52 protein-coding genes (2 of these 52 running past the window's edge) are annotated in these 57235 nt (G+C 64.0%); 26 read left to right on the top strand and 26 right to left on the bottom strand.

Going from position 1 to position 57235, the window contains the following annotated elements:
* From NKH54_RS27375 to NKH54_RS27355, 5 genes are all read left to right on the top strand, one after another.
* Positions 1-185, top strand: partial view of an MFS transporter gene (locus NKH54_RS27375; RefSeq protein WP_352908651.1) — the end only. It extends 991 nt beyond the left edge of the window; 185 of the gene's 1176 nt are visible here — the last part of the coding sequence; its start codon lies off the left edge, out of view; the stop codon is at positions 183-185.
* Positions 186-329: 144 nt separating this feature from the next.
* The gene (locus tag NKH54_RS27370; RefSeq protein ID WP_353029390.1) at positions 330-1487 is read left to right on the top strand and encodes an MFS transporter; all 1158 of its coding nucleotides are present in this window, start codon (positions 330-332) and stop codon (positions 1485-1487) included.
* Between the two features lie 98 nt (positions 1488-1585).
* Complete coding sequence (locus NKH54_RS27365; RefSeq protein WP_353029389.1) at positions 1586-3655, top strand: prolyl oligopeptidase family serine peptidase; 2070 nt, start codon at positions 1586-1588, stop codon at positions 3653-3655.
* A gap of 32 nt (positions 3656-3687) precedes the next feature.
* Positions 3688-3810: a hypothetical protein gene (locus NKH54_RS27360; protein ID WP_023670422.1), complete on the top strand. Its 123-nt coding sequence runs from the start codon at positions 3688-3690 to the stop codon at positions 3808-3810.
* A 51-nt stretch (positions 3811-3861) separates the two neighbouring features.
* Positions 3862-5241: an aspartate aminotransferase family protein gene (locus tag NKH54_RS27355; RefSeq protein WP_353029388.1), complete on the top strand. Its 1380-nt coding sequence runs from the start codon at positions 3862-3864 to the stop codon at positions 5239-5241.
* A gap of 424 nt (positions 5242-5665) precedes the next feature.
* Here the strand turns inward: NKH54_RS27355 and mmsB are convergent, their stop codons facing one another.
* Positions 5666-6550 (bottom strand): 3-hydroxyisobutyrate dehydrogenase, encoded by an 885-nt coding sequence (gene mmsB / locus NKH54_RS27350; protein WP_353029387.1) that lies wholly within the window; start codon positions 6548-6550, stop codon positions 5666-5668.
* Between the two features lie 24 nt (positions 6551-6574).
* Positions 6575-7741 (bottom strand): isobutyryl-CoA dehydrogenase, encoded by a 1167-nt coding sequence (locus NKH54_RS27345; protein ID WP_353029386.1) that lies wholly within the window; start codon positions 7739-7741, stop codon positions 6575-6577.
* Between the two features lie 149 nt (positions 7742-7890).
* On the opposite strand from NKH54_RS27345, the gene NKH54_RS27340 reads away from it, so the two are divergent.
* Positions 7891-8499: a dimethylsulfonioproprionate lyase family protein gene (locus NKH54_RS27340; protein WP_353029385.1), complete on the top strand. Its 609-nt coding sequence runs from the start codon at positions 7891-7893 to the stop codon at positions 8497-8499.
* 2 nt (positions 8500-8501) lie between these two features.
* Positions 8502-9977: a cobyric acid synthase gene (locus NKH54_RS27335; RefSeq protein ID WP_353029384.1), complete on the top strand. Its 1476-nt coding sequence runs from the start codon at positions 8502-8504 to the stop codon at positions 9975-9977.
* Positions 9978-10127: 150 nt separating this feature from the next.
* Here the strand turns inward: NKH54_RS27335 and NKH54_RS27330 are convergent, their stop codons facing one another.
* The gene (locus NKH54_RS27330) at positions 10128-10298 is read right to left on the bottom strand and encodes a hypothetical protein (RefSeq protein WP_023670429.1); all 171 of its coding nucleotides are present in this window, start codon (positions 10296-10298) and stop codon (positions 10128-10130) included.
* Between the two features lie 52 nt (positions 10299-10350).
* Entirely contained in the window at positions 10351-11136 is a 786-nt protein-coding gene (locus NKH54_RS27325) for a TSUP family transporter (protein ID WP_023733743.1), read from the bottom strand.
* 194 nt (positions 11137-11330) lie between these two features.
* On the opposite strand from NKH54_RS27325, the gene NKH54_RS27320 reads away from it, so the two are divergent.
* Positions 11331-11762 carry a TerB family tellurite resistance protein gene (locus NKH54_RS27320; RefSeq protein ID WP_023691035.1) on the top strand — a complete coding sequence of 144 codons (432 nt, stop codon included), beginning with the start codon at positions 11331-11333 and terminating at the stop codon, positions 11760-11762.
* A gap of 115 nt (positions 11763-11877) precedes the next feature.
* Here the strand turns inward: NKH54_RS27320 and NKH54_RS27315 are convergent, their stop codons facing one another.
* The 5 genes from NKH54_RS27315 to NKH54_RS27295 form a co-directional block, all read right to left on the bottom strand.
* On the bottom strand, positions 11878-13500 hold the full coding sequence (locus NKH54_RS27315; protein WP_023733742.1) for an ABC transporter ATP-binding protein: 1623 nt from the start codon (positions 13498-13500) through the stop codon (positions 11878-11880).
* A complete protein-coding gene (locus NKH54_RS27310; protein WP_352790886.1) occupies positions 13497-14366 on the bottom strand; it encodes an ABC transporter permease in 870 nt (289 codons plus the stop codon). Before NKH54_RS27310 ends, NKH54_RS27315 begins: the two co-directional genes overlap by 4 nt.
* Positions 14363-15310 carry an ABC transporter permease gene (locus tag NKH54_RS27305; protein ID WP_023700305.1) on the bottom strand — a complete coding sequence of 316 codons (948 nt, stop codon included), beginning with the start codon at positions 15308-15310 and terminating at the stop codon, positions 14363-14365. The genes NKH54_RS27310 and NKH54_RS27305 overlap by 4 nt, the downstream gene beginning before the upstream one ends.
* 334 nt (positions 15311-15644) lie before the next feature.
* Positions 15645-17120, bottom strand: coding sequence for an ABC transporter substrate-binding protein (locus NKH54_RS27300; RefSeq protein WP_353029383.1), 1476 nt, complete (start codon positions 17118-17120; stop codon positions 15645-15647).
* Positions 17121-17241: 121 nt separating this feature from the next.
* Positions 17242-18522 (bottom strand): acetylornithine deacetylase/succinyl-diaminopimelate desuccinylase family protein, encoded by a 1281-nt coding sequence (locus NKH54_RS27295; protein ID WP_353029382.1) that lies wholly within the window; start codon positions 18520-18522, stop codon positions 17242-17244.
* Positions 18523-18745: 223 nt separating this feature from the next.
* On the opposite strand from NKH54_RS27295, the gene NKH54_RS27290 reads away from it, so the two are divergent.
* The gene (locus NKH54_RS27290) at positions 18746-19177 is read left to right on the top strand and encodes a L,D-transpeptidase (RefSeq protein ID WP_142865151.1); all 432 of its coding nucleotides are present in this window, start codon (positions 18746-18748) and stop codon (positions 19175-19177) included.
* 13 nt (positions 19178-19190) lie between these two features.
* Here NKH54_RS27290 and NKH54_RS27285 read toward each other — a convergent pair whose 3' ends face one another.
* The 7 genes from NKH54_RS27285 to NKH54_RS27255 all read right to left on the bottom strand — a co-directional run bounded on the left by NKH54_RS27285 (position 19191) and on the right by NKH54_RS27255 (position 27981).
* The gene (locus NKH54_RS27285) at positions 19191-20198 is read right to left on the bottom strand and encodes a lipid A biosynthesis lauroyl acyltransferase (protein WP_353029381.1); all 1008 of its coding nucleotides are present in this window, start codon (positions 20196-20198) and stop codon (positions 19191-19193) included.
* Positions 20199-20202: 4 nt separating this feature from the next.
* Positions 20203-21231 carry a zinc-binding dehydrogenase gene (locus tag NKH54_RS27280; protein ID WP_353029380.1) on the bottom strand — a complete coding sequence of 343 codons (1029 nt, stop codon included), beginning with the start codon at positions 21229-21231 and terminating at the stop codon, positions 20203-20205.
* A gap of 36 nt (positions 21232-21267) precedes the next feature.
* Entirely contained in the window at positions 21268-22539 is a 1272-nt protein-coding gene (locus NKH54_RS27275) for a beta-ketoacyl-ACP synthase (protein ID WP_023825757.1), read from the bottom strand.
* Positions 22540-22581: 42 nt separating this feature from the next.
* The gene (locus NKH54_RS27270; RefSeq protein WP_353029379.1) at positions 22582-23772 is read right to left on the bottom strand and encodes a beta-ketoacyl-ACP synthase; all 1191 of its coding nucleotides are present in this window, start codon (positions 23770-23772) and stop codon (positions 22582-22584) included.
* 55 nt (positions 23773-23827) lie between these two features.
* The gene (locus NKH54_RS27265; protein ID WP_010909964.1) at positions 23828-24109 is read right to left on the bottom strand and encodes an acyl carrier protein; all 282 of its coding nucleotides are present in this window, start codon (positions 24107-24109) and stop codon (positions 23828-23830) included.
* A gap of 209 nt (positions 24110-24318) precedes the next feature.
* Positions 24319-24867 carry a histidine phosphatase family protein gene (locus tag NKH54_RS27260; RefSeq protein WP_023670442.1) on the bottom strand — a complete coding sequence of 183 codons (549 nt, stop codon included), beginning with the start codon at positions 24865-24867 and terminating at the stop codon, positions 24319-24321.
* Positions 24868-24966: 99 nt separating this feature from the next.
* Positions 24967-27981, bottom strand: a complete 3015-nt coding sequence (locus NKH54_RS27255) for a caspase family protein (protein WP_353029378.1) — start codon at positions 27979-27981, stop codon at positions 24967-24969.
* Positions 27982-28126: 145 nt separating this feature from the next.
* On the opposite strand from NKH54_RS27255, the gene NKH54_RS27250 reads away from it, so the two are divergent.
* From NKH54_RS27250 to NKH54_RS27240, 3 genes are all read left to right on the top strand, one after another.
* Positions 28127-29077: an AEC family transporter gene (locus NKH54_RS27250; RefSeq protein WP_353029377.1), complete on the top strand. Its 951-nt coding sequence runs from the start codon at positions 28127-28129 to the stop codon at positions 29075-29077.
* Between the two features lie 251 nt (positions 29078-29328).
* Positions 29329-30786 carry an NAD-dependent succinate-semialdehyde dehydrogenase gene (locus NKH54_RS27245; RefSeq protein ID WP_023670445.1) on the top strand — a complete coding sequence of 486 codons (1458 nt, stop codon included), beginning with the start codon at positions 29329-29331 and terminating at the stop codon, positions 30784-30786.
* Between the two features lie 193 nt (positions 30787-30979).
* Entirely contained in the window at positions 30980-32005 is a 1026-nt protein-coding gene (locus NKH54_RS27240; protein WP_023681740.1) for an aldose epimerase family protein, read from the top strand.
* A gap of 9 nt (positions 32006-32014) precedes the next feature.
* Here NKH54_RS27240 and NKH54_RS27235 read toward each other — a convergent pair whose 3' ends face one another.
* Positions 32015-32935: a sugar kinase gene (locus tag NKH54_RS27235; protein ID WP_353029376.1), complete on the bottom strand. Its 921-nt coding sequence runs from the start codon at positions 32933-32935 to the stop codon at positions 32015-32017.
* 154 nt (positions 32936-33089) lie between these two features.
* On the opposite strand from NKH54_RS27235, the gene NKH54_RS27230 reads away from it, so the two are divergent.
* Both NKH54_RS27230 and NKH54_RS27225 read left to right on the top strand, forming a co-directional pair.
* Positions 33090-33533 (top strand): FixH family protein, encoded by a 444-nt coding sequence (locus NKH54_RS27230; protein WP_023735257.1) that lies wholly within the window; start codon positions 33090-33092, stop codon positions 33531-33533.
* Between the two features lie 4 nt (positions 33534-33537).
* Positions 33538-34737: a cytochrome-c peroxidase gene (locus NKH54_RS27225; protein ID WP_027050313.1), complete on the top strand. Its 1200-nt coding sequence runs from the start codon at positions 33538-33540 to the stop codon at positions 34735-34737.
* 1 nt (position 34738) lies between these two features.
* Here the strand turns inward: NKH54_RS27225 and NKH54_RS27220 are convergent, their stop codons facing one another.
* Positions 34739-35191, bottom strand: a complete 453-nt coding sequence (locus NKH54_RS27220) for an Lrp/AsnC family transcriptional regulator (protein WP_023818076.1) — start codon at positions 35189-35191, stop codon at positions 34739-34741.
* 165 nt (positions 35192-35356) lie between these two features.
* Here NKH54_RS27220 and putA point away from each other — a divergent pair, with 165 nt between their 5' ends.
* Entirely contained in the window at positions 35357-38965 is a 3609-nt protein-coding gene (gene putA / locus NKH54_RS27215) for a bifunctional proline dehydrogenase/L-glutamate gamma-semialdehyde dehydrogenase PutA (protein WP_353029375.1), read from the top strand.
* Between the two features lie 87 nt (positions 38966-39052).
* Entirely contained in the window at positions 39053-40117 is a 1065-nt protein-coding gene (locus tag NKH54_RS27210; protein ID WP_023688160.1) for a glycosyltransferase, read from the top strand.
* Positions 40118-40162: 45 nt separating this feature from the next.
* On the opposite strand, the gene hmuQ is transcribed toward NKH54_RS27210, so the two are convergent.
* From hmuQ to NKH54_RS27190, 4 genes are all read right to left on the bottom strand, one after another.
* Complete coding sequence (gene hmuQ / locus NKH54_RS27205) at positions 40163-40477, bottom strand: heme-degrading protein HmuQ (protein ID WP_023688161.1); 315 nt, start codon at positions 40475-40477, stop codon at positions 40163-40165.
* A 55-nt stretch (positions 40478-40532) separates the two neighbouring features.
* Positions 40533-41351 carry an energy transducer TonB family protein gene (locus NKH54_RS27200; RefSeq protein WP_245269758.1) on the bottom strand — a complete coding sequence of 273 codons (819 nt, stop codon included), beginning with the start codon at positions 41349-41351 and terminating at the stop codon, positions 40533-40535.
* A 274-nt stretch (positions 41352-41625) separates the two neighbouring features.
* Positions 41626-42060: a hypothetical protein gene (locus NKH54_RS27195; protein ID WP_023710743.1), complete on the bottom strand. Its 435-nt coding sequence runs from the start codon at positions 42058-42060 to the stop codon at positions 41626-41628.
* A 5-nt stretch (positions 42061-42065) separates the two neighbouring features.
* Positions 42066-44219, bottom strand: coding sequence for a TonB-dependent hemoglobin/transferrin/lactoferrin family receptor (locus NKH54_RS27190; protein WP_353029374.1), 2154 nt, complete (start codon positions 44217-44219; stop codon positions 42066-42068).
* Positions 44220-44479: 260 nt separating this feature from the next.
* Between NKH54_RS27190 and hemP the strand changes: the two genes are divergently transcribed.
* From hemP to NKH54_RS27165, 5 genes are read left to right on the top strand one after another with little or no spacing between them, the layout of a single operon-like run.
* Complete coding sequence (gene hemP, locus NKH54_RS27185) at positions 44480-44686, top strand: hemin uptake protein HemP (RefSeq protein ID WP_023673860.1); 207 nt, start codon at positions 44480-44482, stop codon at positions 44684-44686.
* Between the two features lie 49 nt (positions 44687-44735).
* Entirely contained in the window at positions 44736-45794 is a 1059-nt protein-coding gene (locus NKH54_RS27180) for a hemin-degrading factor (RefSeq protein ID WP_027050318.1), read from the top strand.
* 10 nt (positions 45795-45804) lie between these two features.
* Positions 45805-46686, top strand: a complete 882-nt coding sequence (locus NKH54_RS27175; RefSeq protein ID WP_027050319.1) for a heme/hemin ABC transporter substrate-binding protein — start codon at positions 45805-45807, stop codon at positions 46684-46686.
* 4 nt (positions 46687-46690) lie between these two features.
* Positions 46691-47785 carry a FecCD family ABC transporter permease gene (locus NKH54_RS27170; RefSeq protein WP_353029373.1) on the top strand — a complete coding sequence of 365 codons (1095 nt, stop codon included), beginning with the start codon at positions 46691-46693 and terminating at the stop codon, positions 47783-47785.
* 6 nt (positions 47786-47791) lie between these two features.
* Positions 47792-48580: a heme ABC transporter ATP-binding protein gene (locus NKH54_RS27165; RefSeq protein WP_023707864.1), complete on the top strand. Its 789-nt coding sequence runs from the start codon at positions 47792-47794 to the stop codon at positions 48578-48580.
* A gap of 108 nt (positions 48581-48688) precedes the next feature.
* Here NKH54_RS27165 and rirA read toward each other — a convergent pair whose 3' ends face one another.
* On the bottom strand, positions 48689-49150 hold the full coding sequence (gene rirA, locus NKH54_RS27160) for an iron-responsive transcriptional regulator RirA (protein ID WP_023672640.1): 462 nt from the start codon (positions 49148-49150) through the stop codon (positions 48689-48691).
* Between the two features lie 295 nt (positions 49151-49445).
* Between rirA and NKH54_RS27155 the strand changes: the two genes are divergently transcribed.
* The 3 genes from NKH54_RS27155 to NKH54_RS27145 all read left to right on the top strand — a co-directional run bounded on the left by NKH54_RS27155 (position 49446) and on the right by NKH54_RS27145 (position 52031).
* On the top strand, positions 49446-50741 hold the full coding sequence (locus NKH54_RS27155) for a DUF445 domain-containing protein (RefSeq protein ID WP_023733728.1): 1296 nt from the start codon (positions 49446-49448) through the stop codon (positions 50739-50741).
* 209 nt (positions 50742-50950) lie between these two features.
* Positions 50951-51373, top strand: a complete 423-nt coding sequence (locus NKH54_RS27150; RefSeq protein ID WP_023672638.1) for a phasin family protein — start codon at positions 50951-50953, stop codon at positions 51371-51373.
* A gap of 160 nt (positions 51374-51533) precedes the next feature.
* Complete coding sequence (locus NKH54_RS27145) at positions 51534-52031, top strand: MaoC family dehydratase (protein ID WP_023681725.1); 498 nt, start codon at positions 51534-51536, stop codon at positions 52029-52031.
* A gap of 15 nt (positions 52032-52046) precedes the next feature.
* Here the strand turns inward: NKH54_RS27145 and NKH54_RS27140 are convergent, their stop codons facing one another.
* Entirely contained in the window at positions 52047-53516 is a 1470-nt protein-coding gene (locus NKH54_RS27140) for an MFS transporter (RefSeq protein ID WP_353029372.1), read from the bottom strand.
* A gap of 131 nt (positions 53517-53647) precedes the next feature.
* Here NKH54_RS27140 and NKH54_RS27135 point away from each other — a divergent pair, with 131 nt between their 5' ends.
* Positions 53648-54541 carry a LysR family transcriptional regulator gene (locus NKH54_RS27135; RefSeq protein WP_023714388.1) on the top strand — a complete coding sequence of 298 codons (894 nt, stop codon included), beginning with the start codon at positions 53648-53650 and terminating at the stop codon, positions 54539-54541.
* Between the two features lie 4 nt (positions 54542-54545).
* Here the strand turns inward: NKH54_RS27135 and NKH54_RS27130 are convergent, their stop codons facing one another.
* Positions 54546-55964, bottom strand: a complete 1419-nt coding sequence (locus NKH54_RS27130; protein WP_023739060.1) for an aminotransferase-like domain-containing protein — start codon at positions 55962-55964, stop codon at positions 54546-54548.
* A 106-nt stretch (positions 55965-56070) separates the two neighbouring features.
* Between NKH54_RS27130 and NKH54_RS27125 the strand changes: the two genes are divergently transcribed.
* Positions 56071-56934, top strand: a complete 864-nt coding sequence (locus NKH54_RS27125; protein ID WP_023672632.1) for a DMT family transporter — start codon at positions 56071-56073, stop codon at positions 56932-56934.
* A 28-nt stretch (positions 56935-56962) separates the two neighbouring features.
* Here the strand turns inward: NKH54_RS27125 and NKH54_RS27120 are convergent, their stop codons facing one another.
* On the bottom strand, positions 56963-57235 hold the end of the coding sequence (locus NKH54_RS27120; RefSeq protein WP_353029371.1) for a zinc-dependent alcohol dehydrogenase family protein. It continues 768 nt past the right edge of the window; only the last 273 of its 1041 coding nucleotides appear in the window; the start codon falls outside the window, past its right edge; its stop codon occupies positions 56963-56965.

Genomic DNA, 57235 nt, shown 5'->3' with positions numbered 1-57235 from the left:
TGCTGGTCGCCGGTAACGCCGCCTTTGCCTTGATGTGGGGCGCCGGCGGCATTGTCGGCCCGCCCGGCGCCGGTGCGCTGATGCAGGTCATCGGTCCGCTCGGCCTGCCGGTGGTGATCGCCGGACTCGACGCGCTGCTGGTGAGCTTCGCGCTCTACCGATCGTTCAAGCGCCAAAACTCCTGACGGCCCAAAACTCCTGACGCCCAAAACTCCTGACAGGCCAAAAACTCCTGACAGGCCTTGTCTGGAGCAAACGGTTTTTCCCGGGGCGGGGCTTACCCGCGTCGGACAGAAAAGCTAGTCCTGAATCTGGTTTAGGTCCCAATGATGAACCTGGCGGAAGCTGACAACGAGAAGATGCAGTGGGCGGCGATCAGCGGCGTGATCGCGACCGTCTCGGTGTTCGCCATCGCGCAAGGCCTGTCCTATCCGCTGCTGAGCTTCATCCTGCAACGCCAAGGCGTTTCGCCGGCCATCATCGGGCTCTCGGCGGCAATGACGCCGATCGGCTTCATTGTCTCTTCGCCGCTGATCCCGGCACTGGCGCGCCGGTTCGGGGCAGGGCGCACCGCGCTTACCTGCGCGGCGCTTTCGGCGATGGTTCTGGCGCTGATCGGCTGGACGCAGAATGTCTATCTGTGGTTTCCGCTGCGCTTCCTGATCGGGGTGGTGACCAATCCGCTCTATGTCTTGAGCGAAATCTGGGTCATTGCACTGGCGCCGCCATCGCGCCGCGGTCGCGTCATGGGTGTCTATTCAACCATCATCTCGGCCGGCTTCGCTGCCGGGCCGCTCTGCCTGCTCGCTGTCGGCACCGTGGGATGGCCGCCATTCCTGGTGGGGATCGCCGCCTTCATCTTTTGCGGCGCCTGCCTCGCGCTGGTGCTGCCGCGACTGCCGAAGGTCGACGAAGCCGGGCGCCGGGTTTCGGTCATGGGCTTCGTGCCACTGGCATGGCTACTGCTGTCGGCGGTGGTCGTTGCCGCCGGTTTCGAACAGGGCGTGCTGGCGCTGCTGCCGGTCTACGGCACGCACTATGGCATCGCGGAAGCGCGCATGTCGGCGCTGCTGTCGGTGATGATCGCAGGCAACATCGCCATGCAGGTGCCGCTCGGCTTGCTGGCGGAACGGCTGACGGCGCGGCTGTTGCGATTCGTCTGCGTCGTGGTGACTGTGCTGGGCTGCGTGCTGCTGCCGCTGCTGATCGAGACGCCGTTGATCTGGCCTTGCGTCTTTATCTGGGGCGCGGTCTCCTATGACATCTACACCATGTCGATCATCGAGCTCGGCGAGCGCTTTACCGGCTCGGCGCTGGTCGCCGGCAATGCCGCCTTCTCCCTGATGTGGGGCATCGGCGGCATCGTGGTGCCGCCGCTGGCGGGTGGCGTCATGGATGTGATCGGCGCCTCCGGCCTGCCGATCACGCTGGGCACGATTTGTCTGGCACTGGCTGTGGCCACGGTCCTGCGCCGGCGGATGGTTTGAGGCCGCATTCCCCCGATGACCTGACGTCACCATCTTGAATAAAACCGCTTGCAACGCGATGTAGGCAGGGCTGCCCGCCACTAGCCTGGAGACCATGCGTGACCCAATCGACGACAAAACGCCAGACGGATGCCACCGCGGAGGACAAGTTCCTCTGGCTGGAGGACCGGACCAGCAAGGAATCGCTCGACTGGGTGCATCGCCAGAACGAGATCACCGTGGCCGAACTACAGGGCGATCCGTCCTACCAGGCGGCCTTCGAGACGGCGCTCGACCTGATGACGGCCGAGGACAACATTGCGGTCGGTGCCGCGCTCAACGGCCAAGTCTATAATTTCTGGCAGGACAAGACCAATGTGCTCGGACTCTGGCGCCGCACGACGGTCGCTTCCTACAAGACCGAGAAGCCTGTGTGGGAGACGATCATCGACTTCGACGTGCTGTCGGCCAAGGAGGGGGTGAAGTGGGTGTTCAGCGGCGCCAGCCGCCTTTACCCCGATTTCAACCTTTGCCTGGTGGCGATGTCGCCGGATGGCGGCGATGCCAGCGAGATGCGCGAATTCGACATCGAGACCAAATCATTCATCGAGGGCGGCTTCCGCGCTCCCGCCTCGAAATCCGGCTTTTCCTGGCTGGACAAGGACACGGTCATTGTCTCGGCTGCCTTCGATGAAGACGACAAGACCCAGTCCGGCTATCCGCGCGTCGTCAAGCTGTGGAAGCGCGGTACCCGGTTGGAGGAGGCGACGCCGATCTTCGAGGCCGAGAAGCAGGATCTCGCGGCCGGCGCGGGGGTCGAGCATGATGGCGACAGGCAGTATTTGTTTCTGGCCCGCACGATCGCCTTCTTCTCCTCGCACAGTTTTCTGCGCCTGCCGTCGGGCGAAAACCGCCGCATCCCGTTGCCCGACGATGTCACCGACACCGCGCTGTTCAAGGGCCGGTTCGTGTTCGGGGTGCGCAGCCCATGGACGGCGCCGGGCGGCACTGAGTGCTTGCCGGACGGCCTCTATTCCTTCGATTTCGAACAGTGGATCGACACCGGCGACCTGGGCCCTGTTGAAACCATGCTCGCGCCAGCGCACCGTGTTTCGGTCGCCGGCATTGCCCGCACTCAGGACCGGCTGTTCATCAATCTGATGGACAATGTGCGCGGCAAGGTCGTTGTCGCCGAGCGCAGCGGCGACCGCTGGTCGCTGAAGCCGGTGGCGCTGCCCGAGAACGGCAATGTCGGCATCGCGCATGCCGAGCATTTCGGTTCCAGCGTCTCCTTCTCCTTCACCGATTTCCTGACGCCGAGTTCGATCATCTGGTCGGACGATGACGGGGTGACGCTGGCCACCGTGAAATCGCAGCCGGCGCGGTTCGACGGCGCGCCGCTGGTCTCCGAACAGTTCGAGGCGCGCTCGAAGGACGGCACCATGATCCCGTATTTCGTCGTCAGGCGGCGCGACCAGAAGGGTCCGGTACCGACGCTTCTCTATGGTTATGGCGGCTTCGAAATACCGCTGCTGCCCGGCTATGCCGGCGTGCGCGGCAGGCTGTGGCTGGAAAAGGGCAACGCCTATGTGCAGGCCTGCATCCGCGGTGGCGGCGAGTTCGGGCCGGCCTGGCATCAGGCCGCGCTGAAGGGCAATCGCCAGACTGCCTTCGACGATTTCGCCGCGGTGGCTGAGGACGTCGTCAGGCGCGGCATAGCCACGGCTGCTTCCCTCGGCATCCAGGGCGGCTCGAATGGCGGCCTGCTTACAGGCGTTTCCCTGACTCAGCATCCCGAACTGTTCGGCGCCGTCATCATCGAGGTGCCGCTGCTCGACATGCTGCGCTACACCGAACTGCCGCCAGGCGCCTCGTGGATCGGCGAATATGGTGATCCGGCAAAACCGGAAGAGGCCAACTGGCTCGCCGCCTATTCGCCGTACCATCATGTCTCGGCCGATGCCGACTATCCCCCGGTGCTGCTCACGACATCGACCGCCGACGACCGCGTCCATCCCGGCCATGCCCGCAAGATGGCGGCGAAGCTGCAGGAAGCAGGTCACGGCAAGACGTTGTTCTTCGAGGAGACGGAAGGCGGCCATGGCGGGCGCGGCGACCGCCGGCCGCAAGCGGCGCAAACCGCCATGAAATACGTGTTCCTGCAAAGGGTATTGAGCGGCACCGCTTGAATTCCGGGCCTCGGGCGGCATAGACTGCCGCCATGGTCTACATGAGCACATCCGGCGCCTTCGGGGTCGCGGTGACACCGTCGCCGCGCACGCTGCGCGCCGAACTGCTCAGGCTGTGCGCCCGCATCGGCTATTCGCCGCCCGCCGTCCTCTGACGAAGTCGCCCGGCAGCTTGCCGGTTTGATTCCAGAGGAAAGAGCAAACCCATGACTTACCAGAACTATTCGCTGAAGCAGCTTCAGCAGATTGACGCCGCGCATCATCTGCATCCCTTCACCGACCACAGGGAATTGCGCGAGACCGGCTCGCGCATCATCACCCACGCCAACGGCCCGTTCATCTACGATGCCGACGGCACCGAAATACTCGACGGCATGGCCGGGCTGTGGTGCGTCAATGTCGGCTATGGCCGCGACGAGCTGGCCGACGCCGCTTACGCGCAGATGAAGGAATTGCCCTACTACAATTCCTTCTTCAAATGCTCGACGCCGACGCCCGTGCTGCTGTCGAAGAAGCTGGCCGAGCTGGCGCCCAAGGGCATCAGCCAGGTTTTCTACGGCTCCTCCGGCTCGGAGGCCAACGACACGGCGCTGCGGCTCGTGCGCCACTATTGGGTGCTGGAAGGCAAGCCGGAGAAGAACCGCATCATCTCGCGCAAGTCGGCCTATCACGGCTCGACCGTCGCCGGCACGTCGCTCGGCGGCATGGATTTGATGCACAAGCAACTCGGCGGGGCGGTTCCCAACATCGTCCATGTGATCATGCCCTATGCTTATGAGTTGGCGCTGCCTGGCGAAAGCGACCCTGATTTCGGCCTGCGCGCGGCCAAGGCCGTCGAGGACGCCATCCTCGAAGCCGGTGCCGACAAGGTGGCGGCCTTCATCGGCGAGCCGGTGATGGGCGCGGGCGGGGTGAAAATACCGCCGATGAGCTATTGGCCGGAAGTGCAGCGCATCTGCCGCAAATACGATGTGCTTTTGATGCTGGACGAGGTCATCACCGGCTATGGCCGCACCGGCGAATGGTTTGCGGCGCAGACCTTCGGCGTCGAGGCCGACACCATCACCACGGCCAAGGCACTGACCTCGGGCTATCAGCCGCTGTCGGCGCTGCTGGTCGGCGACCGTATCGCGGCGACGCTGGTCGAAAAGGGCGGCGAATTCTACCACGGCTATACCTATTCGGGTCACCCGGTGGCCTGCGCGGTGGCGCTGAAGAATCTCGAGATCATGGAGCGCGAAGGCCTGGTCGACAGGGTCAGGAACGACACCGGACCTTACTTCGCCCAGGCGCTGCAAGAGCGCATTGCCGGCCACGAACTGGTCGGCGAGGTGCGATCGATCGGGCTGATGGGCGCGATTGAGATCGTCAAGGACAAGGCGACCAAGGAGCGCTTCCTGCCGGCGGGCAGTGCCGCCGTCACCGTCCGCGACCACGCCATCGCGCAAGGCCTGATGCTGCGCGCCACCGGCGACACGATGATCCTGTCGCCGCCGCTGATCTGGACCCGCGCGACGATCGACATGGCTTGCGATCGCATCGCCAAAGCGCTGGATCTGGCGCAAGCGGATTTGCGCAAGAAGTAGATGGAACGAGCGCCGGGCGCCTTGCAAACGGGCGCCCGGACTGTGCGCCTGCTTATCGTCAGGGTCGAAGGGGTCAGCGCACCGATCGTGCTGGTCAATGAAGACCATGAGGCAATTCCGAACGCTGCAATCGGAATAATAATTTAGACCGAGCAGTATAGTACTGCAAAACGCAAAAACCGCGCTCCATGGGAACGCGGCTTTGCCAGATACGCATGGCATTTCGCCAACAATACACTTGCGAAACTTACGGGCTCCGGTACGCGAGACCTGATCCGGAGCGCCGGGCGGATGCGATATGTCCGCCTCGCCATCCGTTATATAGGCACATCGTTACCGCCGGGTTATCGAGAGCTTAAGCAAATCTAAATTTGCAATTTTTCCGCGCAATAAAAATCGAGAAAAGCGCTGCCAAATTCGAAACTTATAGAGAACTGCCGCGAAGGAAATTTATGATGCCGGAAAAATCGTCGCCGCCATTTCCCTGGGCGTTGAACAGCGCATAAAGCTGGGCCGCTTCGGCCCCCATCGGCGTCACCGCGCCGGCGCTTTGGGCGGCTTCCTGCGCCAGTTTCAGGTCCTTCAGCATGAGTGCCGCGGCAAAGCCCGGTTTGTAGTCGCGGTTGGCGGGTGAGGCCGGCACGGGACCCGGCACCGGACAGTAGGTGGTCAGCGACCAGCACTGGCCCGACGAGGTCGAGGCAACGTCGAACAGCGCCTGATGCGAGAGGCCGAGCTTTTCGGCCAGCACGAAAGCCTCGGCAACCCCGATCATCGAAATGCCGAGCATCATGTTGTTGCAGATTTTGGCTGCCTGACCGGCGCCGTCGTCGCCGCAATGGACGATTCGGCCTGCCATCGGCTTCAGGACCGGTTCGGCCTTGGCGAAGGCATCCTTGGCGCCGCCGGCCATGAAGGTCAGTGTTCCCGCAGCAGCACCGCCGGTGCCGCCGGAGACGGGGGCGTCGATCGAATGCAGCCCGTGCTTCCTTGCTACGGCATGCGCCTTGCGGGCCGACTCGACATCGATGGTCGAGGAATCAATGAACAGGGCGCCTGGTTTGGCCTTGGGTGCGATGTCCTCGTAGACCGAGAGCACGTGCTTGCCGGCGGGAAGCATGGTGATCACGACATCGGCGTCTTTCACCGCCGCCACGGCATTCGCCGTGACAATGACGCCATGCTCGTGGGCGACGGTGAGGTTTTCCGGCATCAGGTCAAAGCCGTGCACCGCGTGCCCCGCCTTGACGAGATTGGCAGCCATCGGGTTGCCCATATTCCCCAAGCCGATGAAGGCGATCGTCGTCATTGTTCTCTCCTGGTCTTGCTGGCTTCAGCGGCCAATCAACGCCCGCGCGATGATGACGCGCATGATCTCGTTGGTGCCTTCGAGGATCTGGTGGACGCGCAGGTCGCGCACCAGTTTTTCGATACCGTAATCATGAAGATAGCCGTAACCGCCATGCAGCTGCAGCGCCTCGTTCGCGACGTTGAAGCCGATGTCGGTGACGAAGCGCTTGGCCATGGCCGACCATTTGCCGGCATCCGGCGCCTTGCGGTCGAGTTTCGAGGCGGCGGCGTAGAGAAAGATCCGCGCTGCCTGCAATTCGGTCTCCATGTCGGCCAACCTGAACTGCAGCGCCTGGAACTGGTTGATCTTCGAGCCGAAAGCCTTGCGCTCGGCGGTATAGGACAGCGCCTTGTCGAGCGCAGATTGCGCGCCGCCGAGCGAACAGGCAGCGATGTTGAGGCGGCCGCCATCAAGCCCGGCCATTGCGATGCCGAAACCGGCGCCTTCGCCCGACAGCAGGTTTGCCGCCGGCACCTTGCAGTCCTCGAAGATCACCTGGCGGGTCGACTGCATGTGCCAGCCCATCTTGTGCTCGTTGGCGCCGAAGGACAGGCCGGGCGCATCCTTCGGCACGACGAAGGTGGAAATGCCTTTCGGCCCGTCGGCGCCGGTGCGCGCCATGACGACATAGAGGTCGCTGTCGCCGGCCCCGGAGATGAACTGCTTGGCGCCGTTAAGCACATAGTCGACGCCGCTCTTCACCGCGCGCGTCTTCAGCGCCGCGGCATCCGAGCCTGAGCCCGGCTCGGTCAGGCAGTAGCTCGCCAGCCATTCCATCGAGGTCAGCTTCGGCAGGAAGCGTTGGCGCTGCTCGTCGTCGCCGAAGCGGTCGATCATCGACGCCGCCATATTGTGGATCGAGATGAAGGAGGAAAACGCCGGATCGGCGTGCGACAGTGCCTCGAAGATCAGCACGGCGTCGAGCCGGCCGAGCGCCGAGCCGCCGACATCGTCCCTGACATAGATGCCGCCGAGGCCGAGCGGGCCGGTCTCGCGGATTACATCGGCGGGAAAGTGTCTTGCCCGGTCCCATTCGAGCGCATTGGGCGCAACGCGATCGGCGGCGAAGGCCTGCGCCATCTCCTGGATGGCGCGCTGCTCCTCATTGAGTTCGAACTGGCTGGTGCTCGCATCGACCGCGGCGTCCATGGCGTGCTCCCTGTGTTTCCCCAACTGGGGTTGGCTTGCTGGCCTGTTGTTTTTGGCTTTGCGCGCCGCTCAATCTAGACCAATGATGCCGCCGCGCAACCCGGCTCGCCGCGCAGCCGCTGTGCATGAATGGATCAACGGAGCATTGCGTGCCGACATATTTCGACGAATTGCTCGACCGCTTCCATGCCTATCTCCGGGGCGTGGATAACGCGCTGGTGCGGGATGCCGTGACCCGGATCGGCTGGAATATGAGGGCGCGCGTGCTCGAAGCGCATCCACTGCCTTGCCTTGGTCTGCTCGACCGCATTGTCGAACTGGTGCCGCCGGACCCGCAGCCTCTGGTGCAACTGCTGGCGGAGCGTCGTGACGATCTGTGCTGGGGGCAAACCTACAACGCGACCGATTTTGGTGAAGCGTTCTTGCAGAAATACGGCTGGCTGGAGGTGTTTGGCACGCGCGGCCATTTCGCCAACGAAGAGGTCGCGGCCGGATTGCTGATCCTGGGGCCCGGCATCACCTATCCCGACCATCATCACATTGCCGAGGAGATCTACATTCCGCTGACCGGCGGCACCGAGTGGCGCATGGGCGACGGCGGCTTTCACACCCGCCAGGCGGGCGAAATTATCCATCACGCCTCCAATGTCAGCCATGCCATGCGCACCGGCAGCGAACCGTTGCTGGCGCTCTACATCTGGCGCGGCGGGCCGCTGTCGCAGAAGTCGACCGTTTCCGGCGCGCAGGGCAGGGGCTGAGCATGGCCAAGGCGATCATGCTGCAAGGCACGGGTTCGGATGTCGGCAAGACGGTGCTGGTGGCGGGGCTCTGCCGCGCGGCCAGGAATCGCGGGCTGAAAGTCAGGCCGTTCAAGCCGCAGAACATGTCGAACAATGCCGCCGTCGCCGACATTCCGGGCGACAACCGCCCCGGCGGCGGCGAGATTGGCCGTGGGCAATGGCTGCAAGCGCTGGCGTGTGGTGTTCAGCCGACCGTGCATATGAATCCGGTGCTGCTCAAACCCCAGAGCGACATCGGTTCGCAGGTGATCGTGCAAGGCAAGGTGTTCGGCGAGGCGCGAGCGCGCGACTACCAGACAATGAAAGCGGGGCTGATGGACGCCGTGCTGGAGTCCTGGACGAAGGTCGGTGAGGGCGCCGATCTGGTCGTCGTCGAGGGCGCCGGATCGCCGGCCGAAATCAACCTGCGCAGCCGCGACATCGCCAATATGGGCTTTGCCACGCGCGCCGACGTGCCGGTCATCCTGGTCGGCGACATCGACCGCGGTGGCGTCATCGCTTCGGTCGCCGGCACGCATCTGATCCTGCCGGAGGAAGACAGGCGCATGATCGTCGGCTACCTCATCAACAAGTTCCGCGGCGATGTCTCGCTGTTCGACGACGGCATCCGGTCGATCGAAAGCTTCACCGGCTGGCGCTGCTTTGGCGTCGTGCCGTGGCTGAAGGCGGCGGCGCGATTGCCTTCGGAGGATTCGGTCGTGCTCGAACGCCTGGCATCGGGCGAGAAGCGGGCGTTGAAGGTCGCCGTGCCGATGCTTGGCCGCATCGCCAATTTCGACGACCTCGACCCGCTCAAGGCCGAGCCGCAGGTCGAAGTGGTGTTCGTGCCGCCGGGGCAGCGCTTGCCGGAGGATGCCGGCCTGGTGGTCATTCCCGGTTCCAAATCGACGATCGGCGATCTCATGAAGTTCCGCGAGAATGGCTGGGATCGCGATCTCCTCGCCCACCGCAAACGCGGCGGCCATATCGTCGGCATTTGCGGCGGTTTCCAGATGCTCGGCCGCCTGGTGCGCGATCCCGATGGCATCGAGGGCAGCGTCACCGAGGCCGAAGGTCTTGGTCTGCTCGACATCGAGACGGTGATGGAGCCGGAAAAGACGGTGCGCAATGTCAGCGCCCGCTCGGTGCCGTTCGGCCTCGCGCTCGAGGGCTACGAAATTCATCTCGGCCGCACCACCGGGCCGGACATGGCGCGGCCGTCGGCTGTGATCAACGGGACCGACGACGGTGCCATTTCCGCCGATGCCAAGGTTTTTGGCACCTATCTGCACGGCCTGTTTTCCGCCGACGCTTTCCGGGCGAGATTCCTGGAAAGCCTCGGCGTGAAAGGCGGCGGCATCGACTATCGCGCGGAGGTGGAAAAAGCGCTGGACGAGATCGCCACCGAGATGGAGCGCCATCTTGAGTGCGATGCGATTTTTGGGTTAGCAAGGTAGGACCATCCACCGTTTCGTCATCCTCGGGTCTGCGCGTCCGCTTTGCTTCATGGTCATCCTTCCGCGCGGAAGAGCCTAACGGACCATGCATCCAAAGCAAAAGCGCCCGGCTTTTGACCGGGCGCTTCGAATTGCAGAAGTCGCGGGCGCCTAGGCGCCGCGCATCAGGCAGGCGGCGGCAAGCACGATGTATGCGATGAGGACAATCCACACCGCAGCCAGAGGAATGAACGCAAGAACGCCAAGCGCGGCGAGCACGCCGATGATGGCGATGACAAGGGATATGATGAAAACAAGCTGAGTGGGTGCACTAAGATTCATGTGTGGTCCCTCCAACATGATTCGTACAACGGCACTCTATCAGGCGTGAGGCTTATACACCAATCAGCTGGCGCAATGGGTTCGCCGGGTCGGCCAGCAGCTTCACCGCCAGAGCCAGGCAGATGATCACCAGCAGCGGCTTGATCAGCCGGGCGCCGATGCGGATGGCAAGGCTGGCGCCGAGCCGGGCGCCGAGGAACTGGGCGACGCCCATCATCAGCCCGATCTTCCAGTAGACGACGCCGGCGACCGCAAAGACGATGAAGCCGCCGATGTTGGAGGCGAAATTGAGCAGCTTGGTGTGTGCCGTAGCCTTGAGCACGCCGAAGCCGGCAAGGCTGACGAAGGCCAGCATATAGAAGGAGCCGGCTCCCGGCCCGAACAGCCCGTCATAGAAGCCGACCAAAGGGGCGATGATCAGCCCGAACAGGAAGGGCGACAGGCGCTCGGCGCGGTCGACATCGTTCATGTTGGGTTTCACGGCGAAGTAGATCGCGATGGCGATCAAAAGCAGCGGCAGCAGCGCCCGCAGGAGATCACCTGGCACGAATGCCGCCAGCAAGGCGCCGACGGCACTGCCGGTAAGGGCCAGAAGCGCCGATGGCAGCTGTCGACGCAGATCGACACGGCCATTCCTGGCATAGTGGATGGTCGCCGAAGCGGTGCCGAAAATGCCCTGCAGCTTGTTGGTTCCAAGTGCCGCGACCGGCGGGAATCCGGCAAGCAGCAGGGCCGGGATGGTGATCAGCCCGCCGCCGCCGGCTATCGAATCGACAAAGCCGGCTGCAAAGGCGGCCAAGGCAAGCATGATGACGGTGTGGGTAGCGAGGTCGAGCATCGGGATTTCTGAACATTCCGGCGGGAAAGGTGATGCGCGCCTTCTCATGGCCATCTGGTTTGCGCAAGGCCGATTCCGCGCTACGTCCATCCAAGCGCGTTGCGCTTGGATTTCCTGTGGTGCATGTCATTATCCCAATACCGCTGGGCAATTTTGGGTCATATGCACTGGGCGGACTCGGAAAAGGGATACTGTTGGCGATGGCATTGCTCGACCAGATACGCTCGATCTTCGATGGTGACCCCGGCGTGCGCAAGGTTGCCGACGACCCCGTGCTGTCGGCGGAACTCTTGATGCTGTTTCGCATGATCCTGGCCGACGGCTCGGTTTCGGAGAGCGAAATGGTCGCCTTCCGGCGCATCTGCAAGGACGCCTTCGGCATCCCGGAAACCAGCATCGACGCGGTCATCGAATATCTCAATGATTTCGGCTACGAGACCAACGGTTCGCAAGCCATGGCGCTGTTCCGCGATCTCGATGTCGAACGGCGCAAGTTGCTGGCGCTCCACATGGCGGAGATCGCCAAAGCCGATTCCAAACTGGCCGAGAGCGAAGTGCGGCTGTTGCGCCGCACGCTCGATTTGCTCGACATCAGCCCGGTCGATGTGGTGAAGCCGGAGGAGTGAGGCAGACCAGGGGCAACGGCCGCCCGGCCGGGTCCCCGCTGCTTCGCAGCGTCCCAGCGTTCGTGACCTTTCATCGTGCCACTGGCACGATGAATTCGCTGCGCGAACCGGTCACTCACCCCTGTTCCTGCATACGGTGAGCGATCGCCCGATGCAGATCGGGCGCAGCCGCGACCAGCGCCCTGGCCGCCTCCGACTGCGGATGATCGAGCACGTCGCCGGTCTTGCCGCGCTCGACGATCCTGCCGTCATGCATGACCAGCACCTCATCGGTGATGGCGCGGGCGACGGTCAAATCGTGAGTGATGAAGAGATAGCCGATGCCGAGCTTCTGGTTGAGCTCTGCGAACAGATCGAGGATCTGGGCGCGGATCGACACGTCGAGCGCCGAGACCGGCTCGTCGGCGACGACCAGCTTCGGCCTTGTGATGATGGCGCGGGCGATCGACAGGCGCTGGCGCTGGCCGCCGGAAAACTCATGCGGATATTTGTCCATGTCGCTGACGCCGAGGCCGACCTCGTGCAGCGCATGCGCCACCATCTCGCGCCGCTCGGCCGGTGTCGGCTTCTTTTCCAGTACATGCAGCGGCTCGGCGACCAGTTTCTCGACCTTCTGGCGCGGGTCGAAAGAGCCGTAGGGATCCTGGAACACCACCTGCATGTCGCGCCGCGCGGCTTTGAGCTCCGCCTCGCTTTTGCCGGTGATGGTCTCGCCGCGAAAGCGGATCGTTCCCGATGTCGATTTGTCGAGCGCCAGGATCATGCGGGCAAGCGTTGACTTGCCGCAGCCGGAGCGGCCGACCAGCGCCACCGATTGGCCCGGCGCCAGCGACAAGGACACGTCGTCGACGGCGCGGATCGGAGACGCTGACTTGAACAGGGAGGTGCGCCGGCCCGGATAGTCCCGTGTCACGCCTTCGACCTCAAGCAGCGGTTTGCCCTGGCCGGCGGCGTGAACCTTGGCGCGGGCGGGCACGTGCATGGAGGCCAGCGCCAGCTGGCGCGTGTAGGGATGCAGCTGTTCCGACAGCGTGCGTGCGGTGTCGCCGGCTTCCATCACCTCGCCATGGCGCAGAATGGTGATGCGGTCGGTCATTTCGGTGACGACCGCGAGATCGTGCGAGATCAACAGCAGGCCCATGCGGTTTTCGCTGACAAGGCCGCGCAAGAGGTCGAGGATCTGCGCCTGCAGCACCACGTCGAGCGCCGTGGTCGGCTCGTCGGCGATGAGCAGCTTGGGTTTCAATGCGCAGGCAATGGCGATGACGACGCGCTGGCGCTGGCCGCCCGACAGTTCGTGCGGATAGCGCGACAGCGGGAATTTGGCCTCGGGCAGGCCGACGCGGTCGAGCATTTTGCGCGCCCGGTCTTCGGCTTCCGCGCGGCTTGCCCTGGTGTGCCAGCGTATGCCTTCAGCGACCTGCTCGCCGATCGTCTTGACCGGGTTAAGCGCCGTCATAGGTTCCTGGAACACCATGCCGATGTCGTCGCCGCGCAGCGCGCACATCTGGTCCTCGGTTGCGGCCAGAATATCGATGCCGTCGAAGGTCACGCGGCCGGTGGCGCGCGCAGCATGCGGCAGAAGCTGCATGATGGTCAGCGCCGTCATCGATTTGCCCGAGCCGGATTCGCCGACCAGCCCCATCACCTCGCCGGGCGCGACGGAGAGGTCGACCCCTTTCAGGATCGGCGTGTCGCCGATGGCCAGCGACAGGTTCTCCATCTGCAGCAGGCTCATCGCTGCCGCCGCGATTTCGGGTCGAGTATGTCGGCGATGCCGTCGCCGAGCAGATTGAGCCCAAGCACCGTGACGACGATGGCCATGCCGGGGAAGATGGCCATCCAAGGCGCCACCACCATGCGCGTCTGAGCGTCGAACAGCATGCGGCCCCAGCTCGGCATTGGCGGCTGGGCGCCGAGGCCGACATAGGAGAGGCCGGCTTCGGCCAAAATGCCGAGCGCGAACTGGATGGTGCCTTGCACCAGAAGCAGCGTGGCGATGTTGGGCAGCACGTGCTCGATTGTAATCTGCGTCTTGCTCTTGCCGGCGGCGCGCGCGGCGAGGATGAACTCGCGCGGCCAGATCGCCAGCGCGCCGGCGCGGGCGACACGCGCAAACACCGGGATGTTGAAAATGCCGATTGCGATGATGGCGTTGATTGCGCCCGGTCCGAAGATGGCGGTGATCATGATCGCCGACAGCAGCGCCGGGAAGGCGAAGACGAGGTCGTTCAGCCGCATCAGCGCCTCGTCGACAAACCCGCCGCGCGCCGCGGCGAAGGCGCCGAGCGGCACGCCGACGCCCATGCCGATGCCGACCGCGACCAGCGCCACGGCAATTGAGTTGCGGGCGCCGACCATGATCATCGACAGGATGTCGCGGCCGAAATGATCGGTGCCGAACCAGTGCGCCGCAGAGGGCGCCAGCGTCTTGTCCGAGATCACCAGTTTGGTCACGTCGTAGGGCGTCCAGACGCAGGAGATGACCGCTATTGCAGCCACCAGCACCGTGATGGCGAAGCCGATGAGGAAGGAGCGGTTGCGGAAGGCCTTGGCCAGAATGCTGCCCAACGTCTCCTGCGGGATGTCGATGTGCAGCGTCATTGCCGGCCTCGAAGGCGCGGATCGACGATGGCGTAGGAGACGTCGACGACGAGGTTGACTGCAATGACGGCGACGACCAGCAGCATGACGATGCTTTCCACCACGATCAGGTCGCGCTGAGTGATCGCCTGGAACACCAGCCGTCCCAGACCAGGCAGATAAAAGACGTTCTCGATGATGATGGTGCCGGCGAGCAGGAAGGCGAATTGCAGGCCCAGAATGGTCAGAACCGGGATCATCGCATTGCGCAGCGCGTGCCGCCACAGCACAGCGCGATAGGGCAGGCCCTTGGCGCGGGCGGTGCGAATATAATCCTCGTTCAGCACCTCGAGCAGCGCGGAGCGGGCAACGCGAGCCAGGATCGCGGCCTGCGGCAGAGCGAGTGCTACGGCCGGCAGCAGCAGCGATTTCAGCGCCGGCCAGGCGCCGGCGCTCCAGCCGGGGAAACCGCCGGCCGGCACCAGCCGCAGCCAGACGGCAAAGAGGTAGATCAGCATCAGCGCGAACCAGAAGTTCGGGATGGCGACGCCGAGCTGGGCGGCGCCCATGGCGATCGTGTCACCGGCCCGCCCGCGCCGGCTGGCGGAATAGAGCCCGACCGGGATGGCAATGATGGTCGACAGCGCCAGCGCGATCAGCGCCAGCGGCAGGGAAACCGCCATGCGCTCGCGGACAAGGTCGATGACCGGCACCGAATAAGTGTAGGAGCGGCCGAAATCGAGGCTGAGCAGGCCACCGACCCAGTGGAGGTAACGCAGGAGAAGCGGTGCGTTGAGGCCCATCTGGTTGCGCAGGAGTTCGACCTGATCGGCGCTGGCGTTGAGGCCGAGCATCAGCCGCGCCGGGTCGCCGGGCAGGATTTCGAGCACGGCGAAAACGATCATCGAGGCCAGGATCAAGGTTGCGATGGCGATGGCGAGGCGTTTGAGGAGGTAGGCGGTCATGGTGGAGGGAATGGTGCGTTGCCAAGTGCGATGACTGAGCAAAGGCAGCGTTCTGTCACACCCCCCTCTGTCCTGCCGGACCCGGCCCTTCGCTGTCGCTTCGGGCGTTCGTTGTTCGGAAAGCCAAGCAGTTGGCTTTCCGTCCGCTGCGCGGACCACTCCTCACCCCCCGCAAGGGGGGAGATCAGCAGTTTCCGTGTCGTCGACCAGCGTTCAACGTTCGCGATAGGCGAAAGCGGAGATGAGAGCCCAATCTCCCCCCTTGCGGGGGAGATGCCCGGCAGGGCAGAGGGGGGTGTGAAGGAATGCACACTGTTGCCTGTCGGGCGCCGCCTCAATCCGTCCACTTCACCTTGGTCAGATCATTCGCCTGGATCGGCGCATTCTCCCACAGGCCCTGCAGCTTGGCGTCCCAGACGCCGACCTTCGGCAGTTCATAGAGGAAGCCGACCACGGCGTCGTCGGCCAGGATCTTCTGTGCTTCGCCGAGCAGCGTGTTGCGCTTGGCGTCGTCGGAGGTGAGGTTCAGCTCGGCGATGATCTTGTCGAAGGCGGGGTTGTCGTAGTTGAAGTAGTAGTCCTTGCGCGAATAGATATCGATGTCGCTGGGCTCGGTGTGGGAGACGATGGTCAGGTCGTAATCCTTCTTGGTGAACACCTGATCCAGCCACTGCGCCCATTCGACCGGAATGATTTCCAGGTCGATGCCGACATCGCGCAGCTGCGAGGCGATGATCTCGCCGCCAAGCCGTGCATAGGAAGGCGGCGGCAGTTTCAGCGTCGCCTTGATGCCGTTTTCGAAGCCGGCTTGCTTCAGCAGCTCCTTGGCCTTGTCGACATTGTGCGGGTACAGGCCGGTGAGGTCGACATAGGCCTTGCTGGCGGGCGACATGTGCGAACCGATCGGCACGCCGAGGCCGGCCGAGGCGCCGTCGATGATCGCCTTGCGGTCGAGCGCGAAGGCAATCGCCTGCCGCACCTCGAGCTTGTCGAAAGGCGGCTTCTTGTTGTTGATCGCCAAAATGGTCTCGCCCTCGGTCGAGCCGATCACCACCTTGAAGCGCGGATCGTCCTTGACCTGCGCGACGCTGTCGGGATCGAAGAAAGGGAAAGCCTGGATGTCGCCCGAGAGCAGCGCCGGCACGGCGGCAGCGGCGTCGGGAACGATGCGGAACTCGGCCTTGTCGAGGAACACCGGGGCGCCCCAGTAAGTGTCCGATTTCACCAGCGTGATCGACGAGCCCTTGGCCCAGCTCTGGAATTTGAACGGGCCGGTGCCGATGGGCTTTTCCTTGTTGGTGTCGGCGCTCTCGGGCGCCACGATCACGGCGTCGCCCCAGCCCAGATTGTAAAGGAACGACCCTTGCGGGTTCTTCAGCGTCACCTTGACCGTTGCCGGATCGACGACTTCGACCGTATCGATGGCGGCGAACAGGGCCTTTTGCGCGTTTACGGAATTGTCGGCACGGGCGCGGTCGAGGGAGAACTTCACGTCGCCGGCGTCGAAATCGCTGCCGTCATGGAATTTGACGCCGGTGCGCAGCTTGAAGGTGTAGACCTTGCCATCGTCGGAAATGGCCCAGCTCTCGGCAAGGTCGGGCAGCACTTCGCCATTCGGGCCGATGCGGGTCAGGCCCTCGAAGACGTTGGCGTAGAGCACTTCGTCGATCGCCGCGGCAGCACCGGCGGTCGGATCGAGATGTGGCGGCTCGAGCGTAATGCCGATCACCAGGTCGGTGCGTGCGGCAAATGCCTGACTGCCGGCCAGTGCCAGCACTGCGGCGGCAAGAATGGTTTTCCACAATTTCATCGTGCAACTCCCAAATGCTCGAACCCTGGTACGATAGAAGCGTGATTTCGAGGTGGAGTAAATTGCGTTTCGTGCTCTGCAGCGGCGCGGGGAGGAATGTTTTTTCAGCGAAGTCGATGGTTCAGTCCGCGGCCGTGCCCCTAAGCAGCACATTCAGCCCGATCGCCATCACCTTGGCCGACTCCACCATGTCAGAGATACCGACCCATTCGTCGGGCCGGTGGGCGAGGTCCAAAATGCCCGGGCCATAGGCGATGCAATCATAGATGTGGCCGATGCGGGCGATGTGCTTCTGGTCGTAAGTACCTGGTGAAATGACATAATCCGGCTCGCGGTCGAAGATCGCCATGATGCCTTGCGCCACCGCCTTGACCACTGGCGCATCGCGCTCGGTCATCAGCGGCAGCACCTCCATCAGGTCGCGAATCTCGTAGTCGAACTTTTTGCGCTCGCGCTTCAGCCGGTCGAGGATATCGGTCACCTCGCTCTTGACCGTGGCAAGGTCCTCCTCGAGCAGGAAGCGGCGGTCGATGGTCAGCCGGCAAGCGTCGGGCACGTTGGGTGAGGGCAGGCCGGGGCGGAAATCCTCGGTCTGGCCGCCATGGATCGAGTTGATGTTCATGGTCGAGCGCTTTGCGCCTTCGGGCACGACAGGCATGCGCGTCACCTTGCGGTCGAGCGCCGGAAAAAGTTCATCCTCGAAGGCCTGCAGCACGGCGCCCATGTGGCGCACGGCATTGTCGCCGAGGAACGGCATCGAGCCATGCGCGATCTCGCCCTTGGTCTCGATCTCCGCCCACCAGACGCCGCGATGGCCAAGACAGATGCGGTCCTTGTTCAGCGGCTCGGGGATGATGACGTGGTCGACCTTGGGTTTCGAGAAATAGCCAAGCTTCGCCAGATGCGCGACGCCGCCGAAGCCGCCGGACTCCTCATCGACCGTGCCCGAAATTTCGATGGCGCCGGGAAAGTCGGGGAAAACCTCCATGAAGGCTTCCGCCGCGATGATCGAGGCGGCCATGCCCCCTTTCATGTCGCAGGCGCCGCGGCCGTAGACCTTGCCGTCCTTCACCACCCCGGCAAAGGGATCGACGCTCCAGCCTTCGCCGGCTTCGACCACATCGATGTGCGAGTTGAAATGGACACAGGCCCCAGGCGAGCGGCCGTCGAAGCGGTTGACGACATTGACGCGGGGATAGCGGTCGGTGTCGCCGGGCGTGCCTTCGGCGCGGATGAATTCGGTTTCGAAGCCAAGCCTGGCTAGGCGCGCACCGATATATTCGGCGCAGGGGCGATAGGCTTCGCCAGGCGGGTTGATGGTCGGGAAGCGGATCAGGTCGGCGGTCAGTGCGACCAGGTCATCAACACGGGCGTCTATCGCTTTGAAGAGTCGTTCGTTCATTCCCGGATTTGAGCAGGCAAGGGGGTGGTTTTGCAAGCATCGCGCCACTGGCGCCGAAACTTCGTGTCGCAGCGGCAACTATGGCGGGAAAATCGTTCAAATTCGCTGCTTTAGATTGGCGAATTTATCAAGGAGTGTGTGTTAGATCACTCACCTGTCGTTAAAAAGATGAAAAACCGCGTGATGACAGGGCAGGCAAGGGGCATCAAAGGGGTTTGATCTCATGACTAAAATCGTTCTCATGGCAGCTGCTTTTGCTGCGATGCTGTTCGGCACGTCCATCGAAAGCAGGGCTGCCTCGCTGGTGGCCAGCATCGACGTCTCGTCGCAGACGATGACCGTCAGCCAATACGGCCAGGTGCTTTATCGCTGGAGCGTGTCCACCGCCCGCAGTGGCTATTTCACGCCGCGTGGCACCTATCGGCCGCAACGCACGGCGCGGATGTGGTATTCGAAAAAATACCACATGTCGCCAATGCCTTACTCGGTGTTCTTCCATGGCGGCTACGCCATCCACGGCACCGGCGCGGTCAGGCAGCTGGGGCGTCCGGCATCGCATGGCTGCGTGCGACTGCACACCGCCAATGCCGCGATGTTCTATTCGATGGTGCGCGAAGTCGGCTTCGGCAATACGCGGATCGTTGTTACGAACTGAGGCTATCGACGCCTTAGGATTGACGCTGCCGCTGGCCGGTGGCGTTGGCCTGTCCGCGCCGGCGCCGACGCCGGCCCGAGATTTCCCACCTTTTGTGGAACCACATCCATTGTCCCGGATCCTCGCGCACCCAGCGCTCGACCACGTCGGCGAGCAGTTGGGTGGTGGCCGCGACATCGACGCTGCCGCTTTCATTGCGCGGCAAGGTCAGTTTGTCCTCGATCTCGAGGCGGAAGCGGTTGCCTGGCAGCCGCACACATCGCGCCGGATAGACGTCGCAATCATAGTGACGGGCGAGCATGCCCAGAACCGGATTGCTCTGGCATCGGCGATTAAAGAAGATCGTCTCCAGTCCGCTGGAGAATTTCTGGTCGACCAAAACGCCGATATTGCCGCCTTTCTCCAGAATCGACGCCAACGCGAAGGAGGCGCCGGTCGAAGACGGCAGCAAGGCGCCCATGCTCGAACGCCGCGTCGAATGGATATAATCGGCGAGGTAAGGATTGTTCGGCGGACGAAACAGCGCCGTGATCTTCATGCCGAACGTCGCGGCAGCCACCGGCAGCAATTCAAAATTGCCGAGATGGCCGGTGAACAGGATATGCGGTTTGTCCTCGCCAGCTATCTGATGGAAATGGTCGGCGCCACCGACTTCGACGCGGCCGGGCGTCGCTGCGTTCGGATCATAATCGAAGAGCGCGTCAAGAAAGATGTATTCGGCGGCGAGCCGGGCCATGTTGCCCCACATGTCGGAGGCGATGGCCTCGATCTCGACATCGCTCTTTTCGGGATAGGCAAGGCGCAGATTGTCGATGGCGACGCGGTGGCGCCCGACACGGGGGCCGATGCGGCGGGCCGCGCCGTCGGCGAAATTGAGCGCCTTGTCGGCGGGCAAGAGGCGCAGCAGCGAGATGATCGTCATCGCCGCGCGCGCCACCAGCCAGTGCTCCATCTGGCGCAGTCTTCGGCCATAGCGGAACATGAAGTCCCGGCGGGCTTTCTTGAACACCTTGCCGGCCATGGTCCTAAGAAACGCGCAGGATGATCTTGCCGAACACGTCGCGGCCTTCCATGCGCTTCAACGCGGCGTCGATGCCGTCGAAGCCGACCTCGGTGTCGATAACAGGTGCTACCTGTCCCGCCGCCATCTTCTGCATGGCGTTGGCCATGTTCTCCATGCGGCAGCCGAAGGACCCGAGCAGCTTCAGCTGCTGCTGGAACAGCTGCATCAGATTGATCTGCGTCGACACGCCGGAGGTCGAGCCGCAGGTGACCAGGCGGCCGCCGCGCTTGAGGCACAGCATCGAGGCCGCAAAGGTGTCGGCGCCGACATGCTCGAAGACGACGTCGACGCCCTTCTTCCTGGTGAGCTTGCGCACGACGCCTTCGAAACGGTCGTCGCGGTAGTTGATGACGTGATCGGCGCCGAGGGCCTTGGCCTTGTCGATCTTGTCGTTGGAGCCGACCGTGGTGATGATGGTGCAACCCATGCGCCTGGCCAGCTGGATCGCCGCCGAGCCGATGCCGGAGCCCCCGGCATGGATGAGGATGGTTTCGCCGGGCTGCAGCTTGGCATTGTCGAACAGCATGTGCTCGACGGTGCCGAAGGTGACAGGGGCGACGGCAGCGCCGACATCGGTCACGCCGGGAGGGGCAGGGACCAGCAGGCGCGCCGGCAGGTTGATCTTCTCCTGCGCAAAGCCGTCGAGATGGAAGCCGTGGACGCCCGAGACATGTTCGCAGAGATTGTCGCGGCCTTCGCGGCAGGCGCGGCAAAGGCCGCAGGTGCGCGCGCCGTAGATCGACAGCAATTGTCCGGGCAGCAGGCTGGAGACGCCGGGGCCGACAGCTTCGACCTCGCCGGAGGCTTCGGCGCCGACGACCAGCGGCAGCTTACGCTTGGCGAAGGCCATGCCACGCCAGCCCCAGACGTCGATATGGTTCAGCGCCACCGCCTTGATGCGCAGCGTGACTTCGCCCAATGCGGGGGGCGGCGGGGGCGGCAGGTCCACCGTTTCAAGACGGCGGTCCTCGATAAGTTGCAGTGCGCGCATGGGGCCTGTCAGTTCAGTCTGGCTGAAAAAGGTCGCTTAGACCGGTTCCCGCGCCATGACAAGGCAAGTGTTCTGGCCGCCGAAGCCGAACGAGTTCGACAGAACGCTACGAACCTCGGCATTGCGCTTCTTGTTGGGCACCACGTCGAGCACGATTGCCGGGTCGGGATTGTCGTAGTTGATGGTCGGCGGAATGACGCTTTCGCGCATGGTCATCAGCGAAAACGCCGCTTCGACGGCGCCGGCCGCCGACAGCGTGTGGCCGATCATCGACTTGTTGGACGAGACCGGCATCGAGCCGATGCGATCGCCGAACACGGTCGACAGCGACAGATGCTCCATCTTGTCGTTTTCCGGTGTCGAGGTGCCGTGAGCGTTGACGTAGTCGATCTCGTCCTTGCTCAAGCCGGCATCGGCAAGGGCTGCGCGGACTGCTGCGATCGCCGGCGAACCGTCGGGCTTGGAACGGGTGCGATGGAAATCGTCGGCCTTTTCACCGCAGCCGCGCAGGATGCCGAGAACGCTGGCGCCCCGAGCAAGGGCTGCCTCAAGCGATTCCAGCACCAGAGCGCCGGAGCCTTCGGCCAGCACAAAGCCGTCGCGGTCCTTGGAGAAGGGTTTTGACGCCTTTTCAGGGATGTCATTGTGGGTCGACAGCGCCGAGAGCAACGAAAAGCGGATCAGCGCCTCGGCGGTTGCCGAACCGTCGGCGCCGATGGACAGCGCCCGGTCGCATTCGCCGCGGCGGATCGCTTCGACGCCGAGCTGGATGGCGGTGGCGCCCGAAGCGCAGGCCGTCGACAGCGTGATCGGCAGGCCGCGCGTGCCAAAGCGGTCGGCCAGCCGGTCGGCGATCGCGCCGAACTGCGTGCTTGCGAACGTATCTGTTTCCTTCAGCCCGCGCGCCACCCTGAGCAGCCTTTCGGCGCCGGCGCCTTTGCCGTCGGAATTGTAGAGCGCGAAGCGATCCTGCCAGTCGAGTTCGACCGGCGGCGAGGCGAGGAACAGAGGCCCGCCAAAATCAGAGGAATCGAGGCCGGATTCGGCCACCGCCTCCTTCGCTGCGGTTTCGGCCAGCTCGTAGGTCAGCAGGCTGGCGCCTTTCGAGCTTGAGTCGAGGAAGTCGACCATGCCGGAGATGCGGGTGTTGAGGTGGTCGACGGGAAAGCGGGTGATCGGGTGGATGCCCGATTTGCCGGAGGTCAGTGCCGCCCAGTTATCGGCCTTGCCGATGCCGAGCGACGTTACCACGCCGATGCCGGTGACGGCGACGATCGGCCTGCCCATGTGATCTCTGAGATTGGCCATCCGGAACCTCTTAACTTTGCAGCACGATCGCGCAGCGCTGCTTCAAGCAGCGTTGACCAGCGCCATGCCCTCGAATTGGTGATAGCCGATCGCCGTTGCGAGCACGGTTTCGGGAATGCCTTCGAACGGCTTCTCGGCCGCGGCGTCGAATAAGGGGTAGGCGGCCTTGCGGTCGACGGCCAGGGCGGCGAGGGCGACCGCGAATGGAAACTGCGCTTCCTTCATATGCCCGGTCAGCGTGGCGAAGCCGCGCGCCGATATCGCCGGATTGGCATCCAGCGCTGACTTTTCGGCTGACGTTGCGGTATGCGCCCCGGATGCGCCCGACAGGGCCAGCAACTTGCCGTTCGGGAGAGCCGCCTGTTTGAGCAATGCCGCGATCTCGGCGTCAAGCTCGCCGCGCGAGCGCCGGGCGCGGCCTGAGACGACCGGTCCGAGCTCGGCATAGATTTTCCGCCCACGCCTTTGCGCGTGTTCGCGCTGCTCCAGCACCAGGAAGGCGCCGCCGGAGCCGGAGACCAGGCCGCCGCCCTCGGCGCCCTGTCTCTGCCAGACCGGCTTCCATGGGCCGCGATGCAGATAACCGGCCAGCTCATAACCGAGCAGCATGTCGGAATGTTCGGTCTGGAAGGCGCCGCCGACCAGTATGTGCGTCGACTGTCCGGAGCGGATGCGCGCGGCGGCGGTCTCGACGGCGGCGACGCCAGCACCTTCCTCGCCCATGAAGGTCCTCGACGATCCCGTCACCTTGTGGACGATGGAGATGTTGCCGGCGAGCAGATTGGAGAGCTGGGCCAGGAAAAGCGTCGGCCGCAATTCGGTGGTCAGTTTCTCGTTGAGCAGCACGTCGCGGTCGTTGCGGCTCTCGGACGCTGCGAGGATGGCGGCATCGACCGCCTCGTCTCGCTCGCCGCCGCCGGCAGCGACAACCATGTCCATGGTCGTGCAGAGCTCGTCATTGCCCTTGATGCCGGCGTCGTCCAGCGCCATGCCGGCGGCATAGGTGCCCAGCCTCTGCCATGTTTCCATCTGCCGCTGGTCACCGCGCTTGGCGATCTGCAAGTTCCAGTCGATCTCCGGCAGGGGATGCACGGTGTAGGGCGCAAAGCGCGCGGATTCGAGCACCGGCTGCAGGCCGGGCTGCGCCAGCTTCTGCCAGTGGGTATCCGGACCCTCTCCCAGCGAGGAGACAAGGCCGATACCGGTGATGACGACGTCGCGAGGGCTGCTCATGAGCGGCTTTGTGGGTCAGGCGGCGCAGCCCGTCAAGGCCGCGCGCCAGCCGATATCAGGCGGTCTTGGCGGCGACCAGCGCGTCGATCTTGGCGCACAGGTTCTTCATGACGAAGTAATCGTCGGTCGAAGCCTTGCCGTCATTGACTTCCTGGGTCCACTTTTCCAGCGGCACCTTGATGCCGAATTCCTTGTCGATGGCAAAGACGATATCGAGGAAATCGAGACTGTCGATGCCGAGATCGTCGATCGTGTGGCTCTCGGGAGTGATGGTGTCGATATCGATCTCGCTGGTGTCGGCAATGATCTTGGCGACTTTGTCGAACGTGGTGGACAAGGGCTCTTCCTTCGGTTGCGGGCGGAATCTGTCCGCATCTGGTTTGGGCGCTGTCTAATCGGTTTTTCCCGGCAGGAAAAGGCCTGATGCGCGGGGCGCAGATGGTATGGCCTTCCCATAAAGACAAGAAGGGCTGCCCGACAAGCCGGCGGCCCTTCCAGTTGACGTTACGTCAGATCAGTTTTTAGGGAGCTTGACCACTGGCTTTCTCAGAACGTGACGCGGCCGAGCACGCGCAAGCCATCGCCCTGCGGCTCGACCACCACCGCTTCGCCCTCGCGCGGCGAGACGCCGGTCAGCGCGACGATGTTTTCGAGATGCGTGACCATGACCAGATTGTCGGAACCGGTGTAGGCGCGGATTTCCTTCATCACCGCGTCGAGCTGCGCGGCCTTCTCGGTCGGATCGCTCCTCAGGAGGTCGAGCGGCGCAAAAAGCTCCGGCTCCGCTTCGAAGGCGATGCGGGCAGTGTCGAGGCAGCGGCAATAGCGGCTGGACAGCACCCGCTCGATGGGGGCGGCGCGGGCGCCGAACAGCGCGCCGATCTTGCTCGCCTGCTGCTTGCCGCGCGCCGATAGATTGACCTGGGTGGCACAGTTGTCGATGACGAAATTGGCGGGGTCGGTGGTGCCGGTGACCAGTGCGTGGCGAAGCAGCACGACATGCCCGCCGTCACGCAGCAGCGCCCAGCCGGCGTCGGTCGCGTGGGCGACGGCGGGAACAGCAAGCAGGAACAGCGACAGCACAAATCGAATCATCGAAACCTTTCCGGGAGCCGGATGCCGGCTCCGGTCATTCTGATATAGGGATCGGAAAGCCGGCACAAAGACAAGCGAAAGGCGAACCCTCGGTTCGCTTCACATTTTCGCCATTTGCTTCTTCGCCAGCTCGATCTTCTGATCGGTGAGCGGGATAGGGATCGTGTAGCCGGCTTCGGTGAAGCCCTGCTTGGCGTTCTCGAAGAATTCGATCGCCTTGAGATATTCCGGCTTGCCCGCGCCATAGCTGGCGCGGTTCCAGTGGACGTCGCCGATATTGTTCTGCTCGAAGGCCCACTGCAGCGGCTGACTTTCGCGCGTAAACACCTTCAGCGCCGCCGTGAACGCCGCTTCGGCGTCGTTGAGATATTTGTCGGTCCGCTGGAGATTGCCGAGGTTGAGCAGGCTCATACCGATGCCATTTTGAGCGTTGGCCCAGTCGACCGGCGCGGCCTCGATGGTGAGTATTTCGAGCGCGGCTCGCCGCGCCGCAATCGAATCCTGCAGCGTCTTGGCATCGCCATTGCTCATGCTCAACCAGTGCAGCGTCGAGCCCAGGCCGGCCTGGGCCATTGCCCATTGCCGCGGGTTCGTCTCGCGCTTGTACTCGCGCAACGCATTGCCGTAGGCGTCGACCGCCTCGCTGTAATGCTCGGGCTTGTCGGTGACGCCGCCGAGAAGCTGCAGCGTGTTGCCGAGATTGTAGTAGCTCATCGCCCAGTCCTGCGGGAACTTCCGCCTGACATAGACCTGCCGTGCCGCCTGGAAGGCTGCCGCCGACTGTTCCAGCTTGGCCGCATCACGCGTGCGCTGGCCCAGCGTCTGATAAATCGAGCCGAGATTGTTCTGGGCTGACGCCCAGTCCATCGGGAAGCGCTTGCGGGTAAACACCGTCAGAGCGTCGTCATAGGCAGCAGCAGCTTCTTCGAGCGTAGCCGTGCCCATATCGAAGCGGGCGATACCGCTCAGCGCATTGCCCAGGTTGAGGCGGCTGGTCGCCCAGGACACCGGGAAAGTTTCGCGGGTTCGCACTTCCAGCGCGGCGCGAAACGCGTCGGCCGCCTCGTTGATCTTCGCCTTGTCGTTGAGCTGGATGCCAAGCGTTACAAGCGTGTTGCCGAGATTGTTCTCGACCATCGCCCATTCCACGGGTGCTTTCTCGCGTGTGTATTCCTCAAGCGCCAGCCGGTAGGCTGCTTCGGCCTGGGTGAGATGCTCGCCGGCATGCTCACGCTCGGAGAGTGCATAGAGCGCGAGGCCTAGATTGTTCTGCGAACCGGCCCAGTCCAACGGCAGCTTGTCGCGCGGACGCTTCTCAAGGGTGGCGCGCGTCGCCGCCACCGCTTCATTGAGACGCTTCGGGTCGCTCTCGCGTTCGCCGATCTTCAGAAGCACGTTGGCCAGGTTGTTCTGCGCCGCGGCCCAGTTGCGGTCGTCCTTCTCGCGCTCGAACACCACCAGCGAATCGCGGAAAATCACCGCTGCTTCTTCGAGATGCGCAGTCTCGGTTTCGCGCTCTCCAATGGTCTGCAGCACCACCGCCATGTTGTTGCGGGTGATTGCCCAGTCGCGATTCTGTTCGCCGTTGGGGATGAAGTTCAAGATGGTGCGATAGGCCTCGATGGAGTGCTGCAGCGCATCGAGGTCGCCGGTGGCGTAGCCATGAGCGTTCAACGCCTCGGCCTCCTGGTTCTTGTAGTTCCAGCGCAGCTTTTCGTCCCACTTCTCGACCAGCGAATACGCCTTGGCATAGTCGTTGGCGGCGGATTTGTAGTCGAAGACCAGCGCGGCGGCGTCGGCGCGTTTGGCATAGATGGCGGCGTCGGCGATGCGCTTTTGCCGGAGCAGGTCCTCGGCCTCGTCGACCGCACCGCTGTTTTCCTCGATCCGGCCGACCGCGTCGTCGAGGAATTTGCGCGCCGTCACCATGGCGCCCTGGCCTATGGCCTTGTCGGCGGATGCGACCAGGCGACTGATCTCGGGATCGTCGGTGCGCAGGGCGGCGCGCTCGGCCATCATCTTCTTCAGACGCTCGGCCTGGCTGTCCAGCACCTTCTGCAGGTCGTTCGGATCCTCAGGGATCTTTTCCGTGCCGAGCGCCTTGAGCACGCCGTAGAGCGCGTCAAGGGGCACGCCGTCCTGCAGAGAAGCCAACTCCACCTGAGCCCGTTTGGGATCGGGCAGGTCGGAAATGGTCAGCAGCAATTGCCGCCGCTCACCGGTGATCAGCCCGTCGTCGCCGGTCGGTTCCGGCGGCGCGACGCCGAAATAGAGCAGGCGACGCAGACTCTCGCTGACCCAGGGGCGCTGCTTTGCCTTGGTGTCGAGATAGACCTCCTCGGTGACCATGCGCATGACCGAGCCGAATTCCGTGCCTTTCATCGCGGTGAGGTGGCGCAGCAGGGCGGCGGCGTAGGGGCTGTTTTCGCCGGCTGCGCCATCAAGCGCGGGTCGGCCCGGCTCGGCGGCGAAGCCGACCACGGTTCCCAGGCTGGCATCATCCACTGAGGCACTGGCAAGCGCCTTGGCGCCGCGCACCGGTTCCAGCCCGCCGGCGCCGACAGGCTCGGCGGAAGCCGTCGGCCCGCGGCGCACGACCGCGTCCGGCGGAAACGGGTTGGTGCGGCAGGCGTCAAGCAGCACGATCGTCACCGGCACGGTCTTTTTCAGCTCGTCCATGACGGCTGAAATCGGCACCAGCGCCTCACCGGCATTTTTCAGCGACGAGACGTCGGCATCGACCGGCACCAGATAATTCTCGCCGCCCGCCTCGATGCCGTGGCCGGAATAATAGATGAAGGCGACGTCGGCGCCTTCGGCGTCCTCGACAAACCGATCGAGATCGCGCTTCAGCTTGGCGGCATCGCGATCGGTGACGTTGCGGGCGTCGAAGCCGAGGTCGGTCAGCATCTTGGCCATGTCGCGGGCGTCGTTGGCCGGGTTGGCAAGGGCTGCGATGTGTTCGTATTTCGACTGGCCGATGATCAGCGCCACGCCCTTGAGACTTTTGGTCTCCGCAACCGCAAGCACCGTCGCGGCAAGGCAAAACAGCCCGGCGACGAAAGCCGTCAGCCACGCCTGTCTGAAATGACGCTGTTTCGGCGTCGCAACCATTCGCTGTGTGTCCGCCCTGATGATCCCAAGCCTGTATAGCGCTGCCACCCGACCATGATCAAATTCAGGCGCCGGGCGGATCGAGGATCAGTTTCTGAAGATCATGGCGATTGCGCTGGAATCCGGGCTCGCCTATCCCTGAAAAATGTCTCCGCTCACCGAAACCGTTCTTTTCGTCTTCAGCCTCGTCGCGCTCGGCTATGTCACCGGGCTCACCGGCTATCTGAAACCGGCCAGCGGGGACGGCATCTCCGAATTCGCCATCAACGTCGCGATGCCGCTGCTGCTGTTTCGGACGATGGTGAATTCGGATTTCCACGGCGTGGCGCCCTGGTCGCTGTGGGGTGCTTATTTCGCGGCGGTTGCAATGACATGGGCCGCCGGCCATCTGGTGACGACACGGATCTTTGGGCGGGACGCGCGCACCGGCATCGTCGGTGGAGTGTCGTCATCCTTCTCGAATGTGGTGTTGCTGGGCATTCCCTTCGTTCTCGGCGTATTCGGGTCCAGCGGATTCGAAGTGCTGTCGCTGCTCGTTTCCGTGCATCTGCCGACCATGATGATGGCTTCGATCATCATGTTCGAGATATTTGGCCGCGGCGGCAGCGAGCCCGTACACCCGCTGCGCATCATCCAGAGCTTTCTGAGAAGACTGTTCACCAATCCGTTGATCATCGGCATCCTGGCCGGGCTGGCATGGCGCCTCACCGGCGCGCCGCTGCCGAACCTTGCCATGCGACTGGCCGATGCGCTGGCTAACACCGCCGGGCCGGTGGCGCTGTTCGCCATGGGGCTCAGCCTGCGCCGTTTCGGCATTTCCGGTAACATCCGACCGGCGCTGACGCTGTCGACGCTGAAACTGTTCGTGATGCCGGCGCTGGTGCTCGGCCTGGTCTGGCTGTTTGGCCTGCCGCCCTTGACGGCCAAAGTGGCGGTCGTGGTGGCGGCGCTGCCGTCCGGCATCAATTCCTATCTCATCGCCGTGCAGTTCAACACCGGCCAGGCGCTGGCGTCGAACCAGATGACCATCGCCACGGCAAGCGCGGTTGTTACAACCGCCTTTTGGCTGACGGTGGTGGTGCATGTCTTTGGGTAGGCTTGGTCTTCTGTAAGGCTGGTCTTTGGCAAGGCTGGTCTTTGGCAAGGCTGCGGCCCAAACTAATTTACATGTGAATTTTCTCTGGCGTTGGGCTGGCCCAAAGCCTATATGCCATCTTGCAATTGCTTGCCGGGCTTGCCCTAGGTAAAGAGCAGTGGCTTCAGCGTGTCGGCTCCGCCGCCATTGTGCACGCTCGTTCAAGAGATCCAGGAAACCGGCCCGTCAGTGCGCCGAACGGAGGCTAGACCATGCTGCAGAAAACCAGCCATTTCATGCGCCAGGCCAATCTCATCAATGGCGAATGGGTGCAGGCCGACAGCGGCCAAACGGTCGACGTCAACAACCCGGCCACCGGTCTCAAGATCGGCACCGTGCCGAAGTCGGGCAAGGCGGAAACCCGCCGCGCCATCGAAGCCGCAAGCGAAGCCTTCAAGACCTGGCGCAAGACGACCGCGCTGGAGCGCTCGAAGCTGTTGCGCAAGCTGCATGACGCGATGATGGATAATCAGGATGTGCTGGCCGAACTGCTCACCATCGAGCAGGGCAAGTCGCTCGCCGAATCCAAGGGCGAGATCGGTTCGGCTGCCGCCTACATCATGTGGTTTGCCGAGGAAGGCCGCCGCACCTATGGCGATGTCGTGCCATCGCCATGGGGCGATCGCCGCATCCTGGTGACCAAGGAGCCGGTCGGCGTCATTGCCGCCATCACGCCGTGGAATTTCCCCTCCTCGATGCTTGCCCGCAAGCTTGGCCCCGCGCTTGCCGCCGGCTGCACCGCCGTGGTCAAGCCGGCCTCGCAGACGCCGTATTCCGGCCTTGCATGGGGCGCGCTCGCCGAGGAAGTCGGCTTCCCAAAGGGCGTCATCAACATCCTGACGGGTGCTGCCGGCGAAATCGGCGACGAGATCTGCGCCAATCCGCTGGTGTCGAAGATCACCTTCACCGGCTCGACCGAGATCGGCAAGCTGCTGATTCAGAAGTCGTCCGTCACCGTCAAGAAGGTCTCGATGGAACTCGGCGGCAATGCGCCGTTCCTGGTCTTCGACGATGCCGACCTCGATCGCGCCGTCGCCGGCGCCATCACCGCCAAATACCGCAATTCAGGCCAGACCTGCGTGTGCACCAACCGCTTCCTGGTGCAGGCCGGCATCTACGACAAGTTTGTCGAGAAGCTGGCCGCTGCCAGCAATGCGCTGAAAGTTGGCTCGGGCCTGGAAGAGGGCGTGCAGCAGGGACCGCTGATCGACGTGAAGGCGGTCGAGAAGGTCGAGGAATTCATCGCCGACGCCACGTCGAAGGGTGGCAAGGTCGTTGCCGGCGGCAAGCGCCACGCGCTTGGCGGCTCATTCTTCCAGCCGACCGTCATCGCCGATGCGAAGCCTGACATGCGCTTCATGAAGGAAGAGATTTTTGGCCCGATCGCCCCGGTGTTCAAGTTCGAGACCGAAGAGGAAGCCATTGCGCTTGCCAACGACACCGAGTTCGGCCTGGCCGCCTATTTCTACACCGGCGATCTCGGCCGCGCCTTCCGGGTCATGGAAGGCCTGAAATACGGCATGGTCGGCGTCAATGAAGGCCTGATCACCACGCCGGAAGCGCCGTTCGGCGGCGTCAAGGAATCGGGCCTCGGCAAGGAAGGCGGACATCAGGGCATCGAGGACTATCTCGACACCAAATATGTCTGCATCGGGGGTCTCGGCCTCTAAATCATTGACGGGCAGGGCAGGCCGCGGGCCGGCCCTTGCCAGACGACATTCAGCCGGACTGGAGCGGTTCAGCGTTTCACGGAAACGCCGAACCGCTCCAGTTCTTTGTTTTTTGCAATTCCGGACGGAAAACCGTTTCACACTTTTCCTGGAATTGCTCTAAGTCGATAGATCGACGAATTAGCATTTGGACATAGCGATGAAGGACGGCGAAGTCTTCGGCACGACGCAGGCAGGCGAACCCGTTCGCCGTTTCACCATCCGGGGCGGCGGCGTCAGCGCCAACATCATCGGGCTCGGCGCAATCATCCAGGATCTGCGGCTCGCCGGGCACGACGCGCCGCTGGTGCTGGGCTACGATCGCTTCGAGCCTTACGAGACTGACCGGGCCTTCTTCGGCGCGGTCGTCGGCCGCTATGCCAACCGCATCCGCGACGGCCGCTTCACCATTGCCGGCCAGCGCTACCAGACCGAGCGCAATTTCCTCGGCAAGCACACGCTGCATGGCGGCTCGGAGGGCTTCTTCCATCGGCCGTGGACGGTTTCGCTGCACGGCCGGGATTTTGTCACCCTGACCCTGCACGATCCTGAGGGCACGATGGGCTTTCCCGGCGCGCTCGACGTCACCTGCACCTACCGGCTGAAGATTCCCGGCACGCTCTCGATGGAACTGACCGCCACTTGCGAGGAGCCGACGCTGTGCAATCTGGCGCAGCATTCCTATTTCAATCTCGACGATGGCGGCGCCGGCGACATTCTCGACCACCGGCTGATGCTGAACGCCGGCGCCTATACGCCTGTCGATGGCGAGATGATCCCGACCGGCGTCGTCAAACCTGTCGACGGCACGCCCTTCGACTTCCGCCAGGCGCGGCCGCTGCGCATGGAAACGGAAGGCGAGCAGCTTCCCTACGACGTCAATTTCTGCCTGGCGTCAGCCCGGGGCCCGCTTCACCAGGTGGCGTGGGCGCAAGGCGCCAATTCCGGCGTCGAGATGGAAGTCTGGACCACCGAGCCGGGCCTGCAGCTTTACACCGGCCAGTATGTCGCGCCGACCTCGGGCGGCCTGGACGGACGGCGCTACAAGGCGTTTTCCGGCTTTTGCCTGGAAGCGCAGACCTGGCCCGACGCGCCGAACCGGCCCTATTTCCCGCAGGCCACGCTGTGGCCGGGCCAGATCTATCATCAGGTGACGGAATATCGTTTCAGGCTTCCCTAAGGTCTTAGACTAGCCCTCGAAAGCGGTTCTTAGAACCTCGAACGGCGCCAGCGCGCCTCGCACCTGCACGACAGCGGCGGCGACGCGATGCGCGCGCTGCACGGCATCCGCCGGGGCATGGCCGGCAAGCCGGGCGGCGAGATAGCCGCCATTGAAGGAATCGCCGGCGCCGGTGGTGTCGACCGGGGTGGCGACATGCTGGGCCGGAACCGGCTGCAGGGCTCCGCCAGTGGCGATCAGCGCGGGCTTCTCGCCATTCTTGACGACGACTTCGCCGACGAGTTTTCCGAACCGTTCGGCGGTCGCTTGCGATGCCGTGTCGCCAAACAGCATCTGCTCGTCGGGAAAGGTCGGCAGCGCGATGTCGGCGACGGCAAGCGCGTCGAGTATCGCGGCTTGCGCCTCCTCGCGGCTCTGCCACAGGCGCGGCCGGTAGTTGGGGTCGAAGGCGACGAGCGAACCGGCGGCCCGCGCCTTGGCCACTTCTGCCAGCAACGTCTTGCGCGCGGCGGCATCCAGAATTGCCAAAGTGATTCCGGAAAAATACACAAGCGCCTGGCTTTCAAGGCTTTTTGCCAAGGCGGCCGGGTCCGAGGCAAGCCGCCTGGCCGCCGCGTCGCTGCGCCAATAGGTGAAGGCGCGTTCGGCGCCGGTCAAGGTGATGGCGTAGAGGCCGGGCCGCGCGCCTGGGATGACCGGGCTGGCGCCGATGCCGATGCCGTTTTCGGCGAAGAACGAAATCTGGCCCTGCGAGAAGGGATCGTCGCCGAAGGCCGAGACATAGGTCGCCGGCCGCTTGCCGCTCAGCGCATGCAGCGCCCACAGCGTGTTGAACGTGTCGCCGGCAAAGCCCATGCGCCAGTTCGGCCCGGCCTGGCCGGACAGTTCGAGCATGCATTCACCGATCGAAGCGACGCCGTCTGCTGCCATGTATCTGTCTCCGGATCAGTTCGCTGCTGTAGCTTTTTGCGGCCGGCAGCGCCATGCTTGGCGGCGGCGGTTTTTTGCGCCAGAAGCGTTTTCCCACAGAAGCGGCGGGACGCGAATTGCTTCCCGAGACGTTATGCCCAAAAGAGGAACCGGTTTGGCATCGATATGGCGTTATCTTCTTGCGGGCGTTGGTCTGGCCGCCTTGCTGGCTGGCATATTGGCGATCGTCTATCTGACCGCGCCGCAGTCGGCGCCGGGCCCCGATGTTTCGCGCTCGAAGAAGACGGCGAACGGCTTGTTTGTCGCCAGCATTCAGCCGGAACGCGGCGTTATCCGGCAAGGCGAACTGCAATCCTGGTTGCTGACCCTGAAGACGGTCAACGGCGATTCCGTGGAAGGTGCGGCGATCTCGGTGTCCGGCGGCATGCCGCAGCACAATCACGGCTTGCCGACCAGTCCGCAGGCGACCGACTATCTTGGCGAGGGGCGCTACCGGATCGAGGGGCTGAAATTCACCATGAGCGGCGTGTGGCAGTTGCGCTTCGCCATTTCGGCGGCGGCCGGTTCCGACACGGTCGTCTTCAATGTGGTGCTGTGAGCGGATGAACCGCCTGTTGCGCCTTCTGGCCTTGGCTGCGGTTTTGCTCGTTGCCGGCTGCGGCAAGCCGGACTTTTCCGATGCCGAGAAGAAGACCATCGCTTCGCTGGCGCTGAACACCTTGCCGGCGCTCAAACCAGACACCACCAACCGCTTCGCCGACGTGCCGGCCGCCGCCGCCTTGGGCTCCACTCTGTTCTTCGACCAGGGGATGAGCCGTGACGGGAACGTATCCTGCTCGACCTGCCACAAGATCGACCGGCAGTTCCAGGATGACCTGCCGCAATCCGTCGGCGTCGGCCGAACCAACAGGCGCTCGATGCCGCTGGCCGGCATTGCCCGCAATCCGTGGTTCTTCTGGGATGGACGGCGCGACAGCCTGTGGGCGCAGGCGCTGACGCCGCTGGAAAACCCGCTTGAGCAGGCGGGGAACCGCGCCGCCTTCGCCCATTACATCCAGAAGCGCTTTGGTGCGCGCTACGAGCGCATCTTCGGGCCACTGCCGGATCTTTCCGCCGTGCCGGCCAACGCCAGCCCGCTCGGCAACGAGGCCGAGCAGGCGGCATGGAAGGCAATGACCGCGGCGGAAATGGACGACGTCAACCGCGTCTTTTCCAACATCGGCAAGGCGATCGCCGCCTTCGAACGGTCGGTCGAACCGGCACAAACGCGCTTTGACCGCTTTGCCATCGATCTTGCGTCAGGCGCCAAGCCGAAAGCCGACGATGCCTTTTCGCCGGAGGAGATGCTCGGGCTGAAACTGTTCATCGGCAAGGCCAATTGCGTCACCTGCCATAACGGCCCGCGCTTCACCGACAACGCTTTCCACAACACCGGCGTGCCGCCGGTCAGGGATTTGCCATTGGATCGCGGCCGTTTCGATGCGGTGGCCCAGGTTCAGGCCGACCCATTCAACTGCTTCGGCGCCTTCCGCGATGGCGACGCCGGCGCCTGCGGCGAGCTGCGCTTCATCGTCAAGGCAGCACCCGAACTGATGCGCGCCTACAAGACGCCGTCGCTGCGGGGCGCGGCGACACGGCCGCCCTATATGCATGCCGGACAGTTCTCCACGCTGGAGGAGGTGGTGGCGCACTATGCGAAGGCGGAGGCGAGCGTCGAGGGCACCTCCGAGGTCCACCCGCTGCAACTGTCGGACCGCGAACGCGCGGCGCTGGTGGCGTTTTTGAAGACGCTGTCGGAGTGAGTCAGCGATCCTTCACCGTCTCCATGGCCACGAAGGTTGAAGTCTGCGCAACATGCGGCAATGCCGAGATGCGCTCGCCGAGGACACGGCGATAGGCGGCGATGTCCGTGGTGCGGACCTTCAGAAGATAATCGAAGCTCGACGCCATCATGTGGCACTGCTCGATCTCCGGCACGGCCTGCACCGCGCGATTGAAAGCATCGAGCGCGGCCGAGCGTGTGTCCGACAGTTTGACCTGGACGAAGGCGACATGGCCTTCGCCCATGCGCTCGCGATCGATGATCGCCTGATAGCCCCTGATATAGCCGTCCTTCTCCAGGCGCTTCACCCGCGCCTGCACCGGCGTCTTCGACAGGCCGACCTTGCCGGCCAGTCCAGACATGGATAGCCGCCCGTCGCGCGCCAGCGCCGACAGGATGTTTTTGTCGATGCGGTCCAATTGGTCTTCTGTCACGGATATCACAGTCCATTTGATAACAATTTAGCTGCAATGATAGACCGCTCGGCCTGCCATGTCGATTTCTTTGGACCGGCTGAAAATGCGGCTCTGTGCTAGCTTGCGCCATTCGGTCCGGCGACCGCCGGCCCGCTCACAGATGCTTGCTCCGCAGGGACCGCCATGCCGCTCGACACCATCCGCCAGCAGATCCGCGCCAACTACCTGCCCGACGAAGACGCGGCTGTGAAGCGCTTGGCTGCCGCGACAGAACTTTCGGCCGATGACCGCAAAGCCGTCTCGGCCCGTGCCGCGGATCTGGTGCGCGCGGTGCGCGGCTCGTCCGACCCGCGGCTGATGGAGGTTTTTCTCTCGGCCTACGGCCTCTCCACCAAGGAAGGAGTGGCGCTGATGTGCCTGGCCGAGGCACTGCTGCGCGTGCCTGACACCGAGACTATGGACGACCTGATCGCCGACAAGATCGCACCGCATGACTGGTCGGCGCATTCGGGCGGTTCGAGCTCGATCTTCGTCAACGCCTCGACCTGGGCGCTGATGCTGACCGGCCGTGTGCTCGACGAAGGCGAGGGCGGCATTGAAGGCACGCTGCGCTCGATGGTTCGCCGACTGGGCGAACCGGTGATCCGCAAGGCGGTCGCCGCCGCCATGCGCGAAATGGGCGAGCAGTTCGTGCTCGGCCGCACCATTGCGGAAGCCGTCAAGCGCGGCAAGTCGATGATCCAGAAAGGTTATCTCTATTCCTTCGACATGCTGGGCGAGGCGGCCCGCACCGAGGCCGACGCGCTGCGCTACCTCAAGGCCTATGCCGATGCGATCTCCTCGCTCGATTCAGGCTCCAACGGTCCCGATATCCGCCAGAACCACGGCATCTCGGTCAAACTGTCGGCGCTGCATCCGCGCTACGAAGAGGCACAGAAGGAAAAGATGCTGCCGGTGATGGCCGAGCGGCTGCTGTCGCTGGCGCTGGCCGCACGCCATTCGCGCATGGGCCTCAACATCGACGCCGAGGAGGCCGACCGGCTCGACCTGTCGCTCGACATCATCGAGCGTGTGTTGTCCGAGCCGGAGCTTGCCGGCTGGAATGGCTTTGGCGTCGTCGTCCAGGCCTACGGCCCGCGCGCGGCCTTCACCATCGACTGGCTCTATGCGCTGGCGGAAAAGTACGACCGCAACATCATGGTGCGGCTGGTCAAGGGCGCCTATTGGGACACCGAGATCAAGCGGGCACAGACGCTCGGGCTTTCCGGCTACCCCGTCTTCACCCGCAAGGCCAACACCGATGTTTCCTACATGGCCTGCGCCAGGAAGTTGCTGTCGATGACCGACCGCATCTATCCGCAATTCGCCACGCACAATGCCCATACCGTCGCCGCCATCCTGTCGATGGCTGACAACCGTGACGCTTTCGAATTCCAGCGCCTGCACGGCATGGGCGAAGCGCTGCATGAGACGGTTCGCCGGGCCGAAGGCACGCGCTGCCGCATCTATGCGCCGGTCGGCGCGCACTCCGACCTCTTGGCCTATCTGGTTCGCCGCCTGCTGGAGAATGGCGCCAACTCCTCCTTCGTCCATCAGCTCACCGACGAGGACGTCGAGCCGGAGGATATTGCGCGCGATCCGCTCGAGACGGTCGAGAGCCAGGGCCCCGCCGCCAATCCGGCAATCGCTCGTCCTGCGACGATCTTCGGCGCTGGTCGGCGCAACTCGAAGGGGTTCGACATCACCGATCCGGTGACGCTGGCGGCGATCGACAAGGCCAAGGCGGCCTTTGCCGGGCCCGAGCGCTGGCATGCCAAGCCGATGACGCGCGCCGCCGGCTACGGCAAGCAGCGCCCGGTGGTCAATCCGGCAAAGCCTGCCGAGATCGTCGGCACGGTCGCCGAAGCCGCTGCCAAGCAGGTCGCGACCGCGGTGCGCTTTGCTGTGGAAGCGCAGCCGGCCTGGGCGAAGCGTCCCGTTGCCGAGCGCGCCGCCATCCTCAACCGCGCCGCCGACCTCTATGAGGCCAATGCGGTCGAGTTTTTCGCGCTGGCTACAAGGGAAGCCGGCAAGTCGCTGGCCGACGGCGTGGCTGAAGTGCGCGAAGCCGTCGACTTCCTGCGCTACTACGCTGCCGAAGCGGCCAACAACGAAGCGGGCAGCGAGGCGCGCGGCGCGATCGTGTGCATTTCGCCGTGGAATTTCCCGCTCGCCATCTTCACCGGCCAGATCGCGGCAGCGCTCGTCACCGGCAATTCGGTCATCGCCAAGCCAGCCGAACAGACGCCGCTGATCGCCTTCCGCGCCGTCGAGCTGCTGCGCGAGGCCGGCGTTCCGGAAGATGTCATCCAGCTTCTGCCGGGCGACGGTCCGGGGGTCGGCGGACCGCTAACCGCGGATCCGCGCATTGCCGGCGTCTGCTTCACCGGCTCGACCGAGGTTGCAAAGCTGATCGAGAAGCAACTGGCCGAGACGGCCGCGCCGGACGCCATGCTGATCGCCGAGACCGGCGGTCTCAATGCCATGATCGTCGATTCCACAGCACTGCCCGAACAGGCGGTGCGCGACATACTGGCATCGGCTTTCCAGAGTGCAGGCCAGCGCTGTTCGGCGCTTCGCGTGCTCTACGTGCAGAAGGATGTCGAGAAGAAGATGCTGGAGATGCTGAAGGGCGCCATGGAAGCGCTCACCATCGGCGATCCCTGGCAGATTTCGACCGATGTCGGGCCGGTCATCGATGACGAGGCGCAGGAATCGATCCGCGAGTATTGCACCAAGATGGGGCTGCAGGGCCGGTTGATTGCCAAGCTCGAAGCACCGAAGGACGGCCGCTTCGTTGCGCCGCATGTGTTCCGGGTCAAGGGCATCGAGGAGATGGAGCGCGAAGTGTTCGGTCCGGTGCTGCATGTCGCCAGCTTCGACGCCGACGGGATCGACGCCGTCATCGCCGCCATCAACCGCAAGGGCTATGGCCTGACCTTCGGCCTGCACACCCGCATAGAAGGCCGCGTCCAGCATTTCGTCGACGGCATCCATGCCGGCAACATCTATGTCAACCGCAACCAGATCGGCGCCGTCGTCGGTTCGCAGCCCTTTGGGGGCGAGGGGCTTTCGGGCACCGGGCCGAAGGCCGGCGGGCCGCATTATCTCCGGCGGTTCCGCAAAGGGCCGGAGGCGGGCACGGAGATTGCCGAGGGCCACAAGGTGACGGCGACCGAACTGGCCGACAATCTGCCCGATCCGACGCTTGGCGGCTGGTCGACGAGGCCGGACCGCATCGCCATTTTGAGAAAACATCTGCGCGGCAAGGGCGCTGCAGCCATCGGCGCTGCAGCCGCCATCGATTTCGGCCAGGTCGACCTGCCCGGACCGACCGGCGAGGCCAACACGCTGTCGCTGTCGCCGCGTGGCCGGGTGCTGTGCCTCGGTCCGGACGCCGACACGCTGCTTGCCCAGACGATCCAGGCGCTGGCCGCCGGCAATGCGGTGCTGGCCGTGGCGCCGGGCGCGCCGGCGGCACTGTCGGCGCTGACCGGCAAGGGGTTGCCGCTGGCGGCCATAGACGGTCGGCCAGACCCAGTCGAAGCGCGTTCGCTGCGCGTCCATGTCGTCGCCTTCTCGGGCAGGCCCGAGGCGGCGCGGATCGTGCGCAAGGTCATTGCCGACCGCAGCGGGCCGATCGTGCCGCTGGTCAGCGAGGTGCTCAACCCGGCGGCCTATGCGCATGAACGCGCTGTCTGCGTCGACACCACGGCTGCCGGCGGCAATGCCAGCCTGCTCGCGGCGGCCTAGGGGGCTTTTCGCGGCTCGCTTGCCTGCGTCGGGTTGCAAGGGTATGCGCAAGGGACAGAGAGCAACTCGAGCGGGGCAGCCGAACAGATGGAAGACACGTCCCGACCGTTTGAGCTGCCGCGCGTGGCGGTGGTCATCACCTGCTTCAACTATCGGCCGTACGTCGAACAGGCGATCCGCTCGGTGCTTGCGCAGACCTACCGGAATTGGGAATGCGTCATCGTCGACGATGCCTCGACGGACGGCTCGGCCGACCATGTCCGACAGCTTCTAAGGGATATAGAAGACCCGCGCCTGCGCCTGTTGGCGCGCACGGAGAATGGCGGCCAGACCGCGGGATTCCGCGACGGCTTTGCCGCAACCGACGCGCCCTTCGTCGCGTTTCTCGACGCCGATGACGTGTGGCTGCCGGATTTTCTCCTCGCTCATCTGTCCGCCCACCTCAACACGACGCATTCGGCCGCACTGTCGAGTTCCGATGTGTTCCTTGTCGATGGCGACGGCACCTTGCTGGGCGGTACCTTCCTTGCCTTGCGCAAACCGCGGTCCGGAGCGGATCGCAGTGGCGTCGCCATCGCGCCCGGTGGCCGGCTTGCCGGCATGGCGCCCGGGATCGCCTACGCATCGGAGCATCCGGTAACCTATTTCGCACCTGCGGTGACGGGCTGGCTGTGGTCGCAATGCTCGGCGATCATGTACCGGCGTGGCGCGCTGGAACCGGTATTGTCCTTCCCGTTCAAGGCCAAGGTCGGGACGGATTATCTGACGGCGACACTCGCGCACCAGGCCGGCGGCAGCCTCATCCTGTCAGAAGGTCTCGGGCTCTATCGCCTGCATGGCTCCAACCTGTCCACCGGAACTGCTTTTGCTGGCGGCAATGTGCGGCAAACGCCTGCATACAGGAGCTACAGGAGCGTGTTGGCGGCGGATGCCGCAGACTATTTGCTGGCGAATTCTGCCTGGCTCAGCGATCTCAACGGGCGCAATTTCATACCTGCATTCCTGACGCAGCATGTGCGCCAGTTCCCGGAGTTGGCCGGTGATCCGCGGTTGGCGCGCTACCTGACACGCGGACAGCCCTGGCGGCGGCTGCGCCTGCACATTGCCCAGTGGCTTCGGCGACTGGGCGGCCGGAATTCAACCGGAACATGACGGCATCTGCAGGTCGTCAGATCTCGTCGACGGGTGAAATCTCAATCAGGCGCCTTCGACAACCGAAAAGCCTTCGAACTGCGGATGGCCGAGATAATGCACCTTCGAGGTGCCGGTGTTGCGATGGGCGGCGCGAAAATTCTCGGATTTGGTCCAGGCGACGAAATCCTCATGGCTTGCCCACACCGTGTGCGAGGCAAACAGCGTGTAACCCTCGGCCTCGTTGACCGGGCCGCGCAGCAAGTGGAATTCCCTGAAGCCTTCCATCTTCGAAAGGCTGGAATCGCGGTTCTTCCAGACATCCTCGAAGGCAGTCTCCGAGCCGTTCTGGACCTTGAAGCGGTTCATGGCGATGTACATTGGGCTTCCTCTTGAATTGGTGGACGACGACATTTGGCGAAGGTCTGCGAGCTGGTTAAAACGGACCGATCCGCGCCCTGAACACCCAACTTGATAATCCGGTCTCGGGTGGAATGGGCGGGAACGGGGCTTGCTGGCGCACCAGTTTCAAAGCGAACTGGTCTAGCTCGGCAGACCCTGAACTTTCGACAAGCTGCAAGTCGCTGACGCTGCCGTCGGCCATGACGACGAAATAGACCCTGGCATTGTTGCGAGCCTTGGCTTGAACCGCCTTCGAAACGTGGCGGTTGGCGCGGACAAGCTTGTTCTGAACTTCAACGCTGTAGCCGGATTCCATCGAATTGCCCGCCGCGCCCTGTTTTCCGCCTTTGCTGGCAACCGCCGTTGCCTCGCGCTCCTCGCCATCTGCCGTGCCGCCAGTCTCTCCCGGTATTGGTGCGCCTGATATTGATGTACTTGGCCTCGGGCTTGGGACTGGTGGCCTCGCGGTAGGCAATTCAACGGCAGGCTCATTGGCGGGAGACGCCTCCGAACTCTGCGTTTGAACCGGTGACGGTGCAGGCGTCTCACCCTCCGGGGCGACACTTTGATCATCCGGGATGGCAGCCGTCGGTGCATCCGGAGCGACGACTACCTGCTTGGCAGCTTCCGGCGCAGATTTGGGCGCCGCCGGCTCCTCTACGGCTTGAGGCGCCTCGGTTTGCGGCGTGGGTTGGACGGGGTTGGCCGGCTGAGGATCGGTTACCAGGGTAACATCCACTGCGTCGGGTACCGGGTTTTGCAAAGCGGTGCCGAGGACGTCTGCGCCTGATCGATCGGCGCCTTCGGCCTGTATTGCCTTTCCGGTATCGAATGTCCCGGCGGGTGCGACCATGAACGCCGCTGCGGCAGCGGCATGGAGCAGGCAGGACGCGACGATCGCCACAGTCCATTTGCGGTCCGCGGCCGCCGGCTGTACGAGCTCGTCCATTGTTATCGCCGGTTCGTTGCCAGCGTCGGGGAGGGGGGTGATGTCCTGCATGGTTCGCGGCGAGACCTGCCGCGAGCGCGGCGGGATTGTCAAATCAAGATCGGTTGCCGGCCATAACGGCGGAGCTGCGACGGGTCGTGTCGCATTGTCGTGCAGGAAGGCGGGATGCAGACCCATCTCAAACGCCGAATGCGATACCGGTCTTGGTCTGCGTCTTCAGGCCGCGCATGCAGGCGCCCGGTTCGACGCCGGCGCATTCGGTGGCGCTGTTGATCAGCACGCGGCTGAGTTTGGTGCAGTCGGTGCCGGCGAGGTCGAAGCGGATCACCTTGGTCTTGCCGGCCGGCAGGTCCTTGAAGTCGAGCACGCTCAGGCGGTCGACAATGCCGGCCTCGTTGAACAGCGCGATTTCGAATGCCGCCTTGGAAAGATCGGCGCCGAGCGCATTGTTGACGACGAAGGTCAGGCGGCAACCCTTTTCGGAGGGCTGCGCGGCATTGAGCTCGAGGCTGAGTTGCGGAGCCGGCGCGGACTGAGCCCACGCCGGCATCAAGCCAAGCGACATCGCCAGCGTCGAGGTCAGGAGCCGAAGCGATGCCGTCAAACTTGTCATGGGTGTCAGCCTCCAAAGCGCATGGTTGCGGCCAGCTTCAGCGTGATGCCGGGTTCATAGATGACGGCGGTGGTGCCGCCGTTCAGCGGGTTGGTGTATTTGACGTCGAACAAATTGTCGGCGCGGAAGTCCACCTTCAGATTGTCGGTGGCCTGGTAACTGGCGAAGGCGTTGACCAGAGTATAATCCTTGGCTACGGGGTTGCCCTTCGGCTTGCCGTTGTACTGCACCTCGCCGCCGACGGTCAGCTTGTCCTGAAGGAAGCGGAAGCCGAGCTGCCCGGTGACCTGCGAGGACGGGATGGTGGCAAGGTCGGCGCGCTCACCTTCATCGGAGATGGTGTGGCCGTTGGTGATCGAGGCGGAGAGCCCGGCATAACCCCAGGCGGCATCGTAGACGCTTTCCAGTTCGAAGCCGTTTATCTTGGCCTGGGCGACGTTCTGGTACTGGAAGCAGATCGGAATGCCGGGGCCGAACGGGCAGCCGCTGGTCGGGTCGAATGCCGACAGTGTGACGCCTTCGATGTAGTCGTCGACATCGTTGTGGAAGTAGGCGGCCTTGAGCCGGAACGCGTCGCCGGCCTCGATAAGGTCGTTCAGCTTGTAGTTGACGCCGAACTCGGTGGTCTTGCCGGTTTCAGGCCGCAGGTTTGGGTTGGGCAGGAACGGGAAGGTGACGCCTGCCGGATGGTTGCCGCTGATCAGCGTTTCGGTCAGCGAGGGTGAGCGATAGCCTTCGGCGTAGGTGCCATAGAACTGCAGGCCCGCCAGGCTGGCGCTTTCGAAGGGCGTGACACCAACGGTGATGCGCGGCGACAGACGATCACCTGACGTTCCATTGTCGGAATCCTCCAGGCTGTAATTGTCGTAACGCAGCCCGGCAATGACCTCGAGCCAGTCCCAGGTGAGCTTGTCCTGGATGTAGGCGCCCGAAACACTACGCTTGCCCGATGGGGTGTAGAAGCTGTCGCCGCCGGCGGTGCCGCCGGTCTCGACATCGTCACCCACCCAGTCGCCGCCATAGGTCAATTCGTGCGCAACACCGGCTGTTTCGAAGCGCGACGTGTTCCAGATGTCGACGCCGGCCGTGCCAACGTCGAAGGTCGAGGTCGAACCGACGGGCAGCAGCACGGGAAGGCCGGTCGACGGATCGAAGCGGTTCTGCGGGACCAGCGTGGCGAGGTCGAGATTGGTCTTGTTGTAGGAGGCGTTGATGTGGAGATCGAGCCAGCTCCTGGCGTCGTCAGTGATGTTGTAGCGGGCGGTGAAGGTGTTCGACTTCAGGTCGACGTCGTTGGCCGGCACGCCGCCGCTGGTTTCCGTCCAGCCGTCGCTCGAGCCGACCCAGCCGAGCTTCAATTCGCTGTTCTCGCTCGGGCGGATTGTGGTCTTGAGCAGGCCGCTCAGCACGTCGAAACCGGTACCGGCGACGGTGTCGCCGCTGCCATTCTTGTAGTCGCCGTAGTCGCGGTAGACGATGTTGCCCAGCACATCCAAATCGTCGTTGAATTTGTAGGCGCCGCTGGCGCTGGCGGTCCAGCCCTTGCCATTGCTTTCATAGCGTCCGGTGACGGAGCCCGCCCAGGTCTCACCGGGCTTCAAGAAGTCCTCAGCATCCTTGGTGTCGAAGAAGACGACACCGCCAATGGCGCCGGAGCCATAGGTGTTGGCGACCGGTCCGCGGATGACATCGACGGATTTGATGAGCTCGGGATCGACATAGAAGGTCGACTGCGTGCCGTGGTCGGAGCGCTGGAAATTCTGCCTGGCGCCGTCGACGATGACCGCGACGCGGCCGAAATCCTGCAGGCCGCGGATGTTGATGCTGGAACTGACGCGCCGTGCGTCGGCCTGCACGGCGACACCAGGCACACCGAGCAGCATTTCGTTCGGCGTCGTCGCCATGCGGCGGTCGAGCTGTTCCTGGTCGATATGGCTGGCCGAGGCCAGCGATTCGATTGCCGTCTCGCCGGTGCGGCTGATGACGAGGATCTTGTCCAGCAGGGTCGCGCCGGCGGGCGCCGGCTTGGTGTCCTCGGTTTTCCTGGCCTGGTCGGCCTGTTGCTGGTCGGGCTGAGCGGCTTGTTGGGCGCTGGCCGGCGGCGTCAGCAGCGCGGTCGCCGCCGCACCGGCAAGCAAAACTGCCACTGTCTTTGCCATAGGCCGATGCACCGGATCGGCGTTCGCCAGACCCAGTCGTCCACAATTTCCCAAGCCCATGCCCCAACTCCAAAATTCCAGGTTCGATGCTGGCTGGCTTGGCGCTCGCTGGCATTTTTCATTCTGTCCGGCGTCTTAAATGTTGACTCATTTAGTCCGGTATTGCACTGACTAATAAACATGATTATTCAAGTCAAGAAATGAATCGGCATTTTGCAACGCCTAGCCAGTTGCCCGGCACAGGAAAGGGATCGAAAGAGATGAACACCCACAATCCCAACGACTTCCGTTACCGCGTCCGCCGTTCCGAGGAGACGCCGACCCGCTTCGACCGGGTGCCGCTGGCGGTGCGGACGCTGTCCTCCAACACGCTGTTCCAGGGCGAGCACGAGATTGGCATCGAGCACCATGGCGCGCTCTATCGGCTGAAGATCACCCGCCAGGGCAAGCTCATCCTCAACAAGTGATGAAACAGCCAGGCAGGCCAAAACGCCAGGCAGGACAGGTAAGCAGGACATGGACCAGCGCGTAAAACCCGCACCGCATGAAATCCGGCGAGCGCGGGCAGACAATCCGAAAGCGCGCGAGCGCGATCTTGCCGCCGAGCTCGGTATTTCCGAAGCCGAACTGGTCGCCGCGCATTGCGGCGACGGTGTCGTGCGCGTCGAGCCCAGGGTCAACGATCTGCTGACCGGCCTCGATGCCGTTGGCGAAGTGATGGCACTGACCCGCAACGAAAGCGCGGTGCACGAGAAGATCGGGGTCTACGACAAGGTTGTCACAGGTGCGCACAATGCCATGGTACTGGGCGAAAACATCGACCTGCGTATCTTTCCAAAGGTCTGGGCGCATGGCTTTGCCGTCGAGAAGCGCGACGGCGGCGACATCCGCCGCAGCCTGCAATTCTTCGACGCGGCCGGCGATGCGGTGCACAAGGTGCATCTGCGGCCGGCGTCCAATCTCTATGCCTACCAGAAGCTCGTGGCCGCACTCGAATCGCCGAACCAGGAGGCGACTGTGTCTATCGCAGGCCTGGCCGACGACGACGCGGAGACGTCGGGCGTTGCCGCAGACACCGACGATCTGCGTGACCGCTGGAGCCGGCTGACCGACGTCCACCAGTTCTTTGGCATGTTGAAAACGCTGAAGCTCACCCGCCACCAGGCCGTGCGCATGGTCGGCCAGGACTATGCCTGGCTGCTCGACAATAACGCCATCGGCGCCATGTTCCACCATGCCGCCGCCGACGGCATGCCGATCATGTGTTTTGTCGGAAACCGAGGCTGCATCCAGATCCATTCCGGTCCCGTCAAGTCGATCAAGCCGATGGGGCCGTGGATCAACGTCATGGACGAGACGTTCCACCTGCATCTGCGCACCGACCACATCCAGGAGGTGTGGGCGGTGCGCAAACCGACCAAGGACGGTCATGTTACCTCGCTCGAAGCCTATGGCGCCGACGGCAAGATGATCATCCAGTTCTTCGGCAAGCGCCATGAAGGCGAGGGCGAGCGCGACGACTGGCGGTTCCTTGCCGAGAACCTGCCGCGCATTCCAAGCCCGACCGCAGCCTGAGGAAACGACGATGATTTCACTGTTCAGGACGCTTGCCGCGGCCATGGGCCTGTCGCTGTTTATTGCCGCCCCAGTGCCGGCCAGCGAGAACGTGGCCGTGTTTGCCGACACGTCGCGGATCGTGGCGATCGGCGGTTCGATCACCGAGATCGTCTACGCGCTTGGCGAGGAAGGTCATCTCGTCGCCCGCGATTCGACCAGCCGCTACCCCGCCGCCGCGGTCGCGCTGCCCGACGTCGGCTATATGCGCCAGCTGTCGCCGGAAGGCGTGTTGTCGGTCAATCCTTCGGGCATTCTGGCGCTGCATGGCAGTGGGCCGAAGGAAGCGGTCGATGTGCTGAAAAAGTCGAGCGTTCCGTTCATCGACGTGCCCGAGCATTACAGCCATGACGGCATCCTGGAAAAGATCCGCATCGTCGGCAAGGCGCTTGGCGTCGACGCCAAGGCCGAGACGCTGGTGGCTGAGACCGACGCCAAGCTGAAGGCGGCCGAGAAGCAGACGGCGTCGATCAAGCAGCGCAAGCGCATCCTGTTCGTGCTGTCGATCCAGGGCGGCAAGATCCTGGCCGCCGGCACCGACACCGCCGGTGATGGCATCATCAAGCTCGCCGGTGCGGTCAACGCCGTCGAAGGTTTTTCCGGCTACAAGCAGATGTCCGACGAGGCCATCGTAACCGCCAGGCCGGACGTGATCCTGGCGATGAAAAATGCCGGACCGCCGATTGCGGAGGCCGAGCTTTTCGCCATCCCGTCGATCACCTCGACGCCGGCGGGTGAAGGCCGCAAACTGATCCTGATGGATGGCAGCTATCTGCTCGGCTTCGGGCCGCGCACGGCCGATGCCATCCACCATCTCGCAGTCTCGCTCTATTGCAGCCAGGTCACGGACTGAGCCGATGGTGGATCAGTCGGTCGCCGGCGCGGCGCGCAAGATGGCCGAGGGCGATCGTTCCGGGCGCGCGCGCCTGGTTATTTTGCTCCTGTGCGTGGCCCTTGCCCTTTCGCTGTTCCTGTCTCTGAGGTCGGGCGCTTCCGATGCATCGGCCGTCGGTGTCATTCGTGACTGGCTAACCGGCGCCGTGCCGGCCGACGCCGCGCTTGGCGCCCGCGACCGGCTGATCGTCTACGACATCCGCATGCCGCGCGTGCTGCTCGGCGTGGTGATCGGTGCGGCGCTGGCCGTATCGGGCGCGGTCATGCAGGGCCTGTTTCGCAATCCGCTCGCCGATCCCGGCCTGATCGGCGTTTCAGCCGGTTCCAGCCTCGGCGCCGTCGCCGTCATCGTGCTCGGCACAACATGGCTGGCGCCGCTCACTTTGGCGCTCGGCGGCATGGCCTTGCCGCTCGCCGCTTTCTGCGGCGGCCTTGCGGTCACGCTGGTGCTCTACCGCGTCGCCACGCGGCAGGGGCGCACCTCGGTCGCCACCATGCTGCTTGCCGGCATTGCGCTCGCAGCCCTTGCCATGGCGCTGACCGGTATCCTGATTTTCATGGCCGACGACCGGCAGTTGCGCGACCTGACCTTCTGGCAGCTGGGCTCGCTTGGCGGCGCGACCTGGCCGAAGATCGCTTCCGTCGGGCCGATCATCGTGCTGGCGCTTGCGGCAATGCCGTTCCTGGCCAAAGGCCTCAACGCCCTGGCGCTCGGCGAGGCGACGGCCGGACATCTCGGCATCCCGGTACAGCGGCTGAAATACACCACGATCGTCGGCGTCTCGGCAGCGGTCGGCGCCTCTGTCGCAGTCAGCGGAGGCATCGGTTTTGTCGGCATCGTCGTGCCGCATCTCTTGCGGCTGCTGATCGGTCCGGACAATCGCTATCTCTTGCCGGCATCGGCGCTGCTCGGCGCCTCGATGCTGCTTCTTGCCGACGCAGTTGCCCGCGTCATCGTGGCGCCGGCCGAATTGCCAATCGGCATCGTCACGGCGATCGCCGGCGCGCCGTTCTTCCTCTGGATCCTGCTGCGCAAGCGCGGCGTAATCGACTTGTGAGGCGGCATGATCGAAGCACGCGATGTCTCGGTAGCGATCGGCGGCAAGCGCATTGTTGCCAATGTCGATTTCGTCGCGCGGCCGGGCGAAATTGCGGCAGTCGTCGGACCCAACGGCTCGGGCAAGACGACGTTTTTGAAGGCGTTGTCGGGCGATCTGGCGTTTGTGGGGACAGTGGCCGTCAACGGGCGCGATCTCACGGCGATGAGGCCGGTGGAGGCCGCCACTGTGCGTGCCGTGCTGCCGCAGGCCGCGACGCTGTCCTTTCCCTTCACGGTGCACGAAGTGGTCAGGCTCGGCCTTATCGGCGGCCGTTCCGGCGTTCTGCCGGGCGAAGATGATCGTCTGCCCGAGCGGGCGCTGGCGCGGGTCGACCTCGACGGCTTTGCCGGCCGCTTCTATCAGGAGCTTTCGGGCGGCGAACAACAGCGTGTGCAGCTGGCGCGCGTGCTGTGCCAGGTCTGGGCGCCGGTGCTGGACGGCAAGCCGCGCTATCTCTATCTCGACGAGCCGGTCTCCAGCCTTGATATCAAGCACCAGCTGATCATCATGAACATCGCCCGCGATTTCGCCCGGCGCGGCGGCGGTGTGATCGCCATCCTGCACGACCTCAATCTGACGGCCATGTATGCCGACCGGATTTTCGTGATGCATCGCGGCCGGCTCGCCGCCGACGGTTCACCGCAGGAGGTGCTGAGCGACGATCTGATCGAAAAGGTGTTCGATTGTCGGCTAAGGGTCGGTGTGTTGCCGGCGGCGAACATGCCGTTTGTCTTGCCGCAGTCAGCCGCCTAAAGCGCGTCGCGTTTGAACGAACTCAGGCGACGCGCTTTAGGTCTTTGTCTTTATGCATGTCGTTGTCTCAAAACCGGGGCCACTTTTGAGCGACATGCACTAGAAAACTCAGGCGGCCGGTGCTCGCTGGACCAGCATGTCGATGCCGAGCAAATGACGCACATTCGGGCGCGCCGCCACCATATCGGCGATGGTGTAGCGGGAGAGTACGGCAAAGAAGGCGTTGAGCGCCTCGCGCAGCGCCGAATTCAGCTGGCAGCTGTCGACCAGCGGGCATTCGGCGGCGTCGTTTTCGAAGCACTCGGCCATGGCGAAGCTCTCTTCGGTCACCCGTACGACGTCGAACAGGCTGATCTGCTCGGCGGGGCGGCCGATCCTCACGCCGCCATTCCTGCCGCGCACCGTCTCGACCAGGCCATGCTCGACCAGCGGCTGCAGGATCTTGAACAGGAAAAGCTCCGACACCGAATAGGCGGCCGCAATCTCGGGGATGCGGCTCAGGCGATCGTTGTTGGCGGCGCAATACATCAGGATGCGCATGGCGTAGTTGGTCTGGCGCGTCAGCCGCATTTAATTCCTCACCCGAGTGCTGGCGCGCTGGAACTGCACCAGATTTTAGATTGTGCTGGTGCGGCTTTCTCACCCGGAGTTTCGGATTCGCCCACACTGGCCTGATCGGAATATGGCCTATACCTTGGAACAATTCCAGACTGGGATTGCATGATAGATGAACATTCTTGTCAACTTTGCGTGCGAAACCGGCAATCCCCGGACGAAATCGGCCCATCCGATCATGCTACGGGCCCAAACACCCCCTAAATAGCCCATGCCAGATAGCCAAGAGATCGATGAGGAGCGGCGTATCATGTCCCAATCGGCTTCGTCCCTGGCGCCTGGCGGTTTTGATGCCGAGACGGGCGCCAAGCTTTTCGCGTTGCGGCGGACAAAGTTCCTCGCCACGGCTGCGCTGGTGCTTTGCGTCGTGGTTTTTGCCGTGGCCAAATCGTCCGAGGCCAAGTATCCGTGGCTGGGCTTCGTGGCGGCCTTCGCCGAGGCGGCGACCATTGGCGGCCTGGCCGACTGGTACGCGGTGGTGGCGCTGTTCAAGCGGCCGCTGGGCCTGCCGATCCCGCACACCGCCATCATCCCAGCGAACCAGAACCGCATCGCCGATAATCTGGGCCGCTTCATCGAGGTCAATTTTCTGGCGCCGGAGCCGGTGCGGGAAAAGCTGGCCGAGGTCGATTTTGCAGCACTCGTCGCCGACTGGCTGACTGACGCCGAACGCTCTGCCGGCCTGTCACGCTTCGTCGTACGGCTGGTCCCGCAGACGCTTGCGGCGATCGAGCAATCCGGCCTGCGCGGCTTCGTCACCAGCCGCATGCTGGAGCAGATCGACAAGGTGCCGCTGGCGCCGCTCGCGGCCGAATTGCTGTCGGCACTGACCGACGACCGCCGCCACCAGAAACTCTTCGACGAATTCACCAGGGTGATCGGCCGGTTCCTGAACGATGAAGAGGCGCTGGCGACCATGCGCGAGAAAATCCGCGAGGAATTGCCGTCGCTGTTCAACCTGTTCAGAGCCGACGCCTATCTGCTGAAGAAGATAGTCGCTTCCGCCGGTTCGCTGCTTGACGAGGTGCGGGCCGACCCCGACCATCCGATGCGCGCCGAATTCGACCGTTTCGCGCACAGCTTCATCGAGCGGCTCAGAACCTCGAAGCAATACGCCAAACGGGCCGAGAAGCTGAAGCGCGATTTCCTGGCGCGGCCGGAAGTGAAGTCGCTCGCCGGCGACATGTGGCAGAGCCTCAGCCTGTTCATCGAACAGGACGCCAAGGCGGAGAATTCGATTGTTCGCGCGCATCTCGCCAACATGTTCGTCGAGGTCGGCCGCCATCTCTCAGGCGATCCGCAGATCAGGGCCGACATGAACCAGGGCTTTGTCGTGGCGCTGTCGTCATTCGTCGAGAGCCAGAAGAGCGGTGTGTCGACGTTCATCGCCGATCAGGTCAAGCGCTGGGACCTTGCCCAGCTGACGAGGCTGATCGAGATGAACATCGGCAGGGACCTGCAATATATCCGCTTCAATGGCATGATTATCGGCGGCCTGGCCGGTCTCGTGCTCTACACGGCGGAGAGGCTGTTTCTCGCTGGCTGATGCTGCATTTGCCGCTGAATTGCTTGGGCGTCCGAATGGACACACGGCGCGCGAGTGCTATTGTCCAGAACAGAACAGTTCACCGTTTCAAGGAAACGGCGACCTGCTCTAACTCTTTGTTTTGACGCAATTCCTGACGGAAAACCGTTTCACACTTTTCCTGGAATTGCTCGAGGTTCAGCATTTGCGACAACTGGGGAGCACGAGCAATGGCCAAACAACCCGACTCCGATTCGTTCCTGGACATGTTCAGCCGGTTCGGCCGTGACCTGAAGGTGCCGAATGTCGAGGCGATCCTCGCGCATCACCGCAAGAACCTCGAGGCGCTGGAAAGATCGGCGCGGGCGGGAGCTGCCGGCGCGACCTCATTGTTGTCCAGACAGCGCGAGATGCTGCAGGACACGCTGCGTGAAGTCAGCGACATGGCGCAGAGCTACAAGGCGCCGGGCAATCCCCAGGAACTGATGACAAAACAGGCGGAGTTCGCCAGGAAATCCTTCGAAGCCGCCCTGAAAAATGCCGGCGAAGTGGCCGAGCTGGTCAAGAAATCCGGCACCGAATCGATCGAAATCCTGCGCAGCCGCATCAAGGAAGCGATGGAGGAAATCCGCTCGGGCTATGACAAGAAGTGACTCTCAACGCAACCATGAGAGGAGTGGGCCGGTTGCGGCGCATGAGCATGGACGAGGGACGCTGTTTGGCGGAAAATGGCGGAACGGAATCGCAACGGGCGAATTGACAGGAGCCGTCCGTTCGTGGTCCGAGGCACTGGGAGCCACCGGGAAAGCAGGAATGACGGAACTACGGCCGAAAACGCCGCCGACCTTCGAGCAGTTAAGGGCGATGGCCGGGCAGGAGCTCGGCGTGTCGGAATGGACGACCGTCGACCAGAACCGCATCAACCAGTTTGCCGAATGCACAGGCGACCATCAGTGGATCCACGTCGATCCGGAGCGGGCGAAGCGGCAGAGCCCATTTCGAACCACGATCGCGCATGGCTATCTGACGCTGTCGATCATCGGCGCGCTGGCGCTGGGCATGGGCATCGTCCCCGAAAACACGCAAGCCGCCTTCAATTACGGCTTCGACAAGGTGCGGTTCCTGGCGCCCGTCAGGGTCGGCGCACGCATCCGGCTGCGCACGACGCTGTTGTCGGTGGAGGACAAGGGGCCGGGCCAGTATCTGATGAAGGCCGCCAATACGGTCGAGATCGAGGGCGAACAGAGGCCGGCGCTGACCGCCGAAACGCTGGTCATGCTTTATGAGCGGCGCAAGCGGGCGGGAGCGTAAGCTCCCTATCTTCGGTCATGATGGCTGTTGCCGCACCGACAGCCTGCCGCCGGCGCGGGTCGAGAGCAGTGCCAGCAACAGCGCAGCCACCGCCAGGACCGTTGCCGTCTGAAAGGTAACCTGCATGCCGTGCGCGGCTGCCGCTGAGGTCAGCATGTCCTGGCTTTGCCGTTCTCCCGTCGAGGCAGCCGCAAAAATGGCGCCCATAAGCGATGCGCCGGTGATCAGGCCGAGATTGCGCGACAGATTGAGCAGGCCGGACACCACGCCGCGCTCGCCGGCAGCGACACCGCTCATGACGGCGGCATTGTTGGATGTCTGGAACAGGGCGTACCCGAAGCAGGTGACGGCGATCGGCACGATATAGCTGGCAATGCCGAGTTTTGTTGCGGCGAGCGACAACAATGAGGTTCCGACGGCAAGACTGAACAGTCCGACGGCCATCATCCTGTGCGCGCCGAAGCGATCGGTGAGGCGGCCGGCGACGAGCGCCGAGAGCGCGGAGACCAGCGGACCTGTCGACAGGACCACGCCGACCATCGCAGCACTGAGCCGCAGCGCTCGCGACAGATAGAATGGAGCGACCACCAGGGTCGCCATCATCACTGTGGCGACGACGAGGTTCGTGGCGAGGCTGGCGCTGAGCCGGATGTCGTACAACCGGGCAAGCCGGATCAAGGGATTCTTCGCCCTCTTCTCCGCGACGCCGAACAGAACGACGCCGATGCCGGCGGCAACCAGCAGGCCGGTGTTGAGGGCGCCGAAATGGCCGTGGCCGAGCGTCATGGCCAGTGCATAGGCGGCGAGCGTCAGGCCTAGCAAGACCGTCCCGATCGCGTCGAACCCGCCTTGAACGCCCGCAGCCTTGCCGCGGGCAGGCAGGGCCAGCCAGGCGAGGGCAAAGGTCAGGAGGCCGAGCGGCACATTGACGAGGAAGAGCGCCCGCCAGCCAAAGCCGGCGATCAGCAAGCCGCCGAGCGAGGGTCCGAGCGTCGTGCCGATCGCCGACATGGCGCCGAGCAGGCCCATGGCGCTGCCGGTTCTCTCCTTGGTCACGGTCTCCGCGACAAAGGCCAGCGTCAACGCCATCATCAGCGCGGCACCCAGCCCTTGCACGGCGCGCGCCGCAATCAGCAGCCAGAGCGTCGGCGCCAGGCCGCAGAGCACCGAGGCCAGTGTGAACAGCGCGATGCCGCCGAGCAGCAACGGCCGGCGGCCGACCATATCGGCCAGCCGGCCGGCGCTGACGATCAGGGCCGTGATGGCGAGCAGATAGGCGAGAACCACCCATTGCACGGACTGGAACGGCGCACCGAACGCCTGCATGAGGGAAGGCAGTCCGACGCTGGCAATGCTGGTTCCAAGCGACGACAGCAGCGTGGCGAGCGACAGGCTGGCCAATGCCAAGACAGGAGAGTGGGCCAGGCCTGCGGACCGGGTGTTCTGCGGCGCCGATGCGCACTCGTTCTGCTCGGCAGTTGCCATGGCGATTTCCTCCTTGTCAGTCCCGCAACCGGACCTGTCGGAGATCTAGTCGTCAGGGTGGAATGGCGGAAGGCGCAGCATTTGCATCTTAATCGTGCACCAAACGCCATGGCATGTGCTACAATCCGCCAATGACATCGCCCGACCTCAATCTGCTGTTCGCTCTCGACGTCCTGCTGACCGAAGGTAGCGTGGCTCGCGCGGCAACCCGGCTGCGGCTCAGCCCTTCGGCGATGAGTCGCACCCTGGCGCGACTGCGCGAAGCGACCGGCGACCCGCTGCTGGTTCGGGCCGGTCGAGGCCTTGTGCCGACGCCGCGCGCGGAGGCATTGCGGCAGCAGACCGGCCGTGTCGTCCAGGAAGCAGAAACGTTGCTGCGCCCTGCCAGGCCTCTCGATCTCGCGAAGCTGAACCAGATCTTCACGCTGCGCACCAATGAAGGGTTCGTCGAGGAGTTCGGGCCGCGTCTTGTCGCTCGCATCCAGGCCGAGGCGCCGGGCGTGCGGCTGCGATTTGCGCCGAAAGCCGACAAGGATGTCGCCTCGTTGCGCGACGCAGCGATCGATCTGGAAATCGGCGTTGCCGGCGAGACCGGACCTGAAGTGCTGATACAGGCGCTGTTCCGTGACCGGTTCGTCGGCGCCGTAGGAGCCGGCCATCCCTTGAGCGAAGGCGCGGTGACGCCTGAACGCTACGCGGCCGGCCGCCACATCAGCGTTTCACGGCGGGGTCGGGAAAGAGGGCCGATCGATCAGACTTTGGCGCTGCTCGGCCTGCAGCGAACCGTGGCGTGCATGGTCTCCGGCTTTTCGGCTGCACTCGCCATGGCGCGCGCTTCGGACCTTATTGCCAGCGTGCCCGAACGGCACACGCAAGGCGCACGCGCCGGCATGGTCAGCTTTCCGCTGCCGGTCGCCACGGTGGAGGTCACCATCTCGATGCTCTGGCATCCACGGCTCGATGCCGATCCGGCGCAACGCTGGCTGCGAGATTGCGTTCGGAAGGTCTGCGCGGCCTCCCGCTGAGCGCTCAGCGCGCCATTGCCGCCTTGAGCACCCTGAAAATCCGCTCGTCCTGGCACTGGGCAACGTTGAAGCGCAGGAACCGGCTGGCGGTTCCCGACAGGCTGAATGCATTGCCGGGCGCCAGCACGATGTTGTCGGCCAATGCACGGCGAGCAATTTCAGCCGCATCCACGCCATCCGGCAGGCTGCACCACAGGAACAAGCCGGCCGGTTGGTCGATCCAGGGCGTGATGCCGATCGCCTTCAGGCGCGCGCCCGTCTCACCCATGGCGCGGGAAAGCCGCGCGCGCAGCAATTCCATGTGCTTGCGGTAGCTGCCGTCCCTAAGCAGCGTCAGCACCAGTTCGGCCGCCAGCCGGCCGCCGCCGAAGGTGGTGGCAATCTTGAGGTCGGTGAGTTGCTCGATCCAGTCGCGCGGTGCCGCGATGAAGCCGCAGCGAACCGACGCCGATAGCGTCTTGGAGAAGCTGCCGATATGGACGACGCGGTTGAGGCCGTCGAACGCCGCCAGCCGAGGCGCTGGGCTGTGCTCGAAATCGGCGAAGATGTCGTCCTCGACGATGGTCAGGTCCGACTGGTCGGCGAGCTTCAGCAGCCGGTGCGCGGTGACCGGCGACAGGATCGCGCCGGTCGGGTTGTGGATGGCGGAATTGGTGATGTAGAGGCGCGGCCTGTGCTCGGCGAGCGCCTGCGCGAACAGCTCGATATCAGGCCCCGATGGCGTGTAGGGCACGCTGACGACCTTGGCGCGGTGGGCGCGCAGCAGCGCGTGAAAATTGAAATAGCAGGGGTCGTCGACTAGCACGGTATCGCCCGGTTCGATCAGGAAGCGGCACAGAAGATCGATGGCCTGCGTGCCCGATTCGGTCAGCATGATCTGTTCGGGCGAGACCTCGATGCCATGGCCAGCCATGCGCCGCGCGAGCAATTGCCTGAGCGGCGGCAGGCCGAGCGGCGTGCCGTAATCGGCTAGGTCGACATCGTCGGCGCGCGCCACGGTGCGCAGCGCCCGGCGCAAGGCCCCCTGCGGCATCCATGAGGCCGGCATCCAGCCGCAGCCGGGTTTCAGCATCTCGTCGCCGGCTTCCAGCGACTGGCGCGAGACCCACAGCGGATCGACAGCGCGGTCGAGCCGCGGGCCTATCTCGGCCAGCGACAGTGGCGCCAGCGATCCGGCGGCATAGAAACCCGAGCCCGGCCGTGAGCGTATCGCGCCTTCGGCAGCGAGCCGCTCATAGGCTTCGACCACGGTCGACTTGGACACCTGCATGGCCTTGGCAAAGGCGCGGATCGAAGGTAGCCGCGCGCCTGGCGTCAGGCTGCGCGCCGATATCCGCTGGCGGATGGTCGCCATGACAGTTTCCACAAGCGTGGTCGCGACAGGAGGGTGCGCATTGCCGGTTTCCAAAATGAGTTCGGTCATCTGTATTGCTCTGATAGCCATTACAGTTTTGCGGAATTGTACTGCATTGTCTCTGGCTGCACCATAGGCACTTGCCCGATAGAGGGCGAAAGCAATGGAGCCTGGAATGGACAAAACCGCGAGCGGCTGGATGAACGGATTCATCGGCGTGCTGATCTTCTCAGGCTCGCTGCCGGCAACGCGCGTGGCCGTGGCCGATTTCGATCCGATATTCCTGACTTCGGCCCGCGCCGCGATTGCCGGACTTCTCGGTCTCGCCATGCTGATGCTGTTTCGGCAGAAACGCCCGGAGCGCGGCGATTTTCTGTCGCTGGTGATCGTCGCCCTTGGCGTGGTTGTCGGCTTTCCCTTGCTCACCGCGCTGGCGCTGAAGCACGTCACCTCCGCCCATTCCATCATCTTCGTCGGCCTGCTGCCGCTGGCCACCGCGATCTTCGGCGTGCTGCGCGGTGGCGAGCGTCCGCGCCCGGCCTTCTGGCTGTTTTCCTGCATCGGCAGCGCGCTGGTCGCCGGTTTTGCCCTGATGCAAGGCGTGACGGCCTCACCTGTCGGCGACGGCCTGATGCTGGCCGCCATCATCGTCTGCGGCCTGGGCTATGCCGAGGGGGCGGCATTGTCGCGCAGGCTGGGCGGCTGGCAGGTGATCTGCTGGGCGCTGGCGATCTCGCTTCCGATCATGCTGGTGCTGACGTTCGCGACGCTGCCGTCGTCCTTCGCCGGCGTCGGCTCCGGCGCCTGGATGGGTCTCGCCTATGTCTCGCTGTTCAGCATGCTGATCGGCTTCGTGTTCTGGTACCGCGGCCTCGCCCAAGGCGGCATCGCTGCCGTCGGGCAGTTGCAGCTACTGCAGCCCTTTTTCGGCCTGGCGCTGGCAGCGTCTCTGCTGCACGAGCAGGTCAGCCCGCTGATGATTGTTGTCACGCTCGGCGTGGTGGCCTGCGTGTTCGGGGCGAAGAAATTTGCACGCTAGGAGTTTGGTGGTGGAGGGCGACTCCGCCCTAGAACTTCGTCACCACCCCAATGCCAATCCCCTCGAACCCGCCCATCGCCATCAGCGCCGCCGGCGCCTCATCAAGGCTGATCTTGTTGCCGACCAGCAGTTCGGGCTTGAGCTTGCCGGTGCGGATCATCTCCATCATGGCGGGGTAGCGGTAGGCCTGCATGCCGTGGCTGCCGAGGATTTCCAGCTCGAAGGCGATCACCTTGTCCATCGGCACTTGCGGGCGGGCATGTTCGCCCAGCATCAGGCCGACCTGCACGTGGCGGCCGCG

This window comes from Mesorhizobium sp. M1004, assembly GCF_040318795.1.
Lineage (GTDB): Bacteria > Pseudomonadota > Alphaproteobacteria > Rhizobiales > Rhizobiaceae > Mesorhizobium.
Note: the sequence above shows the minus strand (reverse complement) of the source record. Positions and strands in the feature narration are given on the sequence as shown.

Coding starts and splice junctions, on each gene's coding strand:
- NKH54_RS27370 (WP_353029390.1), top strand. CDS start 330: ATGAACCTGGCGGAAGCTGACAACGAGAAGATGCAGTGGGCGGCGATC.
- NKH54_RS27360 (WP_023670422.1), top strand. CDS start 3,688: ATGGTCTACATGAGCACATCCGGCGCCTTCGGGGTCGCGGTGACACCG.
- NKH54_RS27355 (WP_353029388.1), top strand. CDS start 3,862: ATGACTTACCAGAACTATTCGCTGAAGCAGCTTCAGCAGATTGACGCC.
- mmsB (WP_353029387.1), bottom strand. CDS start 6,550: ATGACGACGATCGCCTTCATCGGCTTGGGGAATATGGGCAACCCGATG.
- NKH54_RS27345 (WP_353029386.1), bottom strand. CDS start 7,741: ATGGACGCCGCGGTCGATGCGAGCACCAGCCAGTTCGAACTCAATGAG.
- NKH54_RS27335 (WP_353029384.1), top strand. CDS start 8,502: ATGGCCAAGGCGATCATGCTGCAAGGCACGGGTTCGGATGTCGGCAAG.
- NKH54_RS27330 (WP_023670429.1), bottom strand. CDS start 10,298: ATGAATCTTAGTGCACCCACTCAGCTTGTTTTCATCATATCCCTTGTC.
- NKH54_RS27325 (WP_023733743.1), bottom strand. CDS start 11,136: ATGCTCGACCTCGCTACCCACACCGTCATCATGCTTGCCTTGGCCGCC.
- NKH54_RS27315 (WP_023733742.1), bottom strand. CDS start 13,500: ATGAGCCTGCTGCAGATGGAGAACCTGTCGCTGGCCATCGGCGACACG.
- NKH54_RS27310 (WP_352790886.1), bottom strand. CDS start 14,366: ATGACGCTGCACATCGACATCCCGCAGGAGACGTTGGGCAGCATTCTG.
- NKH54_RS27305 (WP_023700305.1), bottom strand. CDS start 15,310: ATGACCGCCTACCTCCTCAAACGCCTCGCCATCGCCATCGCAACCTTG.
- NKH54_RS27300 (WP_353029383.1), bottom strand. CDS start 17,120: ATGAAATTGTGGAAAACCATTCTTGCCGCCGCAGTGCTGGCACTGGCC.
- NKH54_RS27295 (WP_353029382.1), bottom strand. CDS start 18,522: ATGAACGAACGACTCTTCAAAGCGATAGACGCCCGTGTTGATGACCTG.
- NKH54_RS27290 (WP_142865151.1), top strand. CDS start 18,746: ATGACTAAAATCGTTCTCATGGCAGCTGCTTTTGCTGCGATGCTGTTC.
- NKH54_RS27285 (WP_353029381.1), bottom strand. CDS start 20,198: ATGGCCGGCAAGGTGTTCAAGAAAGCCCGCCGGGACTTCATGTTCCGC.
- NKH54_RS27280 (WP_353029380.1), bottom strand. CDS start 21,231: ATGCGCGCACTGCAACTTATCGAGGACCGCCGTCTTGAAACGGTGGAC.
- NKH54_RS27275 (WP_023825757.1), bottom strand. CDS start 22,539: ATGGCCAATCTCAGAGATCACATGGGCAGGCCGATCGTCGCCGTCACC.
- NKH54_RS27270 (WP_353029379.1), bottom strand. CDS start 23,772: ATGAGCAGCCCTCGCGACGTCGTCATCACCGGTATCGGCCTTGTCTCC.
- NKH54_RS27260 (WP_023670442.1), bottom strand. CDS start 24,867: ATGATTCGATTTGTGCTGTCGCTGTTCCTGCTTGCTGTTCCCGCCGTC.
- NKH54_RS27255 (WP_353029378.1), bottom strand. CDS start 27,981: ATGGTTGCGACGCCGAAACAGCGTCATTTCAGACAGGCGTGGCTGACG.
- NKH54_RS27250 (WP_353029377.1), top strand. CDS start 28,127: ATGTCTCCGCTCACCGAAACCGTTCTTTTCGTCTTCAGCCTCGTCGCG.
- NKH54_RS27245 (WP_023670445.1), top strand. CDS start 29,329: ATGCTGCAGAAAACCAGCCATTTCATGCGCCAGGCCAATCTCATCAAT.
- NKH54_RS27235 (WP_353029376.1), bottom strand. CDS start 32,935: ATGGCAGCAGACGGCGTCGCTTCGATCGGTGAATGCATGCTCGAACTG.
- NKH54_RS27225 (WP_027050313.1), top strand. CDS start 33,538: ATGAACCGCCTGTTGCGCCTTCTGGCCTTGGCTGCGGTTTTGCTCGTT.
- putA (WP_353029375.1), top strand. CDS start 35,357: ATGCCGCTCGACACCATCCGCCAGCAGATCCGCGCCAACTACCTGCCC.
- NKH54_RS27210 (WP_023688160.1), top strand. CDS start 39,053: ATGGAAGACACGTCCCGACCGTTTGAGCTGCCGCGCGTGGCGGTGGTC.
- hmuQ (WP_023688161.1), bottom strand. CDS start 40,477: ATGTACATCGCCATGAACCGCTTCAAGGTCCAGAACGGCTCGGAGACT.
- NKH54_RS27200 (WP_245269758.1), bottom strand. CDS start 41,351: ATGGTCGCACCCGCCGGGACATTCGATACCGGAAAGGCAATACAGGCC.
- NKH54_RS27195 (WP_023710743.1), bottom strand. CDS start 42,060: ATGACAAGTTTGACGGCATCGCTTCGGCTCCTGACCTCGACGCTGGCG.
- NKH54_RS27190 (WP_353029374.1), bottom strand. CDS start 44,219: ATGGCAAAGACAGTGGCAGTTTTGCTTGCCGGTGCGGCGGCGACCGCG.
- hemP (WP_023673860.1), top strand. CDS start 44,480: ATGAACACCCACAATCCCAACGACTTCCGTTACCGCGTCCGCCGTTCC.
- NKH54_RS27180 (WP_027050318.1), top strand. CDS start 44,736: ATGGACCAGCGCGTAAAACCCGCACCGCATGAAATCCGGCGAGCGCGG.
- NKH54_RS27175 (WP_027050319.1), top strand. CDS start 45,805: ATGATTTCACTGTTCAGGACGCTTGCCGCGGCCATGGGCCTGTCGCTG.
- NKH54_RS27170 (WP_353029373.1), top strand. CDS start 46,691: ATGGTGGATCAGTCGGTCGCCGGCGCGGCGCGCAAGATGGCCGAGGGC.
- NKH54_RS27165 (WP_023707864.1), top strand. CDS start 47,792: ATGATCGAAGCACGCGATGTCTCGGTAGCGATCGGCGGCAAGCGCATT.
- rirA (WP_023672640.1), bottom strand. CDS start 49,150: ATGCGGCTGACGCGCCAGACCAACTACGCCATGCGCATCCTGATGTAT.
- NKH54_RS27155 (WP_023733728.1), top strand. CDS start 49,446: ATGTCCCAATCGGCTTCGTCCCTGGCGCCTGGCGGTTTTGATGCCGAG.
- NKH54_RS27150 (WP_023672638.1), top strand. CDS start 50,951: ATGGCCAAACAACCCGACTCCGATTCGTTCCTGGACATGTTCAGCCGG.
- NKH54_RS27145 (WP_023681725.1), top strand. CDS start 51,534: ATGACGGAACTACGGCCGAAAACGCCGCCGACCTTCGAGCAGTTAAGG.
- NKH54_RS27140 (WP_353029372.1), bottom strand. CDS start 53,516: ATGGCAACTGCCGAGCAGAACGAGTGCGCATCGGCGCCGCAGAACACC.
- NKH54_RS27135 (WP_023714388.1), top strand. CDS start 53,648: ATGACATCGCCCGACCTCAATCTGCTGTTCGCTCTCGACGTCCTGCTG.
- NKH54_RS27130 (WP_023739060.1), bottom strand. CDS start 55,964: ATGACCGAACTCATTTTGGAAACCGGCAATGCGCACCCTCCTGTCGCG.
- NKH54_RS27125 (WP_023672632.1), top strand. CDS start 56,071: ATGGACAAAACCGCGAGCGGCTGGATGAACGGATTCATCGGCGTGCTG.